We start from the raw sequence: 56528 nt of genomic DNA, 5'->3' as shown, positions 1-56528 counted from the left end.
GCCCGAGCCCTGCCCTCCCCCTGTGCGGGCCCGTGTCCCGTCGCCCCTGTGTGGGCCCGAGCCCTGCTCGCCCCTGTGTGGGCCCGCGCTTTGCTCGCCCTGTGCGGGCCTGTGTCCCGTCGCCCCTGCGCGGCCCGTGCCCCGCCCGCCCCTGTGCGCGCCCGCGCCTTGCTCGCCCCCGCGTCCTCGCCGCGCCAGTGTGGGCCCGTGCCCCTCTCCTGCCGTACCTCCCCCGCGGGTACGGGACGGCACGCCGCCGCTGGCCCCGCCCCCACCCCCGTGTGGGCAATCGTCCCGCTGGGGCGGGACGGGTGGGCACACGGGACGGCGCCCTTGGCGGCGCCTCCGCCCCTTGTGCCTGGGCCCGCACCAGGTTGTGCGCCGTGCTGTCGGTGCGGGTTCGGGCGCGGAAGCCTAGGCCCGGCAAGGGGCGCCGTTCCGTTGTGCCCACCCGTTCCGCCCCGGCGGAACGATTGCCCACAACGGGGGTGGGCCCGCACCGACCCGGCGGGGGTGGGACCGCAGCGGGGTGGGTCCGGAGGGTGGGGCCCAGCCCGGTGGGCCGGTGGGCGGGGGCCCAGCCCGGGTGGGGCCCAGTCCCGGTGGGCCGTGGGTGGGGCCCAGGTCGGGTGGGGCCCAGTCCCGGTGGGCCAGCGGGCGGGGCCCAGGGCGGGTGGGGTTATTGGGCCAGGTAGCCGCCGTCTACGGGGAGGAGGGCGCCGGTGATGAAGGAGGCGTCGTCGGAGGCGAGGAAGAGGATGGCGGCGGCGACCTCGTCGGGCGTGCCGAAGCGGGCCATGGGATGGGCGCGGAGGACGCCGGCGAGATACGCGGGTCCGCCGGGTTCGACCCGCGCGGCGGCGACGCGCTCGGTCTCGATGGTGCCGGGGGCGACCGCGTTCACGCGGATCCCGTGCTCGGCCCATTCGACCGCGAGGTGCTTCGTGAGCCCGGTGGCGACGAACTTCGCGGGGCCGTAGACGGCCTGCCGGGCCTGGCCGGCCACGCCGGAGACGGAGGAGGTGCAGACGATGGCGCCGCCGCCCGAGTCGAGCATGGCCTCGATCGCGTACTTGCAGGTCAGGAACATGCCGCGGCCGTCGACGGCCATGACCTCGTCGAAGTCCGATGCCTCGGCCTCGGTGATGGAGAGCAGGGGGATGACGCCCGCGTTGGCGATGAGGACGTCGAGCCTGCCGAAGCGGTCGACCGCGGTGGTGATCATGCGGCGGGCATCGTCGTCCCGGGAGACGTCGCCGACGACCGGGACGACCCCGTCCAGGGTCGCGAGGCGCTCCTCGTCGCGGTCGGCGGCGACGACGTGCGCGCCTTCGCGGAGGAACCGTTCCACTGTCGCCCGTCCGATGCCGCTCGCCGCTCCGGTGACCACGCACACGCGGTCCGCCAGCCGTCCGTGACCTTGTTTCGCACCATGATTCGCCATGCTTCGCCAACGAGTGCGCGAGGCCGGAGTGTCGGTCCCCGCCAGTAGGGTGGGGAGCATGGCAGACCCCTCGAGCTACCGCCCCAAGCCGGGTCAGATCCCCGACTCCCCGGGGGTCTACAAGTTCCGCGACGAGCACCGCCGGGTGATCTACGTCGGCAAGGCGAAGTCGCTGCGTCAGCGGCTGGCGAACTACTTCCAGCCGCTGACGAGCCTGCACCCGCGCACGGCCACCATGGTGACGACGGCCGCGTCCGTGGAGTGGACGGTGGTGTCGACCGAGGTCGAGGCGCTGCAGCTGGAGTACACCTGGATCAAGGAGTTCGACCCCAGGTTCAACGTCAAGTACCGGGACGACAAGAGCTATCCGTATCTCGCGGTGACGCTGGACGAGGAGTTCCCGCGGGTCCAGGTCATGCGCGGCCACAAGAAGAAGGGTGTGCGCTACTTCGGGCCGTACGCGCACGCGTGGGCGATCCGCGAGACCGTCGACCTGATGCTGCGGGTCTTCCCGGTCCGCACCTGCTCGGCGGGCGTCTTCCGGAACGCGGCGTCGGCGGGCCGCCCCTGCCTCCTGGGCTACATCGGCAAGTGCTCGGCGCCCTGCGTGGGCCGGGTCTCGCCGGAGGAGCACCGCGAACTGGCGGAGGAGTTCTGCGACTTCATGGCGGGCCGCACCGGCACGTATCTGCGCCGGCTGGAGAAGCAGATGGTGATCGCGGCCGAGGACATGGAGTACGAGAGGGCGGCCCGGCTGCGGGACGACATAGAGGCGCTGCGCCGGGCCATGGAGAAGAGCGCCGTCGTCCTGGCCGACGCGACCGACGCGGACCTGTTCGCCCTCGCCGAGGACGAGCTGGAGGCCGCCGTCCAGATCTTCCACGTGCGCGGTGGACGGGTGCGCGGGCAGCGCGGCTGGGTCACCGACAAGGTCGAGGCCGTGGACACGGCGGGGCTGGTCGAGCACGCGCTCCAGCAGCTGTACGGCGAGGAGACGGGCGAGACGGTTCCCAAGGAGGTCCTGGTCCCGGCGCTCCCCGAGGACACGGCGGCCGTCACGGCCTGGCTGTCCGGCCGGCGCGGGTCCAACGTCTCGCTGCGCGTGCCGCAGCGCGGCGACAAGAAGGACCTGATGGAGACCGTCGCGCGCAACGCCCAGCAGGCGCTGGTCCTGCACAAGACGAAGCGGGCGAGTGACCTGACGACCCGCTCCCGGGCGCTGGAGGAGATCGCCGAGGCGCTGGACCTGGACTCGGCGCCGCTGCGGATCGAGTGCTTCGACATCTCGCACCTCCAGGGCGAGGACGTCGTGGCGTCGATGGTGGTCTTCGAGGACGGGCTGCCCCGCAAGAGCGAGTACCGCCGCTTCCAGATCAAGGGCTTCGAGGGGCAGGACGACGTCCGGTCCATGCACGAGGTGATCGGCCGCCGCTTCAAGCGCTACCTGGCGGAGAAGGACCGGACGGGGGAGTGGGGTGTCACCGACGGTGAGGTCCCGGCGGAGGACCCGCAGGACGACGGGCGGCCCAGGCGTTTCGCGTACCCGCCGCAGCTCGTCGTGGTCGACGGCGGGCAGCCGCAGGTCGCCGCGGCCCGCCGCGCCCTCGACGAGCTGGGCATCGACGACATCGCGGTGTGCGGGCTCGCCAAGCGCCTGGAGGAGGTGTGGCTGCCGGGTGAGGACGACCCGGTGGTGCTGCCCCGCTCCAGTGAGGGCCTCTACCTCCTCCAGCGGGTACGTGACACGGCTCACGACTTCGCCATCCGCTACCAGCGGTCCAAGCGGACGAAACGCATCCGTACCAGCCCCCTCGACGCGGTCGCCGGGCTCGGCGACACCAGGAAACAGGCGTTGATCAAGCATTTCGGCTCGGTGAAGCGGCTCCGGCAGGCGACAATCGAGCAGATCTGCGAGGTCCCCGGCATGGGCCGGAAGACCGCGGAGGCGGTCGTCGTGGCCCTCGCAGCAGCGGCTCCGGCCGCACCCGCCGTGAACACGGCGACTGGAGAGATCATGGAAGACGACGGGGGCGGCACGGCATGACCGCACACGAGCAGGACCGGAACGAAGAGCAAGACCAGCACGACCGAGAAGACGGAGCAGGACACGTGAGTACGGGCACGAAGGAGACCCCCGGCGACAACGGCGCCGAGGCGGCCATTCCCGAGCTGGTGATCATCTCCGGCATGTCCGGAGCCGGCCGGTCCACCGCGGCGAAGTGCCTGGAGGACCTCGGCTGGTTCGTCGTGGACAATCTGCCGCCCGCGCTGATCCCCACCATGGTGGAGCTCGGCGCACGCTCCCAGGGCAATGTCGCCCGGATCGCCGTCGTCGTGGACGTCCGCGGCCGGCAGTTCTTCGACAACCTCCGGGAGTCCCTCGCCGACCTGGACGCCAAGCAGGTCACCCGCCGGATCGTCTTCCTCGAGTCGTCCGACGACGCCCTGGTCCGGCGCTTCGAGTCGGTCCGCAGGCCCCACCCGCTCCAGGGCGACGGCCGGATCACCGACGGCATCGCCGCCGAGCGCGACCTGCTGCGCGAGCTGCGCGGGGATGCCGACCTGGTGATCGACACCTCCAGCCTCAACGTCCACGAGCTGCGGGCCAAGATGGACGCCCAGTTCGCCGGCGACGAGGAGCCCGAGCTGCGGGCCACCGTGATGTCCTTCGGCTTCAAGTACGGCCTGCCGGTCGACGCCGACCTCGTCGTCGACATGCGCTTCCTGCCGAACCCCCACTGGGTCCCCGAGCTGCGCCCCTTCACCGGCCTCAACGAGGAGGTGTCGAACTACGTCTACAACCAGCCCGGCGCCAAGGAGTTCCTCGACCGCTACACGGAGCTGCTCCAGCTGATCGCCGCGGGCTACCGCCGCGAGGGCAAGCGGTACGTCACCGTCGCCGTGGGCTGCACGGGCGGCAAGCACCGCTCGGTGGCCACCGCCGAGCGGCTCGCCGCCCGCATCGCCGCCGAAGGCGTCGAGACCGTCGTCGTCCACCGGGACATGGGGCGCGAGTGAAGCCGTACCGCCGCCGTGCCTCCACCCTCTCGGTGCGACGTACGCTCCGCAGGCGGGGCGCCCAGCCGAAGGTGGTCGCCCTGGGCGGCGGCATGGGCCTCTCGGCCTCCCTCGCCGCCCTCCGCCGGATCACCGGCGACCTCACCGCCGTCGTCACCGTCGCCGACGACGGGGGTTCCAGCGGCCGGCTCCGGGAGGAGCTGGGCGTGCTGCCGCCGGGCGATCTCCGCAAGGCGCTCGCCGCGCTCTGCGGGGACGACGACTGGGGCCAGACCTGGGCCCGGGTGATCCAGCACCGCTTCCAGTCCAAGGGCGAGATCAACGGCCACGCCGTCGGCAACCTGCTGATCGTCGCCCTGTGGGAGCAGCTCGGCGACCCTGTGCAGGCCCTCGACCTGGTGGGCCGGCTGCTCGGCGCCCAGGGCCGGGTGCTGCCCATGTCCGCCGTGCCCCTGGAGCTCCAGGCGCTGGTCAAGGGGCACGATCCGGAGCGGCCGGAGGACGTGGACACGGTGGCCGGACAGGCGACGGTGGCGCTGACCCCGGGCGAGGTGCAGTCCGTGCACCTCGTGCCGCACGACCCGCCCGCGGTGCCGGAGGCGGTCGCGGCGGTCCTCGACGCGGACTGGGTCGTCCTGGGTCCGGGCTCCTGGTTCTCCTCCGTGATCCCGCACCTTCTCGTGCCGGAACTCCTCGACGCACTGGCCGAGACGAAGGCCCGGAAGGTCCTCTCGCTGAACCTCGCGCCGCAGCCCGGAGAAACAGAGGGCTTCTCCCCGCAGCGTCATTTGGAGGTTTTGGGACGACACGCCCCTAAACTCGCCCTGGACGTGGTGCTCGCCGACGAGGCTGCCGTGCCCGACCGCGAGTCCCTCGCCGATGCCGCCAAGCGGCTCGGCGCCGCGGTCGAGCTGGCGCCGGTGGCCGGGCCCGACGGCTCCGCGAAGCATGATCCGGAGCTGTTGGCCGCCGCGTACGACCGTATTTTTCGGATGCATGGAAGGATCGGCCCATGGCGATGACGGCAGCGGTGAAGGACGAGATCTCCCGGCTTCCCGTCACCCGGACCTGCTGCAGGAAGGCAGAGGTCTCGTCGATCCTGCGGTTCGCGGGCGGGCTGCACCTGGTGAGCGGCCGCATCGTGATCGAGGCGGAGCTGGACACGGCGATGGCGGCGCGCCGCCTCAAGCGGGACATCCTGGAGATCTTCGGGCACAGCTCCGAGCTGATCGTGATGGCCCCCGGCGGACTGCGGCGCGGTTCGCGCTTCGTGGTGCGGGTGGTGGCCGGAGGCGACCAGCTGGCCCGCCAGACGGGTCTCGTGGACGGCCGGGGGCGCCCCATCCGGGGCCTGCCTCCGCAGGTGGTCTCCGGCGCCACCTGTGACGCGGAGGCGGCCTGGCGGGGCGCCTTCCTGGCGCACGGTTCGCTGACGGAGCCCGGCCGGTCCTCCTCCCTGGAGGTCACCTGCCCGGGGCCGGAGGCGGCTCTCGCCCTGGTGGGGGCGGCCCGTCGGCTGTCCATCGCGGCCAAGGCCCGCGAGGTGCGGGGGGTGGACCGGGTCGTCGTCCGTGACGGCGACGCGATCGGCGCCCTGCTGACCCGGCTCGGCGCGCACGAGTCGGTGCTCGCCTGGGAGGAGCGGCGGATGCGGCGCGAGGTCCGCGCCACCGCCAACCGCCTGGCCAACTTCGACGACGCCAACCTGCGCCGTTCGGCCCGTGCGGCGGTCGCCGCCGGGGCCCGGGTGCAGCGCGCGCTGGAGATCCTCGCCGAGGAGGTGCCCGAGCACCTGGCCGCGGCGGGCCGGCTCCGCATGGAGCACAAGCAGGCTTCGCTGGAGGAGCTGGGCGCGCTCGCCGACCCGCCGCTGACCAAGGACGCGGTGGCCGGCCGGATCCGCCGGCTGCTGGCCATGGCCGACAAGCGGGCGCAGGACCTGGGCATTCCCGGGACCGAGTCCAACCTGACGGAGGAGCTCGACGACAGCCTCGTCGGCTGACCGGATCCGTCGCCCGGACGGAACCCCGAACTCCACGCTGCCGGTGCCTTTCTGAGGCGCCGGCAGCTTTTTCGATCCACCCGCGAGGCACCCTTGACAGGCCCATGGGCGCCCATGAGCCTGGCGTCTGTTCACGTTCGTGGCAGACAACAGCAAGGGGGGCTCATGAGACGCAGAGCGAGATCGATCCTCGCCGCGGCTTCACTGCTGATCGCGGGAGTGGCGGCGGCACCCGTCGCCGGAGCGCAGCCGAACGACCGGGACGGCGGTGACGCCCTCTCCGTATGGCGTGCCGTGGTGACCAAGGAGCAGGTACCGCTGCTCCTGGACGCCGGTGCCGACGCCCACGAGCTGACCGAGCAGGTGCCCGCGAAGGGCTCCGCGACGGTCGAGCTCTTCCTCACCGGCCGGCAGGCCGGGCAGCTGCGCGGCCAGGGCGTCGAGCTCGCCGAGCACAACCTGACCGCGCAGGCCGAGAAGCGGGTCGCCGCCGCGGGGGACGGCGTCTTCCGGCCGTACGGCGGGCCGAACGGCCTCAAGCAGGAGATCCTGGACACCGCCCGGGCCAACCCCGGCATCACCAAGGTCGTCTCCATCGGCAAGACCCTCAAGGGCCAGGACATCCTCGCCCTCAAGGTCAGCAAGGGCGCGCAGCGCGCCAAGGACGGCTCCAAGCCCGCCACGCTGTACATGTCGAACCAGCACGCGCGCGAGTGGATCACCCCCGAGATGACCCGGCGGCTGCTCCACTACTACCTGGACGGCTACGGCAAGGACGAGCGGATCACCCGGATCGTCGACTCGACCGAGCTGTGGTTCGTGCTCTCCGCCAACCCGGACGGCTACGACTACACGCACGCCGACCCCGCCAACCGGCAGTGGCGCAAGAACCTCCGCGACAACGACGGCGACGGGCGGTTCGGCGCGGGCGACGGCGTCGACCTCAACCGCAACTTCGCCTACAAGTGGGGCTACGACAACGAGGGTTCGTCCCCCGACCCGGCCGACGAGACCTTCCGCGGCAAGGGCCCCATGTCGGAGCCCGAGACCAGGGCCCTCGACGCCTTCCAGAAGCGCATCGGCTTCGCGTACGGCATCAACTACCACTCGGCCGCCCAGCTGCTGCTGTACGGCGTCGGCTGGCAGGTCGCCACCGACACCCCCGACGACGTGGCCCTCAAGGCCCTCGCGGGCACCCCGCAGAACTCGGCCGTGCCCGGCTACCGGCCGCAGGTCTCCTCGGAGCTGTACATCACCAACGGCGAGGCGGACGGACACGCCGCGAACGTCAACCGGATGCAGATGTTCACCCCGGAGATGTCGACCTGCACCACCGCCTCCCGGGTCGACCCGAACGACGCCTGGAACCCGGCCGACTGCGCCTCCGTGTTCACCTTCCCGGACGACGAGAAGCTGATCCAGGCCGAGTTCGCGAAGAACATCCCCTTCGCGCTCGCCGTCGCCGAGACCGCCGCCCACCCGGACCGGCCCGTCTCCCCGGTCGGCATCGACGCCCCCGACCTCACCCCGAAGTCCTTCGCCACCTCCTACGCCCGGGGCGGGGAGCAGGAGGTCGCCGTCACCGCGCGCAAGTCCCTGCGCGGCAAGACCCTGAAGTACCGGATCAACGGCGGCCGCACCCACAGCGAGGAGCTCGACGCCTGGAAGGGCGGCGAGACCTTCGGCGGCGACGACAACCTCTACTTCGACGAGTACCGCGCCGAGGTCGAGGGCGCCCGTCCCGGCGACTCCGTCGAGGTCTGGTTCACCGCCCGCACCCGGGAGGGCCGCGCCACCGCCTCCGCCCCCTTCACGTACAAGGTGGCCGAGCGTCCCCGCGGCGACGTGCTCGTCCTCGCCGACGAGGGCGGCACCACCGCCGCCCGGCACACCGCCGCGTACGTGAAGGCGCTCGCCGGCAACGGCCGCGGGTCCGCCGTCTGGGACGTCGCCACCCAGGGCACCCCGGACGCCCTCGGCGTCCTCTCCCACTTCCGCACCGTCGTCTGGTACACCGGCGCGGAGCGGCCCTCGGGGGCCACCCAGCTCGCGGTCCGCGACTACCTCAACGAGGGCGGCAAGCTGATCAACGCGGGCGAGAAGTCCGGCGGCCTCACCCAGATCGGCCGGGCCGAGTCCAACGACTTCGCCCAGTACTACCTCGGCGCCTACCACCGCGCGGGCCTCAAGACCCCGCCGGCCTTCGCCGGCACGGGCTCCTTCGCCGGCGCAGGCGCCACGCTGGGGGCGGCCGCCGACAACCCGCTGGACAACGCGGGCGCGTACACGGTCACCTCGGACACCCTGAAGCCCAAGGAGTTCCCGCAGTTCGCGAGCAGCGCCTCCGCCGGTGACTACCCGGGCGTCCGCACCCCCTTCGAGCCCGCCGAGGGCGCGTCCTTCGCGGCCGTCAAGCACACCGACGGCACCTGGGCCCGGCTCAGCAGGACCGTCGACCTCGGCGGTGTCGCGGCCGCGCAGCAGCCCCGCCTCGGCTTCCAGGTCAGCTACGACACCGAGCCCGGCTACGACAACCTCGTCGTCGAGGCCCACACCGTCGGCCAGGACGACTGGACGACCCTGCCCGACCTGGGCGGCGGCACCTCCAGCGAGCCCCCGGCCGACTGCGGCGAGGGCTACTACGTCCGCGACCACCCCTTCCTCGCCCACTACCTCACCGTCGGCGAGGACGGCTGCGCGTCCAGCGGCACCACCGGCTCCTGGAACGCCTTCACCGGCCCGTCCAACGGCTGGCGCCAGGCCACCGTCGACCTGAGCGCCTGGGCGGGCAAGCAGGTCGAGCTCTCGATCTCGTACGTCTCCGACCCCGGTACGGGAGAGATGGGCGCCTTCGTCGACGACACCCGGCTCACCACCGGCACCACCACCGAGGCCGAGGGCTTCGAGACCTCCCTCGGCGTCTGGTCCACGCCGGGCGCCCCGGCCGGCAGCCCCGGCAACGGCTCGGACTGGACGCGCTCCGCGGCGCTCTTCCACTCCCAGGCCGCGGTCACCACGCGGGACACCGTCCTCCTCGGCTTCGGCCTGGAGCACGTGCCCGGCGAGGCGGAGCGGGGACGGCTCATCGGCCGCGCCCTCGCGGTGCTCCGCCGCTGACGGAGCGTAGTGGGGACAAAGGTCCCACGGCGGCCCGTACCCGTTGGTAGGTACGGGCCGTCGGCCATTTTCCCTCACTTTCCGGGCTCGTACGGCTGCGCGGGATGTCACCGGCCGGCGCCCGGGGGGGTAGGGTCGTAAGCGGTCGGGGACATCCCAAAAACAAAAATCTCGCCGGCGTCGAGCACACCGGCGTACCTAACGAGGAGATCGGTTCGTGACGATCCGCGTAGGCATCAACGGCTTTGGCCGCATCGGCCGGAACTACTTCCGCGCGCTCCTTGAGCAGGGTGCTGACATCGAGATCGTGGCTGTCAACGACCTGGGCGACACCGCGACCACGGCCCACCTGCTGAAGTACGACACCATCCTGGGACGCCTCAAGGCCGAGGTCACCCACACCGCCGACACCATCACCGTCGACGGCCGCACCATCAAGGTGCTCTCCGAGCGCAACCCGGCCGACATCCCCTGGGGCGAGCTGGGCGTCGACATCGTCATCGAGTCGACCGGCATCTTCACCAAGAAGGCCGACGCCGAGAAGCACATCGCCGGTGGCGCCAAGAAGGTCCTCATCTCGGCTCCGGCCACCGACGAGGACATCACCATCGTCATGGGCGTGAACCAGGACAAGTACGACCCGGCGCAGCACAACGTCATCTCGAACGCGTCCTGTACCACCAACTGTGTCGCGCCGATGGCGAAGGTCCTCGACGAGAACTTCGGCATCGTCAAGGGCCTGATGACGACGGTCCACGCGTACACCAACGACCAGCGCATCCTGGACTTCCCGCACAAGGACCTGCGCCGCGCCCGCGCCGCCGCGGAGAACATCATCCCGACCACGACGGGTGCCGCGAAGGCCACCGCGCTGGTCCTCCCGCAGCTCAAGGGCAAGCTCGACGGCATCGCCATGCGCGTCCCGGTCCCGACCGGCTCCGCCACCGACCTGGTCGTGACGCTGGAGCGCGAGGTCACCAAGGACGAGGTCAACGCCGCGTTCAAGAAGGCCGCCGACGACGGCGACCTCAAGGGCTACCTGTACTACACCGAGGACCCCATCGTGTCCTCGGACATCGTGAGCGACCCGGCTTCCTGCACCTTCGACGCCTCCCTGACCATGGTCCAGGAAGGCAACACGGTGAAGATCCTGGGCTGGTACGACAACGAGTGGGGCTACTCCAACCGTCTCGTCGACCTCACCGTCTTCGTCGGCGGCCAGCTCTAAACTTAGGGCGGGCTTTCGATGTGAGCAGGGCTCGGGCAGCGCAACGCCGCGCTGTGCGAGCCCTGTTTGTGTGCTCCACCGCGTACCAAGGAGTCAGTGACAGATGAAGACGATCGACGAGCTTCTCGCCGAAGGCGTCTCAGGCAAGCGGGTGTTCGTCCGCGCCGACCTCAACGTGCCGCTCGACGGCACCACCATCACCGACGACGGCCGGATCCGCGCCGTCGTCCCGACGGTCAAGGCGCTCGCCGACGCCGGCGCCCGCGTCGTCGTCGCCTCGCACCTGGGCCGTCCCAAGGGCGCCCCGGACCCGGCGTTCTCGCTCGCGCCCGCCGCGGCCCGCCTCGGCGAGCTGCTCGGCGCCGACGTGGCCTTCGCGACCGACACGGTCGGCGACTCCGCCACGGCCACCGTCGCGGGCCTCGCCGACGGCGGGGTCGCCGTCATCGAGAACCTCCGGTTCAACGCCGGCGAGACCTCCAAGGACGACGCCGAGCGCGGCGCCTTCGCGGACCGGCTCGCGGCCCTCGCCGACCTGTACGTCGGCGACGGCTTCGGCGCCGTGCACCGCAAGCACGCCTCGGTCTTCGACCTCCCGGCGCGCCTCCCGCACGCCGCGGGCTACCTCATCGCCACCGAGGTCGGCGTCCTGAGGAAGCTCACGGAGGACGTCCAGCGGCCGTACGCGGTCGTGCTCGGCGGCTCCAAGGTCTCCGACAAGCTCGGGGTCATCGACCACCTCCTGGAGCGCGCCGACCGCATCCTGATCGGCGGCGGCATGGCGTACACCTTCCTCAAGGCCCAGGGCCACGAGGTCGGCAGCTCGCTGCTCCAGGAGGACCAGATCCCGGCGGTGCTCGAGTACCTCAAGCGCGCCGAGGACAAGGGCGTGGAGTTCGTGCTCCCCGTCGACGTCGTGGTCTCCGCGCAGTTCCCGGACCTCAAGAGCAAGGCCCCGACCGAGCACCGCACGGTGCCCGCGGACGCCATGCCCGCCGGTTTCATGGGCCTGGACAACGGCCCCGAGACCGACAAGCTGTACGCGTCGAAGCTCGCCGACGCCGCCACCGTCTTCTGGAACGGCCCGATGGGCGTCTTCGAGCACCCCGACTACGCCGAGGGCACCCGGGCCGTGGCCCAGGCCCTCGTCGGCTCCTCGGGCTTCAGCGTCGTCGGCGGTGGCGACTCCGCCGCGGCCGTCCGCACCCTGGGCTTCGACGAGAACGCATTCGGACACATCTCGACCGGCGGCGGCGCCTCCCTCGAATACCTCGAGGGCAAGAAGCTCCCCGGCCTCGTCGCACTGGAGGACTGACCCCCTTATGACCACCCGCACCCCGCTGATGGCGGGCAACTGGAAGATGAACCTCAACCACCTCGAGGCCATCGCCCACGTCCAGAAGCTCGCCTTCGCCCTGACCGACAAGGACCACGACGCCTGTGAGGTCGCGGTCCTGGTTCCCTTCACCGACCTGCGGTCGGTCCAGACCCTGGTCGACGGCGACAAGCTGAAGATCAAGTACGGCGCCCAGGACATCTCGGCGCACGACTCCGGTGCCTACACCGGCGAGATCTCGGGCCTGATGCTGTCCAAGCTGAAGTGCGCCTACGTCGCCGTCGGCCACTCCGAGCGCCGCCAGTACCACGCCGAGAACGACGAGGTCTGCAACGCCAAGGTGAAGGCCGCCTTCAAGCACGGCGTCACCCCGATCCTCTGCGTCGGCGAGGGCCTGGACATCCGCAAGGCCGGACAGCAGGTCGAGTACACCCTCGCCCAGCTCGACGGCGGCCTGAAGGACGTCCCGGCCGAGCAGGCCGAGACCATCGTGATCGCGTACGAGCCGGTGTGGGCCATCGGCACCGGCGAGGTCGCCACCCCCGAGGACGCCCAGGAGGTCTGCGGGGCGATCCGCGGCCGTCTCGCGGAGCTGTACTCGCAGGAGCTGGCCGACAAGGTCCGCATCCAGTACGGCGGCTCGGTCAAGTCCGGGAACGTCGCCGCGATCATGGCGCAGCCGGACGTCGACGGCGCCCTGGTGGGCGGCGCGGCGCTGGACGCCGACGAGTTCGTCAAGATCGCGCGCTTCCGCGACCAGTGAGTATGCGGTAGCGGAGTTACGTCGTACCCTTGCGGGGGTCGGGCAGGTGCCCGGCCCCCGTCCGTATAAGTCCGAGGAAGTTGGTCCAGCCGTGGTTATGGGGTTCTCGATCGCCCTCATCGTCTTCAGCGGGCTGCTGATGCTGCTCGTGCTGATGCACAAGGGGAAGGGTGGCGGCCTCTCCGACATGTTCGGTGGCGGAATGCAGTCCTCCGTCGGTGGTTCCTCGGTCGCCGAGCGCAACCTGGACCGCATTACCGTCGTGGTCGGTCTGCTCTGGTTCGCCTGCATTGTGGTACTTGGTCTGCTGATGAAGTTGGACGGGTAACTCCAATCACTGGACGCGCGTTGGGCCTTACGTAGACTGGGGCATCTTCGAGCACCATCACGCAGGGAGTTACGACCGTGGCAAGTGGCAACGCGATCCGGGGAAGCCGGGTCGGAGCGGGGCCGATGGGCGAGGCCGAGCGAGGCGAATCGGCGCCGCGAGCCCGCATCTCGTTCTGGTGCTCGAACGGGCACGAGACGCAGCCGAGCTTCGCCAGCGACGCGGCGATCCCGGAGACCTGGGACTGCCCGCGCTGCGGCTTCCCGGCAGGTCAGGACCGGGACAACCCGCCGGACCCGCCGCGCACGGAGCCGTACAAGACCCACCTCGCCTATGTGCGTGAGCGGCGCAGCGACGCCGACGGGGAGGCGATCCTCGCCGAGGCGCTCGCCAAACTGCGCGGCGAGATCTGAGCGTGGTGTGACGGTGTGACGAACGGGCCCCGCCCGCGAATTCGATTCGCGGGCGGGGCCCTTTCGTCGTTCGCGTTCGGCTTCGCGTCGCCCGCCCCTCTGATCAATTAGGTTTGGGGGTGCAGCGGGGCAGACAAGCAGTACGAGAAGAAGTGGGCGATGTCCGAGATGACAAGCGAAGGCCGTACCAGGCTCAACCGGCTGCCCGAGTGGGCGGCCCTCGCCAAGCACCGCGAGCAGCTGGGGGAGACCCACCTGCGCGAGCTGTTCGCCGCCGAACCGGCGCGCGGCACCGACCTCACCCTGCGGGTCGGCGACCTCTACCTGGACTACTCCAAGCACCTCGTCACCGGCGAGACGCTGGCCCTGTTGCGCGAACTGGCCGCCGCCACCGGCGTCGCCGAGCTGCGCGACGCCATGTTCCGCGGCGAGAAGATCAACACCACCGAGGACCGGGCGGTCCTCCACACCGCGCTGCGCGCCCCCCGCGGGGCCGTGATCGAGGTCGACGGGGAGAACGTCGTCCCGGCCGTGCACGCCGTCCTCGACAAGATGGCCGCCTTCGCCGACACGGTCCGCACGGGCGCCTGGACCGGCCACACCGGCAAGCCGGTCAGGAACATCGTGAACATCGGCATCGGCGGCTCCGACCTCGGCCCCGCCATGGCCTACGAGGTACTGCGCTCCTTCACGCAGCGGGACCTGACGCTCCGTTTCGTCTCCAACGTCGACGGCGCCGACCTCCACGAGGCCGTCCGCGACCTCGACCCCGCCGAGACGCTCTTCATCGTCGCCTCGAAGACCTTCACCACCATCGAGACGATCACCAACGCCACCTCGGCCCGCGACTGGCTCCTCGGCGGCCTCGGCGCCGGCCAGGAGGCCGTCGCCAAGCACTTCGTCGCCCTCTCGACCAACGCCGAGAAGGTCGAGGAGTTCGGCATCGACACCACCCACATGTTCGAGTTCTGGGACTGGGTCGGCGGCCGCTACTCGTACGACTCCGCCATCGGCCTCTCCCTGATGATCGCCATCGGCCCGGAGCGCTTCCGGGAGATGCTCGACGGCTTCCACCTCGTCGACGAGCACTTCCGCACCGCCCCGCCCGAGGAGAACGCGCCGCTCCTGCTCGGCCTCCTCGGCGTCTGGTACGGCGCCTTCTTCGACGCCCAGTCGCACGCCGTCCTGCCGTACTCCCACTACCTGTCCAAGTTCACCGCCTACCTCCAGCAGCTCGACATGGAGTCCAACGGCAAGTCCGTGGACCGCGACGGCCGGCCGGTCGACTGGCAGACCGGACCCGTCGTCTGGGGCACCCCCGGCACCAACGGGCAGCACGCGTACTACCAGTTGATCCACCAGGGCACCAAGGTCATCCCGGCCGACTTCATCGGCTTCGCCCGGCCCGTGGCCGACCTGCTCCCGGGCCTCGTCGCCCAGCACGACCTGCTCATGGCCAACTTCTTCGCCCAGACCCAGGCGCTCGCCTTCGGCAAGACGCCCGAGGAGGTCAGGGCCGAGGGAGTCGCCGAGGAGCTCGTCCCGCACAAGACCTTCCAGGGCAACCACCCCACCACCACGATCCTGGCCGACGCGCTCACCCCGTCCGTCCTCGGCCAGCTGATCGCGCTCTACGAGCACAAGGTCTTCGTCCAGGGCGCCGTCTGGAACATCGACTCCTTCGACCAGTGGGGCGTCGAGCTCGGCAAGGTCCTCGCCAGGAAGATCGAGCCGGTCCTGACCGACGGGGCGGGCGGCGAGCGGCTCGACAGCTCGACCGCCGGACTCGTCACCGCCTACCGGTCGCTGCGCGACCGGGACTGATCGCATGACGGGGGAGAACGCGGTGCGGCTGCGGCCGCCCAGGAACGCCGTGGACGAGCGGGCCGTCGCCTGGTGGCGCAGCCGGCTCCTGGTGACCACCGCCGTACCGGTGGTGGTGCTCGCCGTCCTCGGCGCGTTCCTCGGGTCCGCCCGGTCCTGGCTGCTGCTCTCGGCCGGGGCCGTCGCGGCCCTCGGCCTCGCCTGCGCCGCGTTCTTCCCCGGCTGGTGGTTCCGGGTGCACCGCTGGGAGGTCACCGACGACGCCGTCTACGTCCGCACGGGGGCCCTCCGGCAGGAGTGGCGGATCGCCCCCATGTCCCGGATCCAGACCGTCGACACCGTCCGGGGCCCGCTGGAGCAGCTCTTCCGGCTCGCCACGGTCACCGTGACCACCGCCTCCTCCCAGGGCGCGATCCGCATCGAGGGCCTCGACCACGAAGTGGCCGCCGCACTCGCCGAGCGGCTCACCCTCATCACCGGGGCCACCCCCGGGGACGCCACGTGAGCGAGGACGACCCCGGCGAGGAGTGGCGGCGCCTCGACCGGCGGACGCTCCTGGTCACCGCCGCCGTGCTGTGCGGCGTGGCCGGGGGCGCCGCCCTCCCCGCGGCGGCCGGCCTCGCCGGCTCCCGGCCGCTGTGGCAGGCCGTCGCCTGGATCGCCGCCGGCGCCCTCCTCCTGGTGCTGGCGGGAACCGCCGGCGACTACGTCCGCTGGCGCCGCACCCGCTACCGCGTCGGCCCCGACCGGGTCGACGTCCACACCGGCCTGCTGCTGCTCAAGCGCCGCTCCCTCGCCCGCGAGCGCATCCGTACGGTCGACCTCACCGCCAACCCCCTCCAGCGCGTCCTCGGCCTCGTCAAGGTCCGCATCGGCACCGGCGAGAACTCCGGCGCCGGCGAGTCCACCCTCGAACTCGACCTGGTCACCCGGGCCGAGGGCGAACGGCTCCGCCGGGAACTCCTGGCCCGCCCCGAGCCGCCCGAGCGGCCGGGCCACGACAACGCCCTGGCCGTCCTCGACCCGCGCTGGATCCGCTACGCCCCCGTCTCCTTCCTCGCCCCCGCCCTCGGCGGAGCGGCGGCCGGCGCCGTCCTCCAGGTCAGCGAGTGGTTCGGTGCCCAGGGAAAGGTCATCGACTGGATGGAGGACCGCTTCCAGGACGTCTCCCCGCTGTGGGTGGTCCTCGACCTGGTCCTCGTCGCGACCGTCGTCGGCGCCGTCGGAGCCCTCGGACTCTGGGTCGAGATGTGGTGGAACTACCGCCTGGAGCGCGAGCCGGGCGGCACCCTGCGCGTCTCCCGCGGCCTCCTCACCGCCCGCTCGGTCTCCATGGAGGAGCGCAGGCTGCGCGGGATCGAACTCGTCGCACCGCTCGGCGTGCGGATGTGCGGGGCCGCCCGCCTCGACGCCGTCGCCACCGGCCTCGTCCAGGACTCCGACGACCGGCACGCCGACCTCAGGAACCTGCTGCCCGCCGTGGACCGGGCCGTCGCCGACCGGGTCGCCGCGCAGGTCCTGCGCGAGCCGGAACCGCCCACCGGCGCGCCGCTCACCGCCCATCCCCGGGCCGCCCGCACCCGGCGGCTGCGCCGGGCCCTGTGGGCCGTCCTCGTCCCGGTCGCGGTCCTCGCCGGACTGGGACTCCTCCTCACCCCGGTCCTGCTGTACGTGGCGGGCGGCTGCGCGGTCGTCCTGCCCCCGATCGCCGTGCTGTTCGCCCTCGACGCCTACCGCGGCCTCGGACACACCGTCAGCGGCGGCTACCTGGTGACGCGTTCGGGCACCCTCCGGCGCGCCACGGTCGCCCTCCAGCGCTCCGGCGTCATCGGCTGGACCGTCCGGCAGTCGTACTTCCAGCGCCGCGCCGGCCTCCTCACGCTGACCGCCACGACGGCGGCCGGCGCCGGCGCGTACGCCATCCTCGACGCCGGCGAGAGCGAGGGCCTGGCCTTCGCCGCCGGGGCCGTACCCGACCTCCTCGCGCCCTTCCTGGAACCCGCGCACACGCCGGAGGCCCGGTCCACCCACGGGTGAACCGGGCCTCCGTCCGGGTGAATCAGGCCGAAGCCGGCGGGTACAGGCTCCGCGGCAGCTCCGAGGCCGCCGCCGCGTCGAGCAGCCACAGCGTGCGCGAGCGGCCGTAGGCGCCCGCCGCCGGGGCCTGCACCTCGCCCGCGCCCGACAGCGCGATCGCCGCCGCCTTGGCCTTGTCCTCGCCGGCGGCCAGCAGCCAGACCTCCTTCGCCGCCCGGATCGCCGGGAGGGTCAGCGAGACCCGCAGCGGCGGGGGCTTGGGCGCGCCGTGCACCCCGACCACCGTCCGCTCGGTCTCGCGGACCGCCGGAAGCTCCGGGAAGAGCGAGGCCACGTGCGTGTCCGGGCCGACGCCCAGCATCAGCACGTCGAAGGCCGGCACGCCGCCGTGGTCCTCGGGACCCGCCGCCGCGGCCAGCTCCTCCGCGTACGCGGCCGCCGCGCTGTCGACGTCGTCGTACGGGCCGTCCGAGGCCGGCATGGCGTGCACCCGCGCCGGGTCGAGCGGCACCCGGTCGAGCAGCGCCTCCCGGGCCTGGGTGACGTTCCGCTCGGGGTCGCCCTCGGGCAGGAAGCGCTCGTCCCCCCACCAGAGGTCGAGCCGCGACCAGTCGACGGCGTCCCGCGCGGGCGCCGAACCGAGCGCCGCGAGCAGGCCGTTGCCGTTGCGGCCGCCGGTCAGCACGACCGAGGCGGAGCCGCGGGTCGCCTGGGCGTCCACGATCTTCGTGATGAGCCGGGCCGCGGCGGCCTCGGCCATCAGCTCCTTGTCGCGGTGGACGACCAGCTGCGGGGTGCTCACTTGGCCGCCGCCTTCTTGGCCGGGGCCTTCTTCGCGGCCTTGGCCGGGGCGGGGGCCGGAGCCTCCGCGGCCTTGGGCTCGGCCTCGGCGACCGGCTCGGGAGCGATGGTCGCCGCTTCCTCGTCCAGCCGCTCGAGACCGAACTTCAGCGCCGTCGCGTACGTCTCGTCCGGGTCGAGCCGGCGCAGCTCCTCCGCGATCAGCTCGGCCGTCTCGCGGCGCTTCAGCGCCACGGCACGGTCCGGCTGGCCCTGGATGGAGAGCGTCGCGAGCGAGCCGTCCGGCCGGTCGAGGACGATCGGACCGGAGCTGGTCTCCATGCGGACGGAGGTCAGGCCCGGGCCCGCCGACCTCGCGCGCCGCACCGGCACCTTCAGCCGCTCCGACAGCCACATGGCGAGCAGTTCGACGCTGGGGTTGAACTCCTCGCCCTCCACCTCGGCGGAGGTGACCTCGCACACGACCTGGTCGAGCGCGGCGGCGAGCATCGAGCGCCACGGGGTGATCCGGGTCCACGAGAGATCCGTGTCGCCCGGCGTGTAGGTGTCCGCGCGCGCGGTCAGCTCCTGGATGGGCTGCTCGGCGGCGTACGTGTCGGTCACCCGCCGCTGGGCGAGGGCGCCCAGCGGGTCGTTCGCCGGGTCGGTCGGCGCGTTCACCGGCCACCAGACGACGACGGGGGCGTCCGGGAGGAGCAGCGGCAGGACCACCGACTGGGCGTGGTCGACGACCTCGCCGTACAGCCGCAGTACCACCGTCTCGCCGGTGCTGGCGTCTGCGCCGAGGCGGACCTCGGCGTCGAGCCGCGCCTTGGAGCGGTCCCGCGGTGAGCGCGAGACCCGCTTGATGACGACGAGGGTCCGCGAGGGGTGCTCGCGGGACGCGTCGTTGGCCGCCTTCAGGGCGTCGTAGGCGTTCTCCTCGTCGGTGACGATCACGAGGGTGAGCACCATGCCGACGGCCGGCGTGCCGATCGCCCGCCGCCCGAGCACCAGCGCCTTGTTGATCTTGGAGGACGTGGTGTCCGTCAGGTCGGTCTTCATGGCCGGCGCCAGCTCCTGCCGTCTCGTGCGAGCATCTCGTCCGCCTCGACCGGACCCCAGGTCCCGGACTGGTACTGCGCGGGCTTGCCGTGCTTGTCCCAGAACTGCTCGATCGGGTCGAGGATCTTCCAGGACAGCTCGACCTCCTCGACGCGCGGGAAGAGGTTCGAGTCGCCGAGCAGGACGTCGAGGAGGAGCCGCTCGTACGCCTCGGGGCTGGACTCCGTGAAGGACTCGCCGTACGCGAAGTCCATCGACACGTCCCGGATCTCCATCTGGGTGCCGGGCACCTTGGAGCCGAACCGCACCGTGACGCCCTCGTCCGGCTGGACCCGGATCACGATGGCGTTGCGGCCGAGTTCCTCGGTCGCCGTGTGGTCGAAGATGGAGTGCGGCGCGCGCTGGAAGACGACCGCGATCTCCGTGACGCGACGGCCCAGGCGCTTGCCGGTGCGCAGGTAGAACGGGACGCCCGCCCAGCGGCGGTTGTCGATCTCCAGCTTGACGGCCGCGTAGGTGTCGGTCTTCGACTGGGGGTCGATGCCGTCTTCCTGGAGGTAGCCGACGGCCTTCTCGCCGCCCTGCCACCCGGCCGCGTACTGGCCGCGGACCGTGGACTCGCCCAGGTCCTTGGGCAGCTTCACGGCGCCGAGGACCTTGGTCTTCTCGGCGGCCAGCGCGTCGGCGTCGAAGGAGGCGGGCTCCTCCATCGCGGTCAGCGCGAGCAGCTGGAGCAGGTGGTTCTGGATGACGTCACGGGCGGCGCCGATGCCGTCGTAGTAGCCGGCGCGGCCGCCGATGCCGATGTCCTCGGCCATGGTGATCTGGATGTGGTCGACGTAGGACCGGTTCCAGATCGGCTCGAAGAGGGTGTTGGCGAAGCGGAGCGCCAGGATGTTCTGGACGGTCTCCTTGCCGAGGTAGTGGTCGATCCGGAAGACCTCGTCGGGCGGGAAGACCTCGTGGACGACCTCGTTGAGCTCCTTGGCGGAGACGAGGTCGTGCCCGAACGGCTTCTCGATGACCGCGCGGCGCCAGGAGCCGTCCTTCTGGTCGGCGAGCCCGTGCTTCTTGAGCTGCTGGACGACCTTGGGGAAGAACTTCGGCGGCACGGACAGGTAGAAGGCGAAGTTGCCGCCGGTGCCCTGTGCCTTGTCCAGCTCCTCGATGGTGGACTTGAGCTGCTCGAAGGCGTCGTCGTCGTCGAAGTCGCCCTGGACGAACCGCATGCCCTGGATCAGCTGCTGCCACACCTCCTCGCGGAACGGGGTGCGCGCGTGCTGCTCGACGGCGTCGTGGACCTCCTGCGCGAAGTCCTCGTCCTGCCACTCGCGGCGGGCGAAGCCGATCAGCGAGAAGCCCGGCGGCAGCAGGCCGCGGTTGGCCAGGTCATAGACGGCGGGCATCAGCTTCTTACGGGACAAATCGCCCGTGACGCCGAAGATCACCAGACCCGACGGCCCCGCGATGCGCGGGAGCCGTCGGTCTGCGGCGTCACGGAGCGGGTTGGCTCCGTGGACTGCGCTCAAAGTGCTTACGCCTCCGAAGGTGCGAGGCGCTGAAGCTCCGCCTCGGTGGACTTGAGCAGGTCGTTCCAGGACGCCTCGAACTTGTCGACGCCCTCGTCCTCCAGGAGCTGCACGACGTCGTCGTAGCTGATGCCCAGCTTCTCGACGGCGGCCAGCTCGGCGCGGGACTGGTCGTAGGTCCCGCGCACGGTGTCACCGGAGACGACGCCGTGGTCGGCGGTGGCCTCCAGGGTGCCTTCCGGCATGGTGTTGACGGTGCCCGGGGCGACCAGGTCCACCACGTACAGGGTGTCCTTGTACGCCGGGTCCTTGACGCCGGTCGAGGCCCACAGCGGACGCTGCTTGTTGGCCTGGGCCTTGTCCAGGGCGGCCCAGCGGTCGGAGGAGAAGACCTCCTCGAACGCCTCGTAGGCCAGTCGGGCGTTGGCCAGCGCGGCCTTGCCCTTGAGCGCCTTGGCCTCGTCGGTGCCGATGCCGTCCAGGCGCTTGTCGATCTCCGAGTCCACGCGGGACACGAAGAAGGACGCCACCGAGTGGATCTTGGAGAGGTCGAGGCCGCGCTCGCGGGCCTTCTCCAGGCCCGCCAGGTAGGCGTCCATGACCGCGCGGTAGCGCTCCAGCGAGAAGATCAGCGTCACGTTGACGCTGATGCCGAGGCCGATGACCTCGGTGATCGCCGGCAGACCCGCCTTGGTGGCCGGGATCTTGATCAGGGTGTTGGGGCGGTCCACCAGCCAGGCCAGCTGCTTGGCCTCGGCGACGGTGGCGGTCGTCTCGTGGGCGAGACGGGGGTCGACCTCGATGGAGACCCGGCCGTCCTGGCCGTCGGTCGCCTCGAAGACCGGCCGCAGGATGTCGGCGGCGTCGCGGACGTCCGCCGTCGTGATCATGCGGATGGCCTCGTCGACGGTCACCTTGCGGGCGGCGAGGTCGGCGAGCTGCTGCTCGTAACCGTCACCCGAGGAGATGGCCTTCTGGAAGATCGACGGGTTCGTGGTCACACCGACCACGTGGCTCTGGTCGATGAGCTCGGCCAGGTTGCCGGACGTGATCCGCTTGCGCGAGAGATCGTCCAGCCAGATCGCGACGCCTTCGTCGGAGAGGCGCTTGAGAGCGTCTGTCATGAGAGTTGCATCTCCATTAAGTCGTACGTATGTGCGTCAGCGCGCGGCGGCGTCGATCGATTCCCGGGCGGCGGCGACGATCGCCTCGGGCGTGAACCCGAACTCGCGGAAGAGGACCTTCGCGTCCGCCGAGGCACCGAAGTGCTCCAGCGAGACGATCCGGCCGGCGTCCCCGACGTACTTGTGCCAGGTGAGACCGATGCCGGCCTCGACCGCGACGCGGGCCTTGACCGACGGCGGCAGGACGGAGTCCTTGTACGACCGGTCCTGCTCCTCGAACCACTCCACGGACGGCATGGAGACCACCCGGGTCGGGACGCCGGCGGCCTGGAGCTGCTCGCGGGCCTCGACGGCCAGGTGCACCTCGGAGCCCGTGCCGATCAGCACGACCTCCGGCTCGCCGCCCTCGGCGTCGAAGAGCACGTAGCCGCCCTTGACGGTGTCCTCGTTCGGCGCGTACGTCGGCACACCCTGACGGGTGAGGGCGAGGCCGTGCGGGGCGCCCTTGCCGAAGACCTTGGTGTGACGCTGCATGATCTCGCGCCAGGCGATCGCCGTCTCGTTGGCGTCGGCCGGGCGGACCACGTTCAGACCCGGGATCGCGCGCAGCGAGGCCAGGTGCTCCACCGGCTGGTGCGTCGGGCCGTCCTCGCCCAGACCGATCGAGTCGTGGGTCCAGACGTACGTCACGGGGAGGTGCATCAGGGCCGACAGGCGGACGGCGTTGCGCATGTAGTCGGAGAACACCAGGAAGGTGCCGCCGTAGATGCGGGTGTTGCCGTGCAGCGCGATGCCGTTCATCTCCGCGGCCATGGAGTGCTCGCGGATGCCGAAGTGGATCGTGCGGCCGTACCGGTCGGCCTCCGGCAGCGGGTTGCCCTCGGGCAGGAACGACGAGTCCTTGTCGATCGTCGTGTTGTTCGAGCCGGCGAGGTCGGCCGAGCCGCCCCACAGCTCCGGGATGACCGCGCCGAGCGCCTTGAGGACCTGGCCCGAGGCGGCACGGGTGGCGACACCCTTGCCCGGCTCGAAGACCGGGAGCTTCTCGGCCCAGCCGGCCGGCAGCTCGTTGGCCTGGATGCGGTCGAACTCGGCGGCGCGCTCCGGGTTGGCCGTACGCCACTCGGCGAGCGACTTCTCCCACCCGGCGCGGGCCTCGCGGCCGCGGTCGCCGAGCGCACGGGTGTGCGCGATGACCTCGTCGGTGACCTCGAACGTCTGCTCCGGGTCGAAGCCCAGGACGCGCTTGGTGGCCGCGATCTCGTCGTCGCCGAGCGCCGAGCCGTGCGCGGCCTCGGTGTTCTGCGCGTTCGGGGCGGGCCAGGCGATGATCGAGCGCATCGCGATGAACGACGGACGCCCGGTCTCGGCCTCGGCGGCCCTGATCGCCGAGTAGAGCGCGGCCGGGTCCAGGTCGCCGTTGGCCTGCGGCTCGACGCGCTGGACGTGCCAGCCGTACGCCTCGTACCGCTTCATCGTGTCCTCGGACACGGCCGTCTCGGTGTCGCCCTCGATCGAGATGTGGTTGTCGTCCCACAGCAGGATCAGGTTGCCGAGCTTCTGGTGGCCGGCGAGCGAGGACGCCTCCGCGGAGATGCCCTCCTGGAGGCAGCCGTCACCGGCGATCGCGTAGATCCGGTGGTCGAACGGGGAGGTGCCGGTGGCGGCCTCCGGGTCGAACAGGCCGCGCTCGTAGCGAGCGGCCATCGCCATGCCCACGGCGTTGGCGACACCCTGGCCCAGCGGGCCCGTGGTGGTCTCGACGGCGGCGGTGTGGCCGTACTCCGGGTGACCCGGGGTCTTCGAGCCCCACGTGCGGAAGGACTTCAGGTCGTCCAGCTCGAGACCGAAGCCACCCAGGTAGAGCTGGGTGTACAGGGTCAGGGACGAGTGGCCGGCGGAGAGGACGAACCGGTCGCGCCCGACCCACTCGGGGTCGGCCGGGTCGTGCCGCATCACCTTCTGGAAGAGGGTGTACGCGGCGGGCGCCAGGCTCATCGCCGTACCGGGATGGCCGTTGCCGACCTTCTGTACGGCGTCCGCGGCCAGGATGCGGGCGGTGTCGACGGCCCGCTGGTCCAACTCGGTCCACTCGAGGTCTGTGGTGGTCGGCTTAGTGCTCACCCTGGGTCAGGGCTCCTCTCCACATGTCTGAAGCCGGTGACTGAGGGTGTACCGGCGTTTGCCGAGCCTACCCCCGCCGGAACGTCCTCTTTATCGTGTGCATGCCCCTCAGATGAGCGGACACGGCAAGACTGCCGCCGCCCGTGAGAGTTCGCCTCCCGAGCGGCGTCCACCCCTTGGGACGTACCCCTCCAACACGACCCCACCCCCGCGAAGATCGGCGTCTGGGCAACGTCTACAGTGGCGTGGTACGCGCAAGCTTCACCCCGCCTTCATCCGGGGGGCTTGCTGGGAATTTCTCTGTCAGGGGTGTGCGTGACGGCCGTCGAGTCCCGACCCGCAGGGGTCGTCTTGACTCCCAGCCCGGGGGGCCATCGGCCGTTCGGGGCCCGCGTCAAGGCATTCGTGGCGCTGACCAAGCCGCGGATCATCGAGCTGCTGCTCATCACCACCGTTCCGGTGATGTTCCTCGCCGAGCAGGGCGTGCCGGACCTCTGGCTGGTGCTCGCCACCTGCTTCGGCGGCTATCTGTCGGCGGGCGGCGCGAACGCGCTGAACATGTACATCGACCGCGACATCGACGCCCTGATGGACCGCACGTCCCAGCGGCCGCTGGTCACCGGGGTGCTCACGCCGCGTGAGGGCCTGGTCTTCGGACTCACCCTCGCGGTCGTCTCGACGCTCTGGTTCGGCCTGCTCGTCAACTGGCTGTCCGCCGCCCTCTCGCTCGGCGCGCTCCTCTTCTACGTCGTCGTCTACACGATGATCCTCAAGCGGCGCACCGCCCAGAACATCGTCTGGGGCGGCATCGCCGGCTGTCTGCCGGTGCTCATCGGCTGGTCGGCCGTCACCGACTCGATGTCGTGGGCCGCGGTCATCCTCTTCCTCGTCATCTTCTTCTGGACGCCGCCGCACTACTGGCCGCTGTCGATGAAGGTGAAGGACGACTACGCACGCGCGGGCGTGCCCATGCTGCCGGTGCTCGCCTCCAACAAGGTCGTCGCCCGCCAGATCGTGCTCTACAGCTGGGTCATGGTCGCCGTCTCCCTGCTGCTCACCCCGCTGGGCTACACGGGCTGGTTCTACACCGCCGTGGCCGTGGTCACCGGCGGCTGGTGGCTCTGGGAGGCGCACGCGCTGCTCCAGCGCGCCAAGAGCGGCGCCACCGGCGCCAAGCTCAAGGAGATGCGCCTCTTCCACTGGTCCATCACCTACGTGTCGCTGCTCTTCGTGGCCGTCGCGGTGGACCCGTTCCTGCGCTGAGCGCCTCGCTCGTTTGAGATGTCCGGGCCAACGGCCGGGTCACGTGGGATAGGCCACGTGGCCCGGCCGTCGCCAGTCGATCTACCCCTCGGTAGCATCGGTTTCATGGCAGAAACGAAGCAGGAAGAGCGCAAGGCGGCCAAGCTCGCCAAGGAGATCCGGGCCTTCTCCAAGGAGCACGGCGGCTCCGAGGGACATCTCGCGCACATCGGCCAGGCCGGTACCCGGATCGTGCTCGTCGGCACCGACGGCGGCTGGGGCGACCTGGTCGCGCCCACCCACGCGATCGCGCGCCAGGCGGCCGAGAAGGCCGGCCTGACCCTCCACGAGGAGTTCGACGGCGAGTTCGCCGCCAAGGTCGCCACCGGCCCGTACGAGTGGACCCGGATGGCCGGTATCCAGATCGGCGGCCCCTCCAACAGCTGAGGCAACAACCTCGCACGGGGCTCACCCGTTAGGACGTGTGGAGACACGTCCACACAGGGAGCCCCCCGAGATGATCGACACGCCGCGTCTGGTCGACCAGTACTGCCACGGGGTGCTCCGCACCGAGCTCGGCCTCGGCACCTTCGAGGCCAGGCTCGGAGCCCACCTCGGCGGGACCACCGCGCTGCCCGCCGCCGGCACCACCTTCTTCGACACCCAGACCGGGTTCGCCGTACGCCGCTGGTGCCCGCCGCTGCTCGGCCTCGAACCGCACTGCCCGCCGGCCCGCTACCTCGCCCGCCGCCGCGAACTCGGCGTCGCCGAGGCCGGCCGCCGCCTCCTGCGGGCCTCCGGGATCTCCACCTACCTGGTCGACACCGGGCTCCCCGGCGACCTCACCGGACCCGCCGAGATCGCCGCCGCCGGCGCCGCCGAGGCCCACGAGATCGTCCGCCTCGAACCCCTCGCCGAACAGGTCGCCGACACCTCCGGGACCGTCGAGGCGTTCCTCTCCCGCCTCGCCGAGGCCGTCCACGCCGCCGCCGCCGGGGCCGTGGCCCTCGCCTCCTCGGCGGGCGTCCGCCGAGGGCTCGCGCACTCCGCCGAACCACCGGGACCCGGCGAGGTGCGCGGCGCCGCCGGCCGCTGGCTGGCCGGCCGCCCGGCCGGCGGCCGCCTCACCGACCCCGTCCTGCTGCGCCACCTGCTCTGGATCGCGGTCACCGCCGGACGCCCCCTCCAGCTGCACACCGGGGACCGGGACCCGGCCGTCGCCGCCGGCTTCGCCGCCGCCACCGCGGGGCTCGGCACCGACCTCGTCCTGCTGCACGCGTACCCGTACCACCGCGAGGCGGCGCGGCTGACCGGCGTCCACGCGCACGTGTACGCGGACCTCGGCCCCGTCCTCGCCCACACGGGAGCCCGCGCGGCGGCCGTCCTCGCCGAGGTCCTGGAGCGGGCGCCGTTCGGCAAGCTGCTCTTCTCCAGCGGCGCCCACGCGCTGCCCGAACTCCACGTGGTCGCCGCGAGCACCTTCCGCTCGGCGCTCGCCCGGGTGCTCGGCGAATGGGTCGCCGACGGCGCCTGGTCCCGTACGGACGCCCAGCGCGTCGCCGGCATGATCGCCGCGGACAACGCCCGCCGCGTCTACCGGCTCGGACCCGCTGCCGGTCCCCGTCGGTAGCGTGCGGGAGCAGGTCGGAAACGGATCAGGGGGGATCCGCGCCGCTGTGCCGTACACGCGGTTCCATCCGGTCTCGGACCCGGCCGGGCCTGTACGACAGAAGCCGCCCGCGTCCCGCCTTCGGGCGGGGTGCGGGCGGCTTCGGACGGCGTCGGCGTGTCCCGTGACGTGCTCAGGCGGCCGCGAGCTCGGAGTCGGCCTGGGCCGGGATCTCCGGGGCGGGGACCGGGCGCTCGCGCAGGCTCAGGGCGAGGCGCACCACCGCGATCCACATCAGCGAGGAGCCGAGCATATGGACGGCGACCATGACCTCGGGGACACCGGTGAAGTACTGGACGTAGCCGATCGCCCCCTGGGCGAGCAGCACGATCAGCAGGTCCCGGGCCCGGGCCCGGGTGTCGTCCGGCGCGTCCACCACACGCAGGACCAGCCACATCGCCAGGGCGAGGGCGCACACGACCCAGGCGGCGACGGCGTGGACGTGGGCGGCGTCCGTCCAGTCCCACGGCATGCGCGGCACGTCGCTGCTGTCACCGGCGTGCTTGCCGGCGCCGGTCACCGTCGTGCCGAGCACGATCAGCAGAGCGGAGGTGACGGTGATCGCCCAGGACAGCTTGCGGACCGGGCGCGGCACGCGCGGCCGGGGGGCGGTGTCGCCCTCGCCGGCCCGGTGCCAGGTGATGACCGCCACCGTCAGGAGGGAGTTCGCGGCCAGGAAGTGGCCGGCCACCGTCCACGGGTTGAGGCCCATCCACACCGTGATGCCGCCGATCACGGCGTTGCTCATCACGATCCAGAACTGCGCCCAGGCCCAGCGGGTCAGGTTCCGGCGCCACGGCTTGGTGCACCGGGCGGCGACGATCGCCCAGCCGACGGCCGCCGACAGGACGTACGTCAGCATCCGGTTGCCGAACTCGATGACGCCGCGGTAGCCCTGCTCGGGCGTCACGATGAGGCTGTCGTCCGTGCACTTCGGCCAGGTGTCGCAGCCGAGACCGGAACCGGTCAGCCGGACCGCGCCACCCGTGACGATGATGAGCACGCTCATCACGACGGCGGAGAGCGCGGCGCGCCGGAGCGTCCGGGGGGACGGGGTCCAGCGCTTGGCGAGGGAGGCGAGGGGGGTCAGCACGGGGCCCATCGTAGGCCGGGGCTTGTGCACGCTTTCACGAGGGGGTGCCTTGTCGGGAAACGTCACCCTCTGAACCGCTTCGGCTACTCCCAGCGGAAGAACTTCGCGGCCGCCCCGAGGCCCAGGACCGCCCAGACCGCCAGGACCAGCGCATTGCCCCAGGGCATCGCCGCGCCGTGCTGGAGGACGTCCCGCAGACCGTCCGAGAGGGCGGAGACGGGGAGCAGTTCCAGGACCGAGCGGGCCGGCTCCGGGAACTTCTCCAGCGGCACGATGACCCCGCCGCCCACCAGGAGCAGCAGGAAGACCAGGTTGGCGGCGGCCAGGGTGGCCTCCGCCTTGAGCGTGCCCGCCATCAGCAGGCCGAGGCCCGAGAAGGCGGCCGTGCCCAGGACGAGGAGCAGCGCGACGAAGAGCGGGTTGCCGTGCGGCGACCAGCCGAGGCCCAGGGCGATCGCCGTCAGGAGCGCGACCTGGAGCACCTCGGTGACGAGGACGGCGAGCGTCTTGGAGGCCATCAGCGCCCAGCGGGGGAGCGGTGAGGCGCCGAGCCGCTTGAGCACCCCGTACCGCCGCTCGAAGCCGGTCGCGATGGCCTGGCCGGTGAAGGCGGTGGAGAGCACGGCGAGCGCGAGGACGCCGGGGGCGAGGAAGTCGACGGCCTCGCCGGCGCCGGTGTCGACGATGTCGACGGTGGAGAACAGCACCAGGAGCAGCGACGGGATGATCACCGTCAGCAGCAGCTGCTCGCCGTTGCGCAGCAGCATCCTGGTCTCCAGGGCCGTCTGTGCCGCGATCATCCGGCCGACGGGGGCGGCCCCCGGCTTGGGGGAGTAGGTGCCAGTGCTCACGACCGCAGTTCCTTGCCCGTCAGTTCGAGGAAGACGTCTTCGAGGGTGTGGCGCTCGACGGAGATGCCTTCGGGCATCACGCCGTGCTGGGCGCACCAGCTGGTGACCGTGGCCAGCAGCTGGGGGCCGACGGCGCCGGTGATCCGGTACGTGCCGGGGAGCGGTTCCGCGGCGGCGGTGCCGTCGGGCAGCGCCTTGAGCAGGGAGCCGAGGTCGAGGCCGGGGCGTCCGGTGAAGCGCAGGGTGTTCTCGGCGCCGCCGCGGCACAGCTCCTCGGGGCTGCCCTGGGCGGCGACCCGGCCGCCGTCGACGATGGCGACGTCGTCGGCGAGCTCCTCCGCCTCCTGCATGAAGTGGGTGGTGAGGACCACGGTCACCCCGTCGGCCCGGAGCTCGCGCACGAGCTCCCAGGTGGCCCGCCGGGCCTGCGGGTCGAGTCCGGCGGTGGGCTCGTCGAGGAAGACCAGCTCGGGGCGGCCGACGACGGCCATGGCGAGCGCGAGGCGCTGCTGCTGGCCGCCGGAGAGGCGCCGGTAGGTCGTGCGGCCGCAGGAGCCGAGGCCGAGCCGCTCGATCAGGGCGTCGACGTCGAGGGGGTGGGCGTGCAGCTTCGCCATGTGGCGGAGCATCTCGTCGGCCCGGGCGCCGGAGTAGACCCCGCCGGACTGGAGCATGACGCCGATCCGGGGGCGCAGGGCTGCGGCGTCGGCGACCGGGTCGAGGCCGAGGACGCGGACGGTGCCGCCGTCGGGCCTGCGGTATCCCTCGCAGGTCTCGATGGTGGTGGTCTTGCCGGCCCCGTTGGGGCCGAGGACGGCGGTGACGGTGCCCGCTCGTACGTCGAGGTCGAGGCCGTCGACGGCGGTTTTGGCTCCGTACCGCTTGACCAGGCCACGGACCTGGACGACGGACTCGCTCTGTGTGGACTTCCCGCGCATGACGCGAAGTCTAGAGAGGGGTCGCGGGCCCCCCGGTGCGGGGCCCGGGTCGCGGCCGCCGGAAGGCGCGGTGACCTGTGCGTACGGGGTCGTGGGGCGGCCCGGTCCGGGTTCCGAATCGTCCTACCAGTGATCATATTCGCAGGTCAGGTAAGGCTTACCTGAGTGATGCACGGCACCGCCGGCTCCTCGGGTGCGGCTTGTCACTCGCCGATTAATTACGCAACAATGGCGTTGTGAAAAACGTTGGCGCGGCTCCCGTGGAGGAACTCGCGACCCGTGAGCGTTCGACGCGCAACCGGGTCGCGCGGTCGATCCTGGACCACGGGCCGTCGACCGTCGCCGACCTGGCCGAGCGGCTCCGCCTCACCCAGGCCGCCGTCCGCCGCCACCTCGACTCGCTGGTCGCCGAGAACGTCGTCGAGGCCCGGGAGAAGCGCGTCTACGGGACCCGCGCCCGCGGCCGCCCGGCGAAGGTCTTCGCGCTCACCGACTGCGGCCGGGACGCCTTCGACCAGTCGTACGACTCGCTCGCCGTCGAGGCGCTCCGCTGGATCGAGCGGAACGCCGGAGGCGAGGCGGCCGTCGCCGCCTTCGCCCGCGACCGCATCGAGGCCCAGGCGGGCGCGTACCGCGAGGCCGTCGAGTCGGCCGAGCCCGCGCGGCGGACCGAGGCGCTGGCCAAGGCCCTGACGGCGGACGGGTACGCTGCCACTGCGCGGAACGCGCCGGTCGGCGAGCAGCTCTGCCAGCACCACTGCCCGGTCGCCCACGTCGCCGAGCAGTACCCCCAGCTGTGTGAGGCGGAGACGGAATTCTTCTCCCGCCTCTTGGGAACGCACGTCCAGCGTCTGGCCACCATCGCGCATGGTGACGGCGTCTGCACCACGTTCATCCCGCACAGCACCCCGCAGACCACGTCATCAGCATCTGTCAGCACGGCCGGGAGGAACCCCGCATGACCACCGAGATCAGCCACCCCGAGCTCGAGGGCCTGGGTCGGTACGAGTACGGCTGGGCCGACTCCGACGCCGCCGGTGCCACCGCCAAGCGCGGTCTGAACGAGGACGTCGTCCGCGACATCTCCTCGAAGAAGAACGAGCCCGAGTGGATGCTGAAGCTGCGTCTCAAGGGTCTGCGGCTCTTCGACAAGAAGCCCATGCCGACCTGGGGCTCCGACCTCTCCGGCATCGACTTCGACAACATCAAGTACTTCGTGCGGTCCACGGAGAAGCAGGCGGAGTCCTGGGAGGACCTGCCCGAGGACATCAAGAACACGTACGACAAGCTCGGCATCCCCGAGGCGGAGAAGCAGCGCCTCGTCGCCGGTGTCGCCGCCCAGTACGAGTCCGAGGTCGTCTACCACCAGATCCGCGAGGACCTGGAGGAGCAGGGCGTCATCTTCGTCGACACCGACACCGCGCTGAAGGAGCACGAGGAACTCTTCAGGGAGTACTTCGGCACGATCATCCCGGTCGGCGACAACAAGTTCGCCTCGCTGAACACCGCCGTGTGGTCCGGGGGCTCCTTCATCTACGTGCCGAAGGGCGTGCACGTCGAGATCCCGCTCCAGGCGTACTTCCGTATCAACACGGAGAACATGGGCCAGTTCGAGCGGACGCTGATCGTCGTCGACGAGGACGCCTACGTCCACTACGTCGAGGGCTGCACCGCCCCGATCTACTCCTCGGACTCGCTGCACAGCGCCGTGGTCGAGATCATCGTGAAGAAGGGCGGCCGCTGCCGCTACACGACCATCCAGAACTGGTCGAACAACGTCTACAACCTGGTGACCAAGCGCGCCGTCGCCTACGAGGGCGCCACCATGGAGTGGGTCGACGGCAACATCGGCTCCAAGGTCACCATGAAGTACCCGGCCGTCTACCTGATGGGCGAGCACGCCAAGGGCGAGACCCTCTCCATCGCCTTCGCGGGCGAGGGCCAGCACCAGGACGCCGGCGCCAAGATGGTCCACATGGCCCCGAACACCTCCTCCAACATCGTCTCCAAGTCGGTGGCGCGAGGCGGCGGCCGCACCTCCTACCGCGGTCTCATCGAGATCGGCGAGGGCGCTCCGGGCGCCAAGTCGAACGTCCTCTGCGACGCGCTGCTCGTCGACACGATCTCCCGCTCGGACACGTACCCCTACGTGGACGTGCGCGAGGACGACGTCTCCATGGGTCACGAGGCCACCGTCTCCAAGGTCTCCGAGGACCAGCTCTTCTACCTCATGAGCCGCGGCCTCACCGAGTTCGAGGCGATGGCGATGATCGTTCGAGGCTTCGTCGAGCCCATCGCCAAGGAGCTGCCGATGGAATACGCCCTGGAGCTCAACCGGCTGATCGAGCTGCAGATGGAAGGCGCGGTCGGCTGAGAGCCCGCCCCACCCACGCAGCGACTGATTTCTTTTACGCAGGAAGAGAGCAACACGACAGCCATGGCTGAGGCTCAGAACATCCCCGCGGGCTCCACCACCGCGGGCTCGATCGCGGTGGCCGCAGAGTCCACCGTCGCCACGCGCATGAGCGCGCCCCCGTCCTTCGACGTCGCGGACTTCCCGGTCCCGCACGGCCGTGAAGAGGAGTGGCGGTTCACGCCGCTGGCGCGCCTGCGCGGCCTCCACGACGGCACCGCCGTCGCCTCCGGCGAGGGCGTCAAGGTCGAGATCGAGGCCCCCGAGGGCGTCACCGTGGAGACCGTCGGCCGCGAGGACGAGCGTCTCGGCAAGGCCGGCACGCCCGTCGACCGCGTCGCCGCCCAGGCGTACACGTCCTTCGAGAAGGCATCGGTCGTCACCGTCGCCAAGGAGGCCGTCCTCACCGAGCCGATCCGCATCGCGGTGCACGGCGTCGGCGGGGTCGCCTTCGGCCACCAGGTGATCGAGCTCGGCGCCTTCGCCGAGGCCGTCGTGGTCATCGACCACACCGGTGACGCCGTCCTCGCCGCCAACGTCGACTACATCCTCGGCGACGGCGCCAAGCTGACGGTCGTCTCCGTCCAGGACTGGGACGAGAAGGCCGTCCACGTCGCCCAGCACAACGCGCTGGTCGGCCGCGACGCCTCCTTCAAGTCGGTCGTCGTCACCTTCGGCGGCGACGTCGTCCGCATCCACCCGCGAGTCCGGTACGCGGCTCCGGGCGGCGAGGCCGAGCTGCTCGGCCTGTACTTCACGGACGCCGGCCAGCACCAGGAGCACCGCCTCCTGGTCGACCACAACACCCCGCACTGCAAGTCCAACGTGGCCTACAAGGGCGCGCTGCAGGGCCAGGACGCGCACGCCGTCTGGATCGGCGACGTGCTCATCCAGGCCGCCGCCGAGGGCACCGACACGTACGAGCTCAACCGGAACCTGGTCCTCACGGACGGCGCCCGGGTCGACTCCGTGCCGAACCTGGAGATCGAGACCGGCGAGATCGCCGGCGCCGGTCACGCCTCGGCCACCGGCCGCTTCGACGACGAGCAGCTCTTCTATCTGATGGCCCGCGGCATCCCGGAGACCGAGGCCCGCCGCCTCGTCGTCCGCGGCTTCTTCGCCGAGCTGGTCCAGCAGATCGGTCTGCCGGACGTCCAGGAGCGCCTGATCGCCAAGATCGAGACCGAGCTGGAGGCCTCCGTCTGATGGCCTTCGTCCGAGTCTGCGCGCTGAGCGAGCTGGAGGCCGACACCCCGAAGCGGGTCGAGGTCGACGGCACGCCGATCTCCCTCGTGCACACCGAGGGCGAGGTGTTCGCGATCAACGACATCTGCTCGCACGCGAACGTCTCCCTCTCGGAGGGCGAAGTCGAGGACTGCTCCATCGAGTGCTGGCTGCACGGGTCCAGCTTCGACCTGCGCACCGGCAAGCCGTCCGGCCTTCCCGCGACGCGCCCCGTCCCCGTGTACCCCGTCAAGATCGAAGGGGACGATGTGCTCGTCTCCGTCACCCAGGAGTCCTGAGTCACCCATGGCTACGCTTGAAATCCACGACCTGCACGTCTCCGTCGAGGCGGAGAACGGTCCCCGCGAGATCCTCAAGGGCGTCGACCTGACCATCAAGCAGGGCGAGACCCACGCCGTCATGGGCCCCAACGGCTCCGGCAAGTCGACCCTGGCGTACTCCCTCGCCGGTCACCCGAAGTACACGGTCACCGGCGGCACCGTCACCCTCGACGGTGAGGACGTCCTGGAGATGTCGGTCGACGAGCGCGCCCGCGCCGGCGTCTTCCTCGCCATGCAGTACCCGGTCGAGGTCCCCGGCGTCTCGGTCTCCAACTTCCTGCGCACCTCCGCCACCGCCGTCCGCGGCGAGGCCCCCAAGCTGCGTACCTGGGTGAAGGAGGTCAAGTCCGCGATGGAGCAGCTCCAGATGGACCCGGCCTTCGCCGAGCGCAACGTCAACGAGGGCTTCTCCGGCGGTGAGAAGAAGCGCCACGAGATCCTCCAGCTGGAGCTCCTCAAGCCGAGGATCGCGATCCTCGACGAGACCGACTCCGGCCTCGACGTCGACGCGCTCCGCATCGTCTCCGAGGGCGTCAACCGCGTCCGCGAGACGGGCGAGGTCGGCACCCTGCTGATCACCCACTACACGCGCATCCTGCGCTACATCAAGCCCGACTTCGTGCACGTCTTCGCGAACGGCCGCATCGCCGAGTCCGGCGGCGCCGAGCTGGCCGACCAGCTGGAGAACGAGGGCTACGACAAGTACGTGAAGGGTGGCGCGTCCGCGTGACTTCTGCCCATCAGGGGCTCTCCGGCCTCCTCGACACCGAGGCGATCCGCAAGGACTTCCCGCTCCTGGATCGCGTGGTCCACGACGGCAAGAAGATCGTGTACCTCGACTCCGCGGCGACCTCGCAGAAGCCGCGGCAGGTCCTCGACGCGCTCAACGAGTACTACGAGCGCCACAACGCCAACGTCCACCGCGGCGTCTACACGGTCGCCGAGGAGGCGACGGCGCTGTACGAAGGCGCCCGTGACAAGGTCGCGGCCTTCATCAACGCGCCGAGCCGCGACGAGGTGATCTTCACCAAGAACGCCTCGGAGTCGCTCAACCTCGTGGCCAACATGCTGGGCTGGGCCGACGAGCCCTACCGCGTGGACCACGAGACCGAGATCGCCATCACGGAGATGGAGCACCACTCCAACATCGTGCCGTGGCAGCTGCTCTCGCAGCGCACGGGCGCGAAGCTGAAGTGGTTCGGCCTCACCGACGACGGCCGCCTCGACCTCTCGAACATCGAAGAGGTCATCACCGAGAAGACCAAGATCGTCTCGTTCACGCTGGTCTCGAACCTGCTGGGCACGATCAACCCGGTGGAGACCATCATCCGCCGCGCCCAGGAGGTCGGTGCGCTCGTCTGCATCGACGCCTCCCAGGCGGCCCCGCACATGGTCCTGGACGTGCAGGCGCTCCAGGCCGACTTCGTGGCCTTCACCGGCCACAAGATGTGCGGCCCGACCGGCATCGGCGTGCTGTGGGGACGGCAGGAGCTCCTGGAGGACCTCCCGCCCTTCCTCGGCGGCGGCGAGATGATCGAGACCGTGTCGATGCACTCGTCGACGTACGCGCCGGCCCCGCACAAGTTCGAGGCGGGTACGCCCCCGATCGCCCAGGCCGTCGGCCTCGGCGCGGCCGTGGACTACCTGTCGGCGATCGGCATGGAGAACATCGCGCGCCATGAGCACGCGATCACCGAGTACGCCGTCCGGCGCCTCCAGGAGGTTCCGGACCTGCGGATCATCGGCCCCACCACGGCCGAGGACCGCGGCGCGGCGATCTCCTTCACGCTCGGCGACATCCACCCGCACGACGTGGGCCAGGTCCTCGACGAGGAGGGCATCGCGGTCCGGGTCGGCCACCACTGCGCGCGGCCCGTCTGCCTGCGGTACGGAATTCCTGCGACCACGCGGGCGTCGTTCTATCTGTACTCCACCCCGGCCGAGGTCGACGCCCTGGTCGCGGGTCTGGAGCACGTACGGAACTTCTTCGGCTAGGGGACGGCTCGTGAAGCTGGATTCGATGTACCAGGACGTCATCCTGGACCACTACAAGCACCCGCACGGGCGCGGTCTTCGGGACGGCGACGCCGAGGTGCACCACGTCAACCCGACGTGCGGCGACGAGATCACGCTCCGCGTGAAGTACGACGGCTCGCGCATCGAGGACGTGTCGTACGAGGGTCAGGGCTGCTCGATCAGCCAGGCTTCGGCGTCCGTCCTCAACGAGCTGCTCGTCGGCAAGGAGCTGGCCGAGGCGCAGAAGATCCAGGGCGCCTTCCTGGAGCTGATGCAGTCCAAGGGCCAGATCGAGCCCGACGACGCGATGGAGGAGATCCTGGAGGACGCGGTCGCGTTCGCGGGAGTCTCCAAGTACCCGGCCCGTGTGAAGTGCGCGCTGCTCAGCTGGATGGCGTGGAAGGACGCGACCGCCCAGGCGCTGGGCGACGCGGAGAGGGAGACGGCATGACCGAGAACGCCGAGGCCACGATGAAGCCGGCCTCCGAGGAAGAAGTCCGTGAGGCGCTGTACGACGTCGTCGACCCCGAGCTGGGCATCGACGTCGTCAACCTGGGCCTGATCTACGGCATCCACATCGACGACTCGAACGTCGCGACGCTGGACATGACCCTGACGTCGGCGGCCTGTCCGCTGACCGATGTGATCGAGGACCAGGCGAAGTCCGCGACGGACGGCATCGTCAACGAGCTGAAGATCAACTGGGTCTGGATGCCGCCGTGGGGTCCGGACAAGATCACGGACGACGGCCGGGAGCAGCTGCGCGCGCTCGGCTTCAACGTCTGACCCGTCCGCGGGTGAACGGCCGTGCCCTTCGGGGCACGGCCGTTTCGCGTGTGCCGGACGCCTCCAGGGCCTGCCGACGGAAATGTGACGACAGGCCCTAGTGGAGGCCGGCCGCCCGGGCGAGCTCCGGGGCCAGGTTCTCCTTGCGGATGCGCTGGTCGATGTAGAGCAGGCCGGCGACGAGCGGGGGGAAGAGGGAGACGATCGCCTGGCTGACGAGCTGGCCGACGGCGAGGAAGCCGAAGAGGACCGCGAAGGAGGCGACCAGGGCGCCGGGGTCGTCACCGGAGAAGTCGGTGGCCGCCAGGGGTGCCGTGATCAGCAGGGACAGCAGCTGCTGGATCACCCAGCTCGCCACGGAGGCCATCAGGCCGACGAGGAGCAGTGAGCCGAAGATGCGCCACCAGGAGCCGCGGACCAGGAACGAGGAGCGGCGCATCGAGGCGATGGCGCCCTGCCCCTCCATCACCGCCGCCGCCGGGGCCAGGCTGAACTTCACCCAGATCCAGAGCGCGAGCGGGGTGACGAGCAGAGCCGCGATGACGGCGACCACGGGGATGAGCCACAGGCCGTTCTCCGGGTTGTCCGAGGAGTCGGCCGCGGTCACGAGGAGCGCGGCGAACATGCCGACGAAGGCCACGACGGCGAGGCCGAGCGGGATCGCCACGGCCAGGCTCGTCAGCAGCACCGTGCCCAGGACGGACGGCATCCGGGCCCAGGAGCGGCGCCAGAGCGCGCCGAAGGCGAGGGGTCGGCCGAGGACGGCCTCCTGGAGCACGGCCGGGACGGCCGCCGCCACGACGCCGTTGGCGCAGATCATCACGAGCATCGCGACGAGCCAGACGCAGACGAAGGCGACGATCAGCGGGCGGATGTCGTCCCACTGCGGGTCCTGGCCGGACGGCACGTCGAACACGGCCGGGAAGAGGTCGCCGACGGCGGCGTACGCGATGCCGAGCGCCGCTCCGACGACCAGCAGCGCGGCGCCGTAGACGGTCCCGGTCACGCCGAGCAGCTGCTTCCAGTGGCGGCCGAAGGCGCCGAAGGCTCCGGACAGGACGGTCCCGAGGGAGAGCGGTGCCAGGGGTATCACGCCGGGCTTCGGCGGCGGGGGCGGCGGCGGGTAACCGTAGCCGTAGGGCGGACCTGGGGGATACGTCATGCGGGACACCGTATCGGTGTCCGTTGCGTACGCCCGTGCGAATAAATGTGTACGGCCGTACGCAACGGTGTGTACGCTCGTACGCATGGGATACGGACTGCTGGCGGGCGCCATCGTGGCGGAGATCCTCGCCACCACCTCGATGAAGTACAGCGAGGGCTTCACCAAGCTCTGGCCCTCCCTGGTCACCGGCGCCGGCTATCTCATCGCCTTCACGCTCCTGGCACAGGCGCTCAAGACGCTCCAGGTCGGCACCGCGTACGCCATCTGGTCCGGCGTCGGCACCGCCGCCGTCGCCGCCATCGGCTTCCTCTTCCTCGGCGAGAGCCTCAACCCCGCCAAGATCGCCGGAATCGTCCTCATCATCGCCGGGGTCGCCGTCCTCAACCTCGGCGGAGCGCACTGATGACCCGCACACGGCGGTACGACCCCGAGCGCCGCGAGCGGATCGTGGACGCCGCCCTCCGGGTGGCCGGACGGGCCGGCATCGCCGGGCTGAGCCACCGCACGGTGGCCGCCGAGGCCGATGTGCCGCTCGGCTCCACCACCTACCACTTCGCCTCCCTCGACGAACTCCTCGTCGCCGCGCTGCGCAAGGCCAACGAGGGCTTCGGGCGGCTGCTGAGGGAGAGCCCCGGCATCGCCGCGCCGGACGGCGACCTCGCCGCAGCCCTCGCCCGGCTCCTCGGTGAGTGGCTGGGCGGCGAACGCGCGCGCGTGGAGCTGGAGTACGAGCTCTACCTCGCCGCCCTCCGCCGGCCCGCGCTGCGCCCGGTCGCCGCCGAGTGGGCCGAGAGCGCCTCCGCCGCCCTGGCCCCCCGCACCGACCCCGTCACCGCCCGCGCCGTCGTCGCCCTCATGGACGGCATCTGCCTCCAGGTGCTGCTCACCGACGGCGCGTACGACGAGGAGTACGCACGTCTCGTACTGGCACGGGTCCTGGACACGGGGGCCTGAAGGAAGCGCCGAAACCGTCCGCCGGAGGTTCGTCGGAACCGCCGACGCGCTCGACCGACACCTGAGACCGGTTGGCCCGGGCGGGGGCCCGACGGTTAGGTTTTCCGTCATGACCACTGCTCCTCGCACCACCGGCGCCGTCGCCGCCGGCCTCGCCACCATCTCCGGCGACGGCACCGTTCTCGACACCTGGTTCCCCGCCCCCGAGCTGACCGACGCGGCCGGCCCCGCCGGCACCGAGCGGCTCACCCCCGACGAGGCCGTCAACGCCCTCGGCGAGGGCGCCGCCAAGGCCCTCGGCGTGGACGCCCGCCGGGGCGTCGAGGTGGTCGCCGTCCGTACCGTGATCTCCTCGCTCGACGACAAGCCGCTCGACGCCCACGACGCCTACCTGCGTCTGCACCTGCTCAGCCACCGGCTGGTCAAGCCGCACGGCCAGAGCCTGGACGGCGTCTTCGGCCTGCTCGCCAACGTCGCCTGGACCTCCCTCGGCCCGGTCGCCGTCGACGACATCGAGAAGGTGCGCCTCAACGCCCGCGCCGAGGGCCTGCACCTCCAGGTGACCTCGATCGACAAGTTCCCGCGCATGACCGACTACGTCGTGCCCGCCGGGGTCCGTATCGCCGACGCCGACCGTGTCCGCCTCGGCGCCCACCTCGCGGCCGGCACCACCGTCATGCACGAGGGCTTCGTCAACTTCAACGCCGGCACCCTCGGCACCTCCATGGTCGAAGGCCGGATCTCCGCCGGTGTCGTCGTCGGCAACGGCTCCGACATCGGCGGCGGCGCCTCCACCATGGGCACCCTCTCCGGCGGCGGCAACGTCGTCATCGCGATCGGCGAGCGCTGCCTGATCGGCGCCGAGGCGGGCGTCGGCATCGCCCTGGGCGACGAGTGCGTCGTCGAGGCCGGCCTGTACGTCACCGCCGGCACCCGGGTCACCATGCCCGACGGCCAGATCGTGAAGGCCCGCGAGCTCTCCGGCGCCTCGAACATCCTCTTCCGCCGGAACTCGGTCACCGGCACCGTCGAGGCCCGCCCCAACAACGCGGTCTGGGGCGGCCTCAACGACATCCTGCACAGCCACAACTGATCCGGTGACCCTGCGTCAGCAGCAGCAGCAGCCGTCGTCAGGCAGACGCAGCGTCACTGCACGCGGACAAGGCGAGGAGTCGACATGAGGACGAAGCCCACGGTCGTGGAGCACGCGGCGCTCTTCGGCGGGACCTACACCGGCGACTCCGCCTGAACCAGCGCCTCGTACGCCGCCCGCAGCCCGTCGACCGCCTCCCGGTCGGCGGGCTGCAGCGGTTCCCGGACCGGACCGCCGAGGAGGGCCTTGGCGGTGACCGTGCCCGGCAGGCCCGAGGCCATCATCAACTCGGTGAGCGGCAGCAGCCGGGCGTTGAGGCGGGCCGCTCCGGCGGTGTCGCCCGCGTCGAAGGCGTCGAGGACCGCGCGCAGCTGACGGGGCGCCACGTTCGCCACCGTGCTGACGTAGCCCGCGCCGCCGACCGCGTACAGCGGCAGGTTGAGCTCCTCGGAGCCCGAGTAGTACGCGAGGCCGCCCTCCGCGATCACCCGGGCCGAGCCGAGCAGGTCGTTCGCGCAGTCCTTCACCGCGACGATCCGCGGATGCGCGGCGAGCCGCAGCATCGTCGCGGGTTCGACACGGGTGCCGGTGCGGCCGGGGATGTCGTAGACCATGACCGGCAGGCCGGTCGCGTCCGCGACCTTCAGGAAGTGCGCCTCGACCGCCGCCTGGGGCGGGCGGCTGTAGTACGGGGTGACGACGAGCAGCCCGTCGGCGCCGGCCCGCTCGGCCTGCCGGGCCAGTTCGACGGTGTGCCGGGTGTCCGAGGTGCCGACGCCGGCGACGACCGACGGGCCGGGGCCGACGGCCTCCCGCACGGCCCGGACGAGCGCGGCCTTCTCGGCGTCGGTGGTGGTCGGGGACTCGCCGGTGGTCCCGCTGAGGACCAGGCCGTCGCAGCCCTCGGCGACGAGGCGGGCGGCCAGCTCTCCCGCGCCGTAGAGGTCGAGCGCACCGGAGGCGGCGAACGGGGTGATCATCGCGCAGAGGGCGCGGCCGAAAGGGCGTGCAGTCGTCATCCGGCAAGTCTGGCCATATCGGACCATGTAGGTCCACTTAGATCTTCTTGGGTCGAGAGATAAGTGCTGCTGAAACATGGTGCGGGTCTGGCGTGATCGGCGGGCGCGACAGGGGGACCTGCCCGAAGAGGTGGCCTAGAGCGTCCGCTTGAAGCCGTCGTGGCTGCGCGCGAAGCCCAGCGAGGCGTAGAAGCGGTGGGCCTCCGTCCGCCGCTTGTCGCTGGTCAGCTGGACGAGCGCGCAGCCGCGCTCCTCCGCCCGTGCCACGGCCCGCTCCATCAGCTCCCGGCCGAGACCGCCGCCGCGCCGGTCGGCCCTGATCCGGACCGCCTCGATCAGGGCCCGCTCGGCGCCGCCCTTGCCGAGACCCGGGATGTACGTGGCCTGGAGGCAGCCCAGGACGAGCTCGCCGTCCATCAGGACCAGCATCTCGTTGCGCGGGTCGCCCTCGATGTCGGCGAAGGCCCGCTCGTACGCCTCGGTGACCACCATCGAGCCGGGGTCCACCACCGTGTCCTCGTCGGCGAGCAGGGCCAGGACGGCGGGCAGTTCGGCGCGGGTGGCGGGGCGAAGGATCATGGCGCGAAGTCTCGCACGGCGAAGCCCCTTGACCTCAAGCGTGGTTGAGGAAGGACGGTGGACCGTGTCGAACCGAGCCGATCACCGCCGAAGGAGACCGTCCGCATGAACGCCGTCGCACGCCCCGATGCCCGTCCCGACCTCAACCGCCCCGGCGTCGGCGCCGTCCTCGTCAGCACCTGGCGGGTCGGCACCCCCGAGCGCCAGCGCGCCGCCGTGGAGGCCGTCAGGACCGCCTGGGAGAGCCGTGAGTGGCCCGACCTCGGCCTGCTGTCGTACAGCGTCGCCATCGGGACCGACGGGGACACCCTGCTGCACTACTCGCAGTGGACCGAGCAGCATGCCTACGACGACTTCGTCCGCACCTACCGCGACGACCGGAACGCCGAGATCGACGCCGCCGTCCCCGGCATCGAGCGGGTGGAGCTCCGCCGTTACGCGTCCGTCCACCGTTCCACCGCCCGTGGCGGGACGGGCGCGGGGGAGCCGCCCGGGGTCGTCGTGGTCGTCGAGGCCGACTTCGACGGTGCCGGAGAGGGGCGCCGCGAGGAGTGGGTGGACAGCGTGTTCACCGCCCTGGACGAGGACACGGCGGCGGGGCGGGTGTCCGGCGGGATCAGTGGCCGGTTCCATCTGTCCGTCGACGGCGGCCGGGTCCTGAACTACGCGGAGTGGGAGAGCGAGCGGGCCCACGAGGAGTGGCTGGCGGACGAGGGCCGGCTGAGCGAGGCATGGAAGCGGGTGCGCCGTCACCCGGCGCTCACGGGCGGCCGGGTGCGGCGGTACACGCCCGCGCTCAGTCTGAGCGCGGGCGTGTGACCGGGCGGGCCGTCAGGGACGGAAGCGCAGGACCTGCGGGTCGTGGTCGCTGTCCTGGTCGGCGAACTCCGCGTTGATGTGCACGCTGTCGTACTCGAAGTGGTGCACGCCCGGGCTCGTCAGGATCTGGTCGAGGACCTGGCTGTTGCCCTGGTACACGTACGAGTAGCGCTCGCTGAGCGGCAGCGACTTCACGGCCGGGTACAGCGCGCCGCCGTCGGTCAGCGCCTGGGTCGTGCCGGAGAACTCGAAGTCGTTGATGTCGCCGACGACGAGGACGTCCGCCTGCTTCTCCAGCGCGACGATGTCCTTCACGAAGGCGTTGACCGCCTGCGCCTGGAGCAGTCGCTTCGCCTCGGAGGAGCGGACCGGCGGCTGGTGGTGCGAGACGATGGACTCGTCGCCGCCCTTGGAGCCGAAGTGGTTGGCGATCACGAAGACCGTGCGGCCGCGGAAGACGAACTCTCCCGCGAGCGGCTTGCGGCTGCTCTCCCAGGCGGCGTTCGCCGGGTCGATGCGGCCGGGGGAGAGGGTCAGCGCGGCGTGGCCCTTGGTGCCCGTGACGGCGGTGGCGGTGGTGGCGTCGCCGCCGGCGCGGTCGGTGAAGGAGACCCGCTCGGGGTTGAAGAGGAAGACCTGACGGATGTTGCCGCCCGGCTCGCCGCCGTCCTTGCCGTTCTCCGGGTCGACCGAGCGCCACTCGTACGCCGGGCCGCCGGCCGCCACGATCGCGTCGGTGAACTTCTTCACCGTCACGTCGGCGGCGACGGTGCCGTCGTTCTTGGCGCCGTTGTTGTCCTGGATCTCCTCCAGGGCGAGGATGTCGGGCGAGGCGAGGTTCTCGACGACCGCCTTCGCGAGCGCGTCGAACTTCTCCTGCGGGTCGGACGGGTCGAGGTTCTCGACGTTGTACGTCGCCACGGCCAGCTCGTTCTTGTGCTGGCGGTCCGTGGTCTCGCGCTCCAGGCCCGCGTCCACGACCGTGCCCAGGGTGCGGGCCGTCAGCGTGTAGCCGCCGAACTGGTTGAAGTCGAGCGGGCCCTCGGTGGTGCCGGTCAGCCGGTCGCCCACGTTCGCCTTGGGGAACGGCTGCTGGGCGAGCGGGGTCAGCGACTGGATCTGGAGCCGGCCGGTGTTCTGGGACTCGTACGAGCCGTAGACCGTGCCGCCGCGCCGGTTGCGGTTCTCCCAGGGCTTCACGGTCACCCACAGCTCGGCGTACGGGTCGGTGGCACCGGCCACGCGCGAGGAGCCGATCCGGACGTTGGTGCCCTCCAGGGACTCGTAGTAGTCCAGGGCGTACGTCTCCGGGTCCAGCGTCAGGCCGTTGATCGAGCCGCCGGCGGCCGGGTCGCCCTCGGGGGCGTACTCCTCGGGGACCGACCAGGCCGAGACCGTCACCGGGGCCGGGACCGGGTTGCCCTTCGAGACGACCGTGACGACCGGCTTCGAGATCTGGGTCAGCGACTGGTTGCCGGAGTTCAGACCGCCGGGGACGTACTCGGTGACCGTGCCGTTCAGGCTGACGGCGTCGCCGACGGCGACGGTCGGGACGGAGCTGGTGAAGACGAACACGCCCTCACTGGTGGCCGGGTTCTCGTCGGCCTCCGGGTCCTGGATCCAGAAGCCGCGCGAGCCGTAGGTGCGGACGCCGGTGACGATGCCCGTGACGCCGGTGACCTGCTTGCCGACGAGCGGCGAGACGCGCGTCGTGCCCTGGATGTCGTGGACGCGGACGGCTGCGGTGTCCTCGGCCGAGGCGCTCGACGCACTCGCGAGCAGACCGGCGGCGAGGGCGGCGGCGACGACGGCGGAGACCGCGGCGGATCTCGGTATGGAGGAAGACATCAGAGGACTCCGAGGGTGCTTGGACGATCGGCAGAAGAATCTACGCGCGTCAATCTCTTGCGAGAGCGGTGGACTTGTCAAGAGTCGACGGGTGTACGAAGGCTGACGGATCCGTGAACCGCCGGACGGGGCCCCGGATGCGTCTACGCTGAGGACCGCTCTTTGAGCCCTTCACCTTCACCCACGCACGCGTCGAGGAGACCCCCCAGATGTCAGCGGAGCACCCCACCCTTCCCCCCGTTCGGCTCCGTGCGGACGCGGAGCTGGCGCGGGACGCCCTGGCCGCCCCCCTCCTCACCCACGCGGTACGGCTCGCCCGCTGGGCCGGGCCCGACACCCGGGTCGACGCGGGCGGCGAACTCGTCGACGAGCAACTCCCCCAGGCCGTCGAGCTCCTGGGCCTCGCCGACGAGGAGGACGCCGAGATCCTGGCCGGCGACGCCTGGCGGCTCGCCGTCGACACCGGCCTCGTGGACGTCGAGGACGGCACGGAGGACGAGGAGGGCGTCACCGCCGGACGCGCCGCGCCCGGCGAGAACCTGGCACTCGTCACCGGCGGTTCGCCGCAGGACGTCCTCGCGATCTGGCTGGACGGCTTCGACGCCGTCTTCGCCGACGCCGTCGCCCCCGTCCTCGACGACCTGGACGCGATCGTCGGCGACGACGGCGAGATCGACTTCGAGGCCCTCGACTGGGACCCCGAGGTCGAGGCCGACTTCCTGGAGGGCGTCCTCGGCAACCTCTACCTGCTGACCGTCAGCGAGGGCGGCGCCGGCGAGGGCCCGGTGCCGCTGCCCGCGCTCGCCGCGTCGATGGTCGTCCCCGACGACATGGGCGAGCCCACCGACGACGTCCTGGAGCAGGTCTCGGACGCGATGATGCGGCTCGACGAGCAGTTCCGGCTCTTCGAGCCGATCGGCCTCGTCGAGTACCAGCCCGTCGACGAGGCCCTGATGGCCGAGGAGGGCGAGGAGCCCGCGCCGCCGGTCGACGACGAGGACGTCTCCCGGTACGGCATGGTCCGGCTCACCCCGCTCGGCCTCTACGGCGTCCGGGCCCGCATGCTGGAGGCCGGGGTGGACGCGCCCGCCGTCGGCGACCTGGCCGAGAAGGGCGCCGACGCGCTCCTCGCCGGAATCGTCGGCTACCCGGAGGGCGCGGCCCGCGAGGAGACCGCCGCGTGGCTCGCCGGCCGCGACGCCGTCACCGCCGCCCGCGAGCTGCTGGCCGCCGCCCGGGGCGCGGACGCGGACTCGCCGCTCCGCCGCCTCCACTGCCAGCAGACGCTCTCGCTGGTGGGCGCCGAGGCGGAGCCCGCGGTGCGCGAGGTACTCGACGACCCCGAACTCGGCGGTCTCGCCCGGGTCTGGCTCGCCGAGCGGGGTGCGGCGGACGTGCCCGCGCCCTCGGAGACGATGATCTTCTGGCTGGCCATCGACACGATCGCGGCCCAGCTCGGCTCGGACGGCGACCTGGAGGAGCTCCAGGAGCTGATCGAGGGTCTGACCGGCCGCCACAGCGGCTTCCTCGATGCCGCCTGGCGGGTGGAGCACCCGGCGACGGCGGAGGTCCTGGAGGCGATGGGCCGCCTGCACCGCGACAAGACGGCCGCGAAGGACGCCCGCAAGGCCGCCTTCAAGGCCCGCTCGCGGTCCGGCTCCTGACACGGGGCCCGGGCGGGCGTCGGGGCGGGCGCCGCGCGGTCTCGGGGGCGGTCTCGGGGGCGGTCTCGGGCGGGCGTCGGGGGCTCGGCCCGTCCGTCGCCTGCCCGGGGCTTTGGGCTGCCGGAGAGGGCGTCGCCCGCCCTGGGCTTTGGGCTGCTCAGGGCCGTCGCCCGCCCGGGGCCGCCGTGTGAGGAGTGGGCGGTGTTCCCGCGGCGTTCAGCCGGTGTTCGCGGGGGCGCGCAAGGGTGGCCAGCGAGATTCGGCCACCACAGGGAGAACGCCACACCATGCCCCTCAACCGCAGAGAGTTCACCAAGCAGTCCGCAGGCGCCGGTGCGGGCCTCGCCCTCACCGGTGTCGTCGGGGCTCTCGCCACGGCCCCCGAGGCGCTGGCCTCCGACGAGCCGGCCGCGCTCGGGGCCGGTCACGACCACGGACACGGCCACGGTCACGCGCTCGGGTACGGGCCGCTCGTCGCCGACCCCGCGGGGATGCTCGCCCTGCCGGCCGGGTTCTCGTACCGCGTCGTCACCCACAGCGGTGTGACCCGCCTGGAGAGCGGCGAGTTCACGCCGTCCAACCACGACGGCACCGCCGCCTTCGCCGGCCCGCGCGGCACCACGTACCTGGTCAACAACCACGAGCTGAAGGGCCCCCGCGCCAAGTGGGCGCACCCGGTCCCGCTCACCGAGGGCCTCGTGTACGACCCCGCCGCGGCCGGCGGCTGCACGGTCGTCGAGGTGCACCGCGACGGCACCGTCGCCGAGTGGGTCGGCATCGCCGGCACGTCCACCAACTGCGCGGGCGGCCGCACCGCCTGGGGCACCTGGCTGACCGGCGAGGAGAACTCCGACCGCGCCGGCGTCAACGGCATGACCAAGGACCACGGCTACATCTTCGAGGTCGACCCGCGCGACCGCCGCGCCAACCGCGACCCGAAGCCGGTCAAGGCGTTCGGCCGCTACGACCACGAGGCTGTCGTCGTCGACCCCAAGCGGGGCCACGCCTACCTCACCGAGGACGCCTCCAACCCCAACGGCCTGCTCTTCCGCTGGACGCCGCCGGCGGGCTTCGAGCACGGCCGCGGCAAGCTCCGCACCCTCGCCGACGACGCCGGTGTGCTCCAGGCGTTCAAGTGCACGGACTCCTCGGGCAGGTTCGTGGACGACCTGTCCCGCGCCACCCGGATCGGCACCGTCTACGGCGTCGACTGGGTCGACGTCCCCGACCGCGACGGCCGCACCACCTCCGTCCGCAAGCAGTTCGCGGACGGCCAGGTCACCCGCGCCCGCAAGCTGGAGGGCATGTGGTGGGCCGACGGCGGCACCTACGTCGTCTCCTCCTACGCCCGTGAGGAGAGCCCGGGCGCGGCGCACGACGGCCAGGTCTGGTTCTACGACCCCAAGCGTCGCACCCTCACCCTCAAGGTGCTGCTCGGCGTGAACGCCGCCCCCGGCGAGGACGGTGCCTTCGACGGCCCCGACAACATCACGGTCTCGCCGTACGGCGGGCTCGTCATCGCGGAGGACGGCGAGGGGGTCCAGCACCTCTTCGGCGCCACCGACTCCGGCCGCACCTACCCGATCGCCCGCAACGACCTCAACGACAGCGAGTTCACCGGCGTGACCTTCTCGCCCGACGGCGACACGCTGTTCGCCAACATCCAGGACCCGGGCATCATGGTGGCGATCACCGGTCCCTGGCGCCGCCAGCCCCGCCGCTGAGGCCGAAAACGATCCTGTTCAGCCCCATGGAATGACATCTAACATGTCAATCCATGGACGCACTGCGGCCCGTGGGCCGGACCCTGCTGCGTGACCGGGCGTACGAGGCGCTGCGCGAGGCCATCGTGCGCGGCGACCTCGCGCCCGGCGCCCCGCTCAAGGACGCCGATCTCGCCGAACGGCTCGGGCTCTCGCGCGCACCCGTGCGCGAGGCCCTGGCCCGGCTCGGCGGCGAGGGGCTCGTCGAGTCCAAGCCGCAGAGCTACACCCGGGTCACCCGGCCGGTCAGCCGCGTCGTCCGGGACGCCGCCTCGGTGGTGCGGGTGATGCACGAACTCGCCGCCAGGACCGGCGTACCCCTGCTCGGCCCCGAGGGCATCCGGGCCATGAGCGAGGCCAACGAACGCTTCGCGGCCGCCGTCCGCGCCTCCGACGTGGAGGCCGCCCTCAGCGCCGACGACGAGCTGCACCAGGTCCTCGTCACCGCCAGCGGCAACCACGCCGCCGCCGCCACGATCGCGCGGTACACCCCCCTGATCCGCCGCGTCGAGCGGCGGCTCTTCGGCGACGCCGGAAGCTGCGGCTCGGCCGAGCTGCACGCCCGGCTGATCGACGCCTGCGCGGCCGGGGACGCGGAGGAGGCGGTGCGGGTCACCACCGAGATCTGGGCGGCCCTCGAACAGCTCGCGGACGACGCCATCGACGTCGCCGAGGTCACCGGCATCCCGGCACCCGCCGAACCCGCCGAGCCCGCGGCACCCGCCGGACTCGGCGAACCTGTCGGACTCGGCGCACCTGCCGGCCCTGCCGAACCCGTCGGATTCGCCGCCCCCGCCCGACCCGCCGTGCCTCCCGTGCCTCCTGAACGCCCCTAGCGCGTCCAGGACCGTCGCCCAGCAGCCGCCACTCACCGGGAGCCGCCTTGCCGATCTCCGACTTCGACCGTTATCCGCTCCTCTTCGGGCCCTCCCCGGTCCACCCCCTGGAACGGCTCACCCACCACCTCGGCGGCGCCACGCTCTGGGCCAAGCGCGAGGACTGCAACTCCGGGGTGGCGTACGGCGGGAACAAGACCCGCAAGCTGGAGTACCTGGTCGCCGACGCCCTCGCGCAGGGCTGCGACACCCTCGTCTCCATCGGCGGCGTCCAGTCCAACCACACCCGCCAGGTCGCCGCCGTCGCGGCCCGGGCGGGCCTGAAGTGCGTCCTCGTCCAGGAGAGCTGGGTCGACTGGCCCGACTCCGTCTACGACAAGGTCGGCAACATCCTCATCAGCCGCCTCGCCGGCGCCGACGTGCGCCTGGTGCGGGCGGGCTTCGGCATCGGCTTCAAGGAGAGCTGGGAGCAGGCCCTGCGGGAGGTCGAGGAGGGCGGCGGGAAGCCGTACGCGATCCCGGCGGGCGCCTCCGACCACCGGCTCGGCGGCCTCGGCTTCGCGAACTGGGCGTACGAGGTGGCCGAACAGGAGCGCGCGCTCGGCGTCTTCTTCGACACGGTCGTCGTCTGCTCGGTGACCGGCTCCACCCAGGCCGGCATGGTCGCGGGCTTCGCCGCGCTCGCCGAGGAGGGCGGACCCGCCCGCCGGATCGTCGGCGTCGACGCCTCCGCGAAGCCCGGCCCGACGCACGAGCAGATCACCCGGATCGCCCGGGACACCGCCGCGCTGATCGGCGTCGAGCGCGAGGTGACGGCGGCCGACGTCGAGCTGGACGAGCGGTACCACGGCGGGGTGTACGGCATTCCGGACGAGGCCACCCTCGACGCGATGCGGCTGGCCGCCCGCACCGAGGGCATGGTCACCGACCCCGTCTACGAGGGGAAGTCGATGGCGGGTCTGGTCGACCTGGTGGACCGGGGAGAGATCGGCCGGGACTCGACCGTGCTCTACGCCCACCTCGGCGGCCAGCCCGCCCTCAACGCCTACAGCGCACTGTTCTCCTAGGGAATGTGACGACAGGCCCCAGCGGCGCCGGGCCGGTCGCTCAGAGTGCCTGGGCGGCCGGCTTCACCATGCCCCGGACCGTGCGGGACTTCACGAACTCGCCGATCGCCGTCATCTCCCACTCGCCGGAGAACTGCTTGATCAGCTTGGCCATCATGACGCCGGTCTGCGGCTCGGCGGTGGTCAGGTCGAAGCGGACCAGCTCCTCGCCGGACGCCGCGTCGATCAGCCGGCAGTACGCCTTGGCGACCTCGGTGAACTTCTGGCCGGAGAAGGAGTTGACCGTGAAGACCAGGCCGGTGGCGTCGGCCGGAAGCCGGCCGAGGTCCACGACGATCACCTCGTCGTCGCCCGCGCCCTCACCGGTGAGGTTGTCGCCGGAGTGCTTCACCGAGCCGTTGAGGATGGACAGCTTGCCGAAGTAGCAGCTGTCCAGATGGTTGCGCTGCGGGCCGTACGCGATGACGGAGGCGTCCAGGTCGATGTCCTTGCCGCGGTACGCGGGCTCCCAGCCGAGGCCCATCTTGACCTGGGAGAGCAGCGGGCGGCCGCCCTTGACGAGGGACACCGTCTGGTTCTTCTGGAGGCTGACCCGGCCCTTGTCGAGGTTGATCTTGCCGGTGGAGACGGCGGCGGCGGGGGCCGCGGCCGGGGGAGCGGGCGGCGCCGGCGGGGCGGCGATCCGCGGGTCCACCGGGGCGGCGGGCGGCGCGGGCGGGGCCGGCGGGGCGACGACGGCCGGGGCGGCCGGTGCCGGGGCGGCGGCCGGCTCGTCGTCCACCGAGACGCCGAAGTCGGTCGCGATGCCGGCCAGCCCGTTCGCGTATCCCTGGCCCACGGCGCGGGCCTTCCAGGCGCCGTTGCGCAGGTAGATCTCGACGACCACGAGCGCCGTCTCGGTGGCCAGCTGCGGCGGGGTGAAGGTGGCGAGCACGCTGCCGTCGTCCGCGTTGCGCAGGGTCGCCGTGGGTTCGATGCCCTGGAACGTCTGGCCCGCCGCGTCGGGGCTCGCCGTGACGACGATCCGCTCGATGCCGGCCGGGAGGGCGCCGGTGTCCACCACGATGGCGTCGGGCGCGGCCCCGCCGCCGGAGCGGTAGGTGACACCGGGCCCGGCCGGCTGGTTGTAGAAGATGAAGTCGTCGTCCGAGCGCACCTTGCCGTTGGCGCCGAGCAGCAGGCCCGAGACGTCGAGCCGCACCGGGGCGGCGACGTCCACCGCCACGCGCGCGGCGGTGAGAGGGATGTTCGAGCCGGGGGTCATAGCGGTCATGCCAGGGCTAACGATCCGGCCCCCTTTGCCGTTCCCTTACCCGCGCCCGGTTCGGCCACCCTGGTGACGCGGGTGGTTCTTGGCCTGCCGTTCGTTGCCGAAGCGGTACGAGCCCGTCCAGCGGGCCATGACCAGCTGGGCGTCCCCCGCCTCCACCTCCGCGAGGAACTTCTCGGCGCGCCCGCCGCGCAGCACGCCCGCGGCGCGGCCCTGGTGGGTGAGGACGACCGAGCCGTCCCCGCGTCGCTCGTACGTGAATCCATGAGGTCGTGGCATGCCGGGCATCCTGCCGTTCCCGGTCAGATCCGTCATATGAATATTCTTTCGGTTCATGGGTGCAGTGGGGACCGCGGGTGCCGCGGGTGCGGTGGGCGGGAGCTCGTTCCGGACGGGGGACGTGGACGAGGCGCGCGAGGAGCTCGACGCGCGCTACTACGCGAACCGGATGGACGTCGTCGAGGGGGAGCGGCGGCCCTTCGCGGCCCGCTTCGACACCGTGGCGCTCGGGCCGCTGGTCATCGGCGACCTGAGCTGCGGCGCCGACGTGCGGATGAGCTTCGGGGAGCTCGGCGCGTACCACCTGAACGCCCCGCTCAGCGGGCGGATGGAGATGCGCCAGGGCGGGTCCTCGATCGTCGCGACGCCCACCGAGGCACTGCTGCTCGACCCGGCGGGGGACACCTTCCTCGACCGCTGGAGCGGGGACTGCCGGACCCTGTCGGTGAAGGTCGGGGCGGCCGCGCTGCGCGACCGCCTGGAGCAGCTGATCGGCCGCCCGCCCCGCGGCCCGCTCGTCCTCGCGTCCGGCCTGGACATCACGCGCGGCCCGGGTCTGAGCTGGGTGCGCTTCGCCCGTCAGGTCGCCGCCGAGGCCCTCGCGGGCGAGGGCCTCGCCCGGCACGAGCTGGTGGCCGGACCCTTGCAGGAGGCGCTGCTCAACGGTCTGCTCCTGGCCGCCGAGCACCCCTGGCGCGAGGCGCTCGCCCATCCGGGGGAGCCGCTGCGGCCGGCCCCGGTCAAGCGGGCGATGGACGCGGTGCGGGAGCGCCCCGAGCATCCCTTCACCACCACCGAACTCGCCGCCCTGTCCCGGGTGAGCGTCCGGCGCCTCCAGGAGTCGTTCCGCGAGTACGTCGGGATGTCGCCGATGGCGTACGTGCGGGAGGTCCGCCTCGACCGGGTCCGAGAGGAGCTGCGGGCGGCCGCGCCGGGCGAGGTGAGCGTGAGCGAGGTGGCCTGGCGCTGGGGCTTCGCCCACCAGGGACGGTTCGCGGCGCGCTACCGGGAGAGGTTCGGCGAGTCGCCGTCCGGCACCTTGCGCGGGGGCTGCTGAGGGCCGGCGGTCCGCGCGCGTCCGGGAGGCGCGGGCGGGCGGGGCCCAGGAGGTGCGGCCGGGTGTGGCCGGGTGTGGCCGGGTGCGGCCGGGTGTGGCCCGGGGAGGGCTGCCGGGTGCGGCCCAGGCAGGGGCGGGCGGGTGCGCCAGGCGGGGCGTACGCTCCGGCGCGCTGGGGGCTTATACCTCGCTGACCGGGTACTTTCATGCATCAACCCGTCGCGCATTCCGGACAGGTGCCGCGTTCAGCGGCTCGCGATGATCTTCGGCCGGGCCTACGGTGGACAGGTCCGGTCTGCCAGCGCGCACCGTGACCCGGGCCCCGGCCGGCTCCCCCGTATCAGTCCGGCCGGGTCCTGCGTATCCCCTGACCGGTCTCAGGCCAGGCCGCCGTTGCTCATCAGCAGCTGCCCGTTGATCCACTGCCCTTCGGGCGAGCAGAGGAAGTCCACCAGGCGCGCGGTGTCCCGGGGAGTGCCGAGGCGGCCGAGCGGGGTCTGCCGGATCATCTCCTCCCGCAGTCCCTCCGTCATCCAGCCGGTGTCCACCGGACCCGGATTGACGACGTTGGCGGTGACCCCGAGATGCGCCAGCTCGCGCGCGGCGGCCAGGGTGATGCGGTCGAGCGCGCCCTTGCTCGCCCCGTAGGGGAGGTTCCCCACGGTGTGGTCGCTGGTCAGGGCGACGATCCGGCCGGTGCCGGGAGCGCCGGTGAAGCGCCGGCCGTACTCCCGGATCAACAGCCAGGACGCGCGCGCGTTGACGGCGAAATGACGGTCGAAACTCTCGACGGTGGTGTCCAGGAGGCCGGAGTCGACCGACTCGCAGTGGCACATGACGAGGGCCGTGACCGGGCCGCCGAGCCGTTCCTCGGCCGTGTCGAAGACGCGCGCGGGGGCCTCGGGATCGGCGAGATCGGCCTCGACGGCCGTGCAGGCCGCGCCCCGCTCGGCGAGCCGCTCGGCGATCGCCCCGGCCGCGCCCCGCTCCTCGCCCCAGGCCATCCGCCGGTCGTAGGGGGTCCAGCAGGTGAACGCGACGTCCCAGCCCGACTCGGCGAGTCGGTCGGCGATGCCCGCGCCGATGCCGACGGTCCGGCCGACCCCGGTCACGAGGGCGAGGGGGCGCCTGCGGTTCATGCGGTCACTCCTGGGGTCGGTGGGGTCGGCGGAGTCCCGGCGTTCAGTGCGGCCACCGGGGCGGGTCCACGCAGAAGTGGCCGCCCAGGTAGAGGTCGTCGGCGCTGCCCTCCGGCGGGAAGCCCTTGTCGGCGATGAGCTTCTCCGCGTACACCTCCGAGTCGTCCCGCGGTTCGAAGCCGAGCGCCCGGGCGGTGGAGAGGTCCCACCACGCGCGCGTGTTGGCGGAGGAGCCGTGGACGACCGTGTGGGCCACGTCCTCGGCGGTGAGCGCGGCGTGCAGCAGGCGGGCGCAGTCGGCGGGGCTGAGCCACATCGAGAGCATCCGCACGGAGGTGGGCTCGGGGAAGCAGGAGCCGATGCGGACGGAGACCGTCTCGATGCCGTGCCGGTCCCAGTAGAGCTGTGCCAGGTCCTCGCCGAAGCACTTGGAGAGGCCGTAGAAGGTGTCGGGGCGGTGCGGGGTGTCGACCGGGATCAGGGGGTCTCCCTCGCGCGGGCGCCGGGTGAAGCCGACGGCGTGGTTGCTGGAGGCGAACACCACGCGCCGGACGCCCTCCTCGCGGGCGGCCTCGTAGAGGTGGTGGGTCCCGGCGATGTTGGCGGCCATGATCTTCTCGAAGTCGGCCTCCAGGGAGATGCCCGCCAGGTGCACGATCGCGTCGACACCCCGGACGGCCTCGCGCAGCGCGGCGCGGTCGGCGAGGTCGGCGACGATCGCGTCCGGGGCCCCGGGCACGGGGGCGACGTCCAGGAGGCGGAGCTCGTAGCCGTACGGGGGCAGCAGCTCCCGCATCAGCGTGCCGACGCCCCCGGCGGCGCCGGTGAGCAGGACGGTGCGGGGTACGGACATGGACCGGGTCTCCTCCGTTGAGTGGAATTCACAACCGTGGACACGCTAGGGAGCGCCCCGACGGAGCGTCAAGAGTGTTCGATACGGCGCGATCTCTCCTTGACCGGTGGTTCCGCGCTGTTCTAGCGTGCGGGACGTCAGTGTTCAAGAATATGGACGACAGTCATAACTGTGCACGAGATGACGATGCACGACGGACTTCCCTGGGAGCGCCCGTGACCACTGCCCCGCTCGCCGGCCGGCTCGACGGCCTGCTCTTCTTCCCCGTCACCGCCTTCGCGCCGGACGGCTCCGTCGACCTCGACACCTTCCGCGCCCACGTCCGCGCCGGTGTCGACGCGGGCGCCGCGGCCGTGTTCGCCTGCTGCGGGACCGGCGAGTTCCACGCCCTCACCCCCGAGGAGTTCCGGGACTGCGTCGCCGCCGCCGTCGAGGAGACCGCGGGCCGCGTCCCCGTCGTCGCCGGCACCGGCTACGGCACCGAACTCGCGATCCGGTACGCCCGCCTCGCCGAGGAGGCGGGCGCCGACGGGCTCCTCGCCATGCCCCCGTACCTCGTCGTCGCCGACCAGGCGGGACTGCTCCGCCACTACACCCGGCTGGCCGCCGCCACCTCGCTCGACGTGATCGTCTACCAGCGGGACAACGCGATCCTCACCCCCGACACCGCCGTCGCCCTCGCCCGCACCGACGGCGTCATCGGCCTCAAGGACGGCCACGGCGACCTCGGTCTGATGCAGCGGATCGTCAGCGCCGTCCGCGCCGAGGGCCTCGACCTGCTGTACTTCAACGGCCTGCCGACCGCCGAACTCACCGGCGCCGCCTACCGGGCCATCGGCGTCACCCTCTACTCCTCCGCCGTGTTCTGCTTCGCCCCCGACCTCGCCCTCGCCTTCCACCGCGCCCTCGCCGCCGGCGACGACACCACCGTCGACCTGCTCGTCGACGGCTTCTTCCGGCCGCTCGTCGAACTCCGCGACCAGGGGCGCGGATACGCCGTCTCGCTCGTCAAGGCGGCCGTGCGGATGGGCGGTCTGGACGTCGGCGAGGTGCGGTCGCCGCTGAGCGAGCCCGCCCCCGCGCACCTGCGCGAGCTCGCCCTGCTCGTCGAGCACGGCCGGGCCCTCCTCAAGGAGGCCGGAGCGTGAGAGCGGGAGCGTTCGTCTACCCGTGGGACGTCGACGGCGACCCCGCCGCGCCCGGGCTCCTCGCCGGCCTCGGCCTCGCCCAGGTCACCCTCGCCGCCGCCTACCACTCCACCCGGGCGCTGAGCCCCCGTCACCCGGCCCACCGGATCGTCACCGCCGAGCACGCCGCCGTGCTCTACCCGCCGGACCCGGGCCGCTGGGCCGGCCGCCCGCTCCGCCCGTACCCGGCGGGGGAGTGGGCGCCCGGCGACGCGTACGGCCGGGCCGCCGACGCCCTCGCCGGCGCCGGCGTCGAGGTGCACAGCTGGGTCGTCCTCGCCCACAACTCCCGTCTCGGCGCGGAACATCCGGAGACCTCCGTCGTCAACGCCCACGGCGACCGGTACCCCTGGGCCCCCTGCGTCGCCCGCCCCGACGTCCGGGACCTCCTCGTCGACCTGGCGGCCGAGGCCGCCGTACGGCCCGGCGCGGCCGGCACCGAGCTGGAGTCCTGCGGCTGGTACGGCCTCGCGCACCTGCACGCCCACGACAAGACCGGCGGGATCGCCCTGGGGGAGCGCGAGCAGTACCTGATGTCGCTCTGCTTCTGCCCCGCCTGCCGGCAGGGGTACGGCGACGAGGGCGCCGACCCGGACGAGCTGGCCGCCGCCGTGCGCGCCGCCCTGGAGCCCGTGTGGGCCGGCACCGGCCCGGCGGGTGGCCTCGCCGCCCTGGAGGCCCCCGCCCTGGCCTGGCGCGCCCGAGCCGCCCGTACCTTCCAGGAGGCCGCCGTCTCCGCCGTACGGGCCGCCGCCCCGCCCGGATTCCGGGTCCTGCTGCACGCCGACCCCGACCCGTACCGGTGCGGCGCCGACGCCGGCACCGACCCGGCGCATGTCCTGGGCCTCGCCGACGGCGTGGTCGCCCGCCCGCCGAAGGTCGCCGAGTTCGCGGCCCATGCCCGCCCGGACACCGTCCTCGCCGCCAACCTCTCCGTCGTCGGCGGCATGGGAGGCGCCCCCGGGCGCCTCGCCCGGGACGCCGAGCACGCCCGGGACGCGGGCGCGACCGAACTGCGGCTCTACCACGCGGGGCTGGCCTCGGACGAGGACCTGGCCGCGGTCCGGACGGCCCTGCGGAAGCTGGACGGGGGTCGGATCCAGGCGGGTGTCCATGGCCTGACCGACAGGCCCTAGTACTGCAACGGTCCTTGTCGTGATGGTTGGGCAGGTGAGTCGTTGTTCTGTCCATGGGTGGGGTATTGGTTGATGCCCGTTCGTGGGCGGGTGAG

52 protein-coding genes are annotated in these 56528 nt (G+C 71.9%); 35 read left to right on the top strand and 17 right to left on the bottom strand.

What is annotated here, in order from left to right; genetic code table 11:
- Positions 1–679: 679 nt before the first annotated feature.
- Positions 680–1444, bottom strand: coding sequence for an SDR family NAD(P)-dependent oxidoreductase (locus tag ACFVZH_RS26455; RefSeq protein ID WP_384900929.1), 765 nt, complete (start codon positions 1442–1444; stop codon positions 680–682).
- 58 nt (positions 1445–1502) lie between these two features.
- Between ACFVZH_RS26455 and uvrC the strand changes: the two genes are divergently transcribed.
- From uvrC to ACFVZH_RS26390, 13 genes are all read left to right on the top strand, one after another.
- Positions 1503–3488: an excinuclease ABC subunit UvrC gene (gene uvrC / locus ACFVZH_RS26450; RefSeq protein ID WP_384900927.1), complete on the top strand. Its 1986-nt coding sequence runs from the start codon at positions 1503–1505 to the stop codon at positions 3486–3488.
- Positions 3485–4462 (top strand): RNase adapter RapZ, encoded by a 978-nt coding sequence (rapZ, locus tag ACFVZH_RS26445; protein WP_384406098.1) that lies wholly within the window; start codon positions 3485–3487, stop codon positions 4460–4462. The genes uvrC and rapZ overlap by 4 nt, the downstream gene beginning before the upstream one ends.
- Complete coding sequence (gene yvcK / locus ACFVZH_RS26440; protein WP_384900925.1) at positions 4459–5484, top strand: uridine diphosphate-N-acetylglucosamine-binding protein YvcK; 1026 nt, start codon at positions 4459–4461, stop codon at positions 5482–5484. Before rapZ ends, yvcK begins: the two co-directional genes overlap by 4 nt.
- A complete protein-coding gene (whiA, locus tag ACFVZH_RS26435; RefSeq protein ID WP_017238652.1) occupies positions 5475–6464 on the top strand; it encodes a DNA-binding protein WhiA in 990 nt (329 codons plus the stop codon). Before yvcK ends, whiA begins: the two co-directional genes overlap by 10 nt.
- Before the next feature lie 165 nt (positions 6465–6629).
- Positions 6630–9581 (top strand): M14 family zinc carboxypeptidase, encoded by a 2952-nt coding sequence (locus ACFVZH_RS26430; RefSeq protein ID WP_384900923.1) that lies wholly within the window; start codon positions 6630–6632, stop codon positions 9579–9581.
- Between the two features lie 217 nt (positions 9582–9798).
- A complete protein-coding gene (gene gap / locus ACFVZH_RS26425; RefSeq protein ID WP_384900921.1) occupies positions 9799–10809 on the top strand; it encodes a type I glyceraldehyde-3-phosphate dehydrogenase in 1011 nt (336 codons plus the stop codon).
- Between the two features lie 103 nt (positions 10810–10912).
- The gene (locus ACFVZH_RS26420; protein WP_384900919.1) at positions 10913–12124 is read left to right on the top strand and encodes a phosphoglycerate kinase; all 1212 of its coding nucleotides are present in this window, start codon (positions 10913–10915) and stop codon (positions 12122–12124) included.
- Between the two features lie 7 nt (positions 12125–12131).
- On the top strand, positions 12132–12908 hold the full coding sequence (gene tpiA, locus ACFVZH_RS26415; protein WP_384900918.1) for a triose-phosphate isomerase: 777 nt from the start codon (positions 12132–12134) through the stop codon (positions 12906–12908).
- Between the two features lie 97 nt (positions 12909–13005).
- Positions 13006–13236 (top strand): preprotein translocase subunit SecG, encoded by a 231-nt coding sequence (gene secG, locus ACFVZH_RS26410; protein ID WP_017238647.1) that lies wholly within the window; start codon positions 13006–13008, stop codon positions 13234–13236.
- A gap of 77 nt (positions 13237–13313) precedes the next feature.
- Positions 13314–13649, top strand: a complete 336-nt coding sequence (locus ACFVZH_RS26405) for an RNA polymerase-binding protein RbpA (protein WP_071891222.1) — start codon at positions 13314–13316, stop codon at positions 13647–13649.
- 159 nt (positions 13650–13808) lie between these two features.
- Positions 13809–15473 carry a glucose-6-phosphate isomerase gene (pgi, locus tag ACFVZH_RS26400; RefSeq protein ID WP_384900916.1) on the top strand — a complete coding sequence of 555 codons (1665 nt, stop codon included), beginning with the start codon at positions 13809–13811 and terminating at the stop codon, positions 15471–15473.
- Between the two features lie 4 nt (positions 15474–15477).
- Positions 15478–15978, top strand: coding sequence for a PH domain-containing protein (locus tag ACFVZH_RS26395; protein WP_384900914.1), 501 nt, complete (start codon positions 15478–15480; stop codon positions 15976–15978).
- Complete coding sequence (locus ACFVZH_RS26390; RefSeq protein WP_384900913.1) at positions 15975–17510, top strand: PH domain-containing protein; 1536 nt, start codon at positions 15975–15977, stop codon at positions 17508–17510. Before ACFVZH_RS26395 ends, ACFVZH_RS26390 begins: the two co-directional genes overlap by 4 nt.
- Before the next feature lie 22 nt (positions 17511–17532).
- Here the strand turns inward: ACFVZH_RS26390 and pgl are convergent, their stop codons facing one another.
- From pgl to tkt, 5 genes are read right to left on the bottom strand one after another with little or no spacing between them, the layout of a single operon-like run.
- A complete protein-coding gene (gene pgl, locus ACFVZH_RS26385) occupies positions 17533–18312 on the bottom strand; it encodes a 6-phosphogluconolactonase (protein WP_384900911.1) in 780 nt (259 codons plus the stop codon).
- A complete protein-coding gene (gene opcA, locus ACFVZH_RS26380; RefSeq protein ID WP_384900910.1) occupies positions 18309–19355 on the bottom strand; it encodes a glucose-6-phosphate dehydrogenase assembly protein OpcA in 1047 nt (348 codons plus the stop codon). Before opcA ends, pgl begins: the two co-directional genes overlap by 4 nt.
- Positions 19352–20884: a glucose-6-phosphate dehydrogenase gene (zwf, locus tag ACFVZH_RS26375; RefSeq protein WP_384900908.1), complete on the bottom strand. Its 1533-nt coding sequence runs from the start codon at positions 20882–20884 to the stop codon at positions 19352–19354. The genes opcA and zwf overlap by 4 nt, the downstream gene beginning before the upstream one ends.
- A 5-nt stretch (positions 20885–20889) precedes the next feature.
- On the bottom strand, positions 20890–22008 hold the full coding sequence (tal, locus tag ACFVZH_RS26370) for a transaldolase (protein WP_384900906.1): 1119 nt from the start codon (positions 22006–22008) through the stop codon (positions 20890–20892).
- A gap of 36 nt (positions 22009–22044) precedes the next feature.
- Positions 22045–24132: a transketolase gene (gene tkt, locus ACFVZH_RS26365; RefSeq protein WP_384900905.1), complete on the bottom strand. Its 2088-nt coding sequence runs from the start codon at positions 24130–24132 to the stop codon at positions 22045–22047.
- Between the two features lie 315 nt (positions 24133–24447).
- Here tkt and ACFVZH_RS26360 point away from each other — a divergent pair, with 315 nt between their 5' ends.
- From ACFVZH_RS26360 to ACFVZH_RS26350, 3 genes are all read left to right on the top strand, one after another.
- Positions 24448–25395, top strand: coding sequence for a heme o synthase (locus ACFVZH_RS26360; protein ID WP_384900903.1), 948 nt, complete (start codon positions 24448–24450; stop codon positions 25393–25395).
- 105 nt (positions 25396–25500) lie between these two features.
- Positions 25501–25821, top strand: coding sequence for a hypothetical protein (locus ACFVZH_RS26355; protein WP_384900901.1), 321 nt, complete (start codon positions 25501–25503; stop codon positions 25819–25821).
- 70 nt (positions 25822–25891) lie between these two features.
- On the top strand, positions 25892–27004 hold the full coding sequence (locus ACFVZH_RS26350) for an amidohydrolase (protein WP_384900899.1): 1113 nt from the start codon (positions 25892–25894) through the stop codon (positions 27002–27004).
- A gap of 172 nt (positions 27005–27176) precedes the next feature.
- On the opposite strand, the gene ACFVZH_RS26345 is transcribed toward ACFVZH_RS26350, so the two are convergent.
- The 3 genes from ACFVZH_RS26345 to ACFVZH_RS26335 form a co-directional block, all read right to left on the bottom strand.
- Positions 27177–28145, bottom strand: a complete 969-nt coding sequence (locus tag ACFVZH_RS26345; RefSeq protein WP_384901057.1) for a heme A synthase — start codon at positions 28143–28145, stop codon at positions 27177–27179.
- Positions 28146–28219: 74 nt separating this feature from the next.
- The gene (locus tag ACFVZH_RS26340) at positions 28220–28987 is read right to left on the bottom strand and encodes an ABC transporter permease (RefSeq protein ID WP_384900897.1); all 768 of its coding nucleotides are present in this window, start codon (positions 28985–28987) and stop codon (positions 28220–28222) included.
- On the bottom strand, positions 28984–29925 hold the full coding sequence (locus ACFVZH_RS26335) for an ABC transporter ATP-binding protein (RefSeq protein WP_384900895.1): 942 nt from the start codon (positions 29923–29925) through the stop codon (positions 28984–28986). Before ACFVZH_RS26335 ends, ACFVZH_RS26340 begins: the two co-directional genes overlap by 4 nt.
- A 236-nt stretch (positions 29926–30161) precedes the next feature.
- On the opposite strand from ACFVZH_RS26335, the gene ACFVZH_RS26330 reads away from it, so the two are divergent.
- From ACFVZH_RS26330 to ACFVZH_RS26295, 8 genes are all read left to right on the top strand, one after another.
- The gene (locus ACFVZH_RS26330; protein ID WP_384900893.1) at positions 30162–30887 is read left to right on the top strand and encodes a helix-turn-helix transcriptional regulator; all 726 of its coding nucleotides are present in this window, start codon (positions 30162–30164) and stop codon (positions 30885–30887) included.
- The gene (sufB, locus tag ACFVZH_RS26325; RefSeq protein WP_384900891.1) at positions 30884–32299 is read left to right on the top strand and encodes a Fe-S cluster assembly protein SufB; all 1416 of its coding nucleotides are present in this window, start codon (positions 30884–30886) and stop codon (positions 32297–32299) included. Before ACFVZH_RS26330 ends, sufB begins: the two co-directional genes overlap by 4 nt.
- A 63-nt stretch (positions 32300–32362) precedes the next feature.
- Positions 32363–33544, top strand: a complete 1182-nt coding sequence (gene sufD / locus ACFVZH_RS26320) for a Fe-S cluster assembly protein SufD (protein WP_384900889.1) — start codon at positions 32363–32365, stop codon at positions 33542–33544.
- Complete coding sequence (locus ACFVZH_RS26315) at positions 33544–33861, top strand: bifunctional 3-phenylpropionate/cinnamic acid dioxygenase ferredoxin subunit (RefSeq protein WP_384900887.1); 318 nt, start codon at positions 33544–33546, stop codon at positions 33859–33861. The genes sufD and ACFVZH_RS26315 overlap by 1 nt, the downstream gene beginning before the upstream one ends.
- A 7-nt stretch (positions 33862–33868) precedes the next feature.
- On the top strand, positions 33869–34633 hold the full coding sequence (sufC, locus tag ACFVZH_RS26310; RefSeq protein ID WP_033208829.1) for a Fe-S cluster assembly ATPase SufC: 765 nt from the start codon (positions 33869–33871) through the stop codon (positions 34631–34633).
- Positions 34630–35898 (top strand): cysteine desulfurase, encoded by a 1269-nt coding sequence (locus tag ACFVZH_RS26305; RefSeq protein WP_056646030.1) that lies wholly within the window; start codon positions 34630–34632, stop codon positions 35896–35898. The genes sufC and ACFVZH_RS26305 overlap by 4 nt, the downstream gene beginning before the upstream one ends.
- 10 nt (positions 35899–35908) lie before the next feature.
- Positions 35909–36370, top strand: a complete 462-nt coding sequence (gene sufU / locus ACFVZH_RS26300; protein WP_384900885.1) for a Fe-S cluster assembly sulfur transfer protein SufU — start codon at positions 35909–35911, stop codon at positions 36368–36370.
- Positions 36367–36705 (top strand): metal-sulfur cluster assembly factor, encoded by a 339-nt coding sequence (locus tag ACFVZH_RS26295; RefSeq protein ID WP_017238620.1) that lies wholly within the window; start codon positions 36367–36369, stop codon positions 36703–36705. The genes sufU and ACFVZH_RS26295 overlap by 4 nt, the downstream gene beginning before the upstream one ends.
- A 97-nt stretch (positions 36706–36802) precedes the next feature.
- On the opposite strand, the gene ACFVZH_RS26290 is transcribed toward ACFVZH_RS26295, so the two are convergent.
- Complete coding sequence (locus tag ACFVZH_RS26290) at positions 36803–37867, bottom strand: oxidoreductase (protein ID WP_384900883.1); 1065 nt, start codon at positions 37865–37867, stop codon at positions 36803–36805.
- Between the two features lie 85 nt (positions 37868–37952).
- Between ACFVZH_RS26290 and ACFVZH_RS26285 the strand changes: the two genes are divergently transcribed.
- From ACFVZH_RS26285 to dapD, 3 genes are all read left to right on the top strand, one after another.
- The gene (locus ACFVZH_RS26285; RefSeq protein WP_384900881.1) at positions 37953–38273 is read left to right on the top strand and encodes a DMT family transporter; all 321 of its coding nucleotides are present in this window, start codon (positions 37953–37955) and stop codon (positions 38271–38273) included.
- Positions 38273–38824 (top strand): TetR/AcrR family transcriptional regulator, encoded by a 552-nt coding sequence (locus tag ACFVZH_RS26280; protein ID WP_384900879.1) that lies wholly within the window; start codon positions 38273–38275, stop codon positions 38822–38824. The genes ACFVZH_RS26285 and ACFVZH_RS26280 overlap by 1 nt, the downstream gene beginning before the upstream one ends.
- 109 nt (positions 38825–38933) lie before the next feature.
- The gene (gene dapD, locus ACFVZH_RS26275; RefSeq protein WP_384900877.1) at positions 38934–39917 is read left to right on the top strand and encodes a 2,3,4,5-tetrahydropyridine-2,6-dicarboxylate N-succinyltransferase; all 984 of its coding nucleotides are present in this window, start codon (positions 38934–38936) and stop codon (positions 39915–39917) included.
- Positions 39918–40051: 134 nt separating this feature from the next.
- On the opposite strand, the gene dapA is transcribed toward dapD, so the two are convergent.
- Complete coding sequence (gene dapA, locus ACFVZH_RS26270) at positions 40052–40936, bottom strand: 4-hydroxy-tetrahydrodipicolinate synthase (RefSeq protein WP_384900875.1); 885 nt, start codon at positions 40934–40936, stop codon at positions 40052–40054.
- A gap of 135 nt (positions 40937–41071) precedes the next feature.
- Positions 41072–41515, bottom strand: coding sequence for a GNAT family N-acetyltransferase (locus tag ACFVZH_RS26265; protein ID WP_384900873.1), 444 nt, complete (start codon positions 41513–41515; stop codon positions 41072–41074).
- A gap of 105 nt (positions 41516–41620) precedes the next feature.
- Between ACFVZH_RS26265 and ACFVZH_RS26260 the strand changes: the two genes are divergently transcribed.
- The gene (locus tag ACFVZH_RS26260) at positions 41621–42334 is read left to right on the top strand and encodes an antibiotic biosynthesis monooxygenase (protein ID WP_384900871.1); all 714 of its coding nucleotides are present in this window, start codon (positions 41621–41623) and stop codon (positions 42332–42334) included.
- A 12-nt stretch (positions 42335–42346) separates the two neighbouring features.
- On the opposite strand, the gene ACFVZH_RS26255 is transcribed toward ACFVZH_RS26260, so the two are convergent.
- Positions 42347–44182, bottom strand: coding sequence for an endonuclease/exonuclease/phosphatase family protein (locus ACFVZH_RS26255; protein ID WP_384900869.1), 1836 nt, complete (start codon positions 44180–44182; stop codon positions 42347–42349).
- Positions 44183–44391: 209 nt separating this feature from the next.
- Between ACFVZH_RS26255 and ACFVZH_RS26250 the strand changes: the two genes are divergently transcribed.
- From ACFVZH_RS26250 to ACFVZH_RS26235, 4 genes are all read left to right on the top strand, one after another.
- Positions 44392–45846 carry a hypothetical protein gene (locus tag ACFVZH_RS26250; RefSeq protein ID WP_384900867.1) on the top strand — a complete coding sequence of 485 codons (1455 nt, stop codon included), beginning with the start codon at positions 44392–44394 and terminating at the stop codon, positions 45844–45846.
- Positions 45847–46133: 287 nt separating this feature from the next.
- Positions 46134–47570 (top strand): alkaline phosphatase PhoX, encoded by a 1437-nt coding sequence (locus tag ACFVZH_RS26245; protein WP_384900865.1) that lies wholly within the window; start codon positions 46134–46136, stop codon positions 47568–47570.
- Between the two features lie 53 nt (positions 47571–47623).
- The gene (locus ACFVZH_RS26240) at positions 47624–48445 is read left to right on the top strand and encodes a GntR family transcriptional regulator (RefSeq protein ID WP_384900863.1); all 822 of its coding nucleotides are present in this window, start codon (positions 47624–47626) and stop codon (positions 48443–48445) included.
- Between the two features lie 47 nt (positions 48446–48492).
- Positions 48493–49512: a 1-aminocyclopropane-1-carboxylate deaminase gene (locus tag ACFVZH_RS26235; RefSeq protein WP_384900861.1), complete on the top strand. Its 1020-nt coding sequence runs from the start codon at positions 48493–48495 to the stop codon at positions 49510–49512.
- A gap of 40 nt (positions 49513–49552) precedes the next feature.
- Here ACFVZH_RS26235 and ACFVZH_RS26230 read toward each other — a convergent pair whose 3' ends face one another.
- Together ACFVZH_RS26230 and ACFVZH_RS26225 are read right to left on the bottom strand one after the other, a co-directional pair.
- Entirely contained in the window at positions 49553–50785 is a 1233-nt protein-coding gene (locus tag ACFVZH_RS26230; protein ID WP_384900859.1) for a TerD family protein, read from the bottom strand.
- Between the two features lie 36 nt (positions 50786–50821).
- The gene (locus tag ACFVZH_RS26225) at positions 50822–51061 is read right to left on the bottom strand and encodes a hypothetical protein (protein ID WP_384901055.1); all 240 of its coding nucleotides are present in this window, start codon (positions 51059–51061) and stop codon (positions 50822–50824) included.
- A 55-nt stretch (positions 51062–51116) separates the two neighbouring features.
- On the opposite strand from ACFVZH_RS26225, the gene ACFVZH_RS26220 reads away from it, so the two are divergent.
- Positions 51117–52118: an AraC family transcriptional regulator gene (locus tag ACFVZH_RS26220; RefSeq protein WP_384900857.1), complete on the top strand. Its 1002-nt coding sequence runs from the start codon at positions 51117–51119 to the stop codon at positions 52116–52118.
- 377 nt (positions 52119–52495) lie between these two features.
- Here ACFVZH_RS26220 and ACFVZH_RS26215 read toward each other — a convergent pair whose 3' ends face one another.
- Positions 52496–53257, bottom strand: a complete 762-nt coding sequence (locus tag ACFVZH_RS26215) for an SDR family oxidoreductase (protein WP_384900855.1) — start codon at positions 53255–53257, stop codon at positions 52496–52498.
- Between the two features lie 43 nt (positions 53258–53300).
- Positions 53301–54110 (bottom strand): NAD-dependent epimerase/dehydratase family protein, encoded by an 810-nt coding sequence (locus tag ACFVZH_RS26210; RefSeq protein ID WP_384900853.1) that lies wholly within the window; start codon positions 54108–54110, stop codon positions 53301–53303.
- A 215-nt stretch (positions 54111–54325) separates the two neighbouring features.
- On the opposite strand from ACFVZH_RS26210, the gene ACFVZH_RS26205 reads away from it, so the two are divergent.
- Both ACFVZH_RS26205 and ACFVZH_RS26200 read left to right on the top strand, forming a co-directional pair.
- Positions 54326–55258, top strand: coding sequence for a 5-dehydro-4-deoxyglucarate dehydratase (locus ACFVZH_RS26205; protein ID WP_384900852.1), 933 nt, complete (start codon positions 54326–54328; stop codon positions 55256–55258).
- Positions 55255–56433 carry a hypothetical protein gene (locus tag ACFVZH_RS26200; RefSeq protein ID WP_384900850.1) on the top strand — a complete coding sequence of 393 codons (1179 nt, stop codon included), beginning with the start codon at positions 55255–55257 and terminating at the stop codon, positions 56431–56433. Before ACFVZH_RS26205 ends, ACFVZH_RS26200 begins: the two co-directional genes overlap by 4 nt.
- Positions 56434–56528: the final 95 nt, after the last annotated feature.

This window comes from Streptomyces sp. NPDC059534, from assembly GCF_042743475.1.
In the GTDB taxonomy this organism is placed as follows: domain Bacteria; phylum Actinomycetota; class Actinomycetes; order Streptomycetales; family Streptomycetaceae; genus Streptomyces.
The sequence above is the reverse complement of the archived record's forward strand: the minus strand, read 5'-3'. Positions and strand labels throughout refer to the sequence as shown.

Excerpts from the sequence above, each read along its gene's own strand:
- tal (WP_384900906.1), bottom strand. The coding sequence starts at position 22,008 with ATGACAGACGCTCTCAAGCGCCTCTCCGACGAAGGCGTCGCGATCTGG.
- ACFVZH_RS26220 (WP_384900857.1), top strand. The coding sequence starts at position 51,117 with ATGGGTGCAGTGGGGACCGCGGGTGCCGCGGGTGCGGTGGGCGGGAGC.
- ACFVZH_RS26395 (WP_384900914.1), top strand. The coding sequence starts at position 15,478 with ATGACGGGGGAGAACGCGGTGCGGCTGCGGCCGCCCAGGAACGCCGTG.
- uvrC (WP_384900927.1), top strand. The coding sequence starts at position 1,503 with ATGGCAGACCCCTCGAGCTACCGCCCCAAGCCGGGTCAGATCCCCGAC.
- ACFVZH_RS26255 (WP_384900869.1), bottom strand. The coding sequence starts at position 44,182 with ATGTCTTCCTCCATACCGAGATCCGCCGCGGTCTCCGCCGTCGTCGCC.
- ACFVZH_RS26420 (WP_384900919.1), top strand. The coding sequence starts at position 10,913 with ATGAAGACGATCGACGAGCTTCTCGCCGAAGGCGTCTCAGGCAAGCGG.
- ACFVZH_RS26295 (WP_017238620.1), top strand. The coding sequence starts at position 36,367 with ATGACCGAGAACGCCGAGGCCACGATGAAGCCGGCCTCCGAGGAAGAA.
- pgi (WP_384900916.1), top strand. The coding sequence starts at position 13,809 with ATGTCCGAGATGACAAGCGAAGGCCGTACCAGGCTCAACCGGCTGCCC.
- dapA (WP_384900875.1), bottom strand. The coding sequence starts at position 40,936 with ATGACGACTGCACGCCCTTTCGGCCGCGCCCTCTGCGCGATGATCACC.
- sufC (WP_033208829.1), top strand. The coding sequence starts at position 33,869 with ATGGCTACGCTTGAAATCCACGACCTGCACGTCTCCGTCGAGGCGGAG.
- ACFVZH_RS26265 (WP_384900873.1), bottom strand. The coding sequence starts at position 41,515 with ATGATCCTTCGCCCCGCCACCCGCGCCGAACTGCCCGCCGTCCTGGCC.
- secG (WP_017238647.1), top strand. The coding sequence starts at position 13,006 with ATGGGGTTCTCGATCGCCCTCATCGTCTTCAGCGGGCTGCTGATGCTG.
- dapD (WP_384900877.1), top strand. The coding sequence starts at position 38,934 with ATGACCACTGCTCCTCGCACCACCGGCGCCGTCGCCGCCGGCCTCGCC.
- sufD (WP_384900889.1), top strand. The coding sequence starts at position 32,363 with ATGGCTGAGGCTCAGAACATCCCCGCGGGCTCCACCACCGCGGGCTCG.
- ACFVZH_RS26350 (WP_384900899.1), top strand. The coding sequence starts at position 25,892 with ATGATCGACACGCCGCGTCTGGTCGACCAGTACTGCCACGGGGTGCTC.
- ACFVZH_RS26225 (WP_384901055.1), bottom strand. The coding sequence starts at position 51,061 with ATGCCACGACCTCATGGATTCACGTACGAGCGACGCGGGGACGGCTCG.
- opcA (WP_384900910.1), bottom strand. The coding sequence starts at position 19,355 with ATGAAGACCGACCTGACGGACACCACGTCCTCCAAGATCAACAAGGCG.
- ACFVZH_RS26335 (WP_384900895.1), bottom strand. The coding sequence starts at position 29,925 with ATGCGCGGGAAGTCCACACAGAGCGAGTCCGTCGTCCAGGTCCGTGGC.
- ACFVZH_RS26250 (WP_384900867.1), top strand. The coding sequence starts at position 44,392 with ATGTCAGCGGAGCACCCCACCCTTCCCCCCGTTCGGCTCCGTGCGGAC.
- sufB (WP_384900891.1), top strand. The coding sequence starts at position 30,884 with ATGACCACCGAGATCAGCCACCCCGAGCTCGAGGGCCTGGGTCGGTAC.
- ACFVZH_RS26280 (WP_384900879.1), top strand. The coding sequence starts at position 38,273 with ATGACCCGCACACGGCGGTACGACCCCGAGCGCCGCGAGCGGATCGTG.
- ACFVZH_RS26260 (WP_384900871.1), top strand. The coding sequence starts at position 41,621 with ATGAACGCCGTCGCACGCCCCGATGCCCGTCCCGACCTCAACCGCCCC.
- rapZ (WP_384406098.1), top strand. The coding sequence starts at position 3,485 with ATGACCGCACACGAGCAGGACCGGAACGAAGAGCAAGACCAGCACGAC.
- ACFVZH_RS26245 (WP_384900865.1), top strand. The coding sequence starts at position 46,134 with ATGCCCCTCAACCGCAGAGAGTTCACCAAGCAGTCCGCAGGCGCCGGT.
- ACFVZH_RS26285 (WP_384900881.1), top strand. The coding sequence starts at position 37,953 with ATGGGATACGGACTGCTGGCGGGCGCCATCGTGGCGGAGATCCTCGCC.
- ACFVZH_RS26430 (WP_384900923.1), top strand. The coding sequence starts at position 6,630 with ATGAGACGCAGAGCGAGATCGATCCTCGCCGCGGCTTCACTGCTGATC.
- tpiA (WP_384900918.1), top strand. The coding sequence starts at position 12,132 with ATGACCACCCGCACCCCGCTGATGGCGGGCAACTGGAAGATGAACCTC.
- ACFVZH_RS26210 (WP_384900853.1), bottom strand. The coding sequence starts at position 54,110 with ATGTCCGTACCCCGCACCGTCCTGCTCACCGGCGCCGCCGGGGGCGTC.
- ACFVZH_RS26455 (WP_384900929.1), bottom strand. The coding sequence starts at position 1,444 with ATGGCGAATCATGGTGCGAAACAAGGTCACGGACGGCTGGCGGACCGC.
- ACFVZH_RS26215 (WP_384900855.1), bottom strand. The coding sequence starts at position 53,257 with ATGAACCGCAGGCGCCCCCTCGCCCTCGTGACCGGGGTCGGCCGGACC.
- ACFVZH_RS26355 (WP_384900901.1), top strand. The coding sequence starts at position 25,501 with ATGGCAGAAACGAAGCAGGAAGAGCGCAAGGCGGCCAAGCTCGCCAAG.
- ACFVZH_RS26345 (WP_384901057.1), bottom strand. The coding sequence starts at position 28,145 with ATGGGCCCCGTGCTGACCCCCCTCGCCTCCCTCGCCAAGCGCTGGACC.
- whiA (WP_017238652.1), top strand. The coding sequence starts at position 5,475 with ATGGCGATGACGGCAGCGGTGAAGGACGAGATCTCCCGGCTTCCCGTC.
- ACFVZH_RS26230 (WP_384900859.1), bottom strand. The coding sequence starts at position 50,785 with ATGACCGCTATGACCCCCGGCTCGAACATCCCTCTCACCGCCGCGCGC.
- ACFVZH_RS26290 (WP_384900883.1), bottom strand. The coding sequence starts at position 37,867 with ATGACGTATCCCCCAGGTCCGCCCTACGGCTACGGTTACCCGCCGCCG.
- ACFVZH_RS26315 (WP_384900887.1), top strand. The coding sequence starts at position 33,544 with ATGGCCTTCGTCCGAGTCTGCGCGCTGAGCGAGCTGGAGGCCGACACC.
- ACFVZH_RS26240 (WP_384900863.1), top strand. The coding sequence starts at position 47,624 with ATGGACGCACTGCGGCCCGTGGGCCGGACCCTGCTGCGTGACCGGGCG.